Here is a 55,552-nt window from a genome sequence, read left to right as displayed (position 1 = left end):
TGCCAGATGACTTCGACCATGACGATCGCGTCATCCACCACGAAGCCCACCGCGATACTCAGCGCCATCAGCGAGAGGTTGTCGAGGCTATCGCCCAGGAACAGCAGTGCGCCTGCCGCGCCCAGCAGGGCGAGCGGGATGATGGTGCTGGGGATGATCGTCGCGCGCCAGTCGAGCAGGAACACGAAGATCACGCCGACCACGAGAACAATGGTGAGCAGCATGGTGTTCTGCACATCGGCCACGGAGGCGCGGATGGTCTGGGTGCCGTCGCGCAGCACGCTGACGTGAATGCCCGGCGGAATATTGGCTTCCATCGAAGGCAGCGCCTGATTGATGCGGTCGACCGTATCGATCACGTTGGCGCCGGGCTGCTTGAAGACGACGAGCAGGATGCCTTGTCCGGCCTGCACTTCCTTGTCCGGATCAGCCTTGCCGGGGAAGATCCACGCGCCGATCTGGTTGTTCTCGACGCCATCGCTGACGCTGCCGATATCGGAGAGGTGGACGGCTGCGCCCTGATTGTAGCCGACCACCAGATCGCGCCAGCCCTTGGCATCGAGAATCTGGTCGTTGGCATAGATCGTCAGCGTCTGCTGGCCGCCGTTGATCGAACCCTTGGGTGAATTGAGCGTCTGGGCAGTGATCTTGGTGCGGATGGTGTTCACGTCGAGGCCGCGCGCGGCGGCCTTGCGCGGGTCGATCTCGATGCGCACGGCGGGCTTCTGCTGGCCGCCGATCGTGACTTGTCCCACGCCCTCGATGCTTGACATGCGCTGCGAGAAGATCGTGTCGGCGAAGTTGTCCACCGTGTCGATCGGCAGGGTCTTCGAGGTCAGCGACAGCACCATGATCGGCGTGTCGGCCGGGTTGACCTGGCGGATCGTCGGTTGTGCGGGAAGGTTGCTGGGCAGCTGCGCGCTGGCGGCGTTGACGGCGGCCTGCACCTGCTGGAAATCGTATTCGACCGACTGGCTGAGCGCGAACTGCAGCGTGATGCTGGTCGAGCCCAGCGAGCTGCTGGAGGTCATCTGGGTGACGCCGGGGATCAGCGAGAACTGGCGCTCCAGCGGGGTCGCCACGTTCGAGGCCATCGTCGTCGGGCTGCCGCCGGGCAGGCTGGTGCTGATCTGAAGTGTCGGGAAATCGACGGCAGGCAGCGAGGCGACCGGCAGGCTGAAATAGGCGACGATACCGGCCAGCAGCACGGCAAAGGCCAGCAGCGCTGTCGCCACCGGTCTCAGGATAAAGGGGCGCGAGATATTCATGCGCCGGTCTCCGGCACCTGCGATCCGGTGATCTTCACTTGCGATCCGGCTTTCAGCATCATCTGGCCATCGACGACGACCTTGTCGCCCGGCTTCACGCCTGCCTTGACGGCGGTGAACCCGTCATCGCTGCCGAGCACGGTCAGGGGGCGCATCTGTACCTTGTTGTCGGCACCGACGACGAAGGCATAGCTGCCGTTCGGCCCGCGATTGACGGCGGCATCGGGAATGACTGTGGCATCGTGCAAGGTCTGCGTCGCCAGCTTCACGTTGACGAACTGGCCGGGCCACAGGTGCATGGCGCTGTTGGCGAATTTCGCCTTCAGCTCGACCGAGCCCGTGGCCTGATCGACCTTGTTGTCGGTGATGGTCAGCTGGCCGCTGTCGAGCAGTTGCTGGCTTTCCTGCCCGAAGGCCTGCACCGGCAGCGGCTTGCGGAAGCTGTCGGTCATCTGCGCCAGCTGCGAGAACTGGCCTTCGGGAATGGTGAAGGTCACGGCGATCGGCTGGAGCTGGTTGATGACCACGATCCCGCTGCCGCTGGAACTGCTGCTGGATGCCGAACTCGTCGCGGCGGCGGTGCTCTGCGCACTGGCGGTCGATCCGCTGGAGCTGACGAGGTTGCCGGGATCGACCAGACGCACACCGGCGCGACCGGTGACGGGCGAGACGATGCGGGTCCAGCTGAGGTTGATCTGCGCGGTCTGGACGTTGCCGCGATCCATCTCCACTGTTGCGCGATCCTGCGCGACCGTGGCCTCTTCGTCTTCCTCGGTCTGACGCGGTACGGCGTTGGTGGCGAGCAGGGTCTTGTAGCGCTGAAGATCGCGCTCCGCTCCGGCAAGGATCGCCTGATCGCGGTGCAGGGTGCCGGTCTCGACCATCAGTGCGGCGCGGAAAGGCGCAGGATCGACTTCGGCGAGAACTTGTCCTGCGTGAACCTGCGAGCCTTCGGTGAAGTTCACCTTGGTCAGCATGCCGCTAACGCGCGCGAAGATCGTGTCGCTGGTCCAGGCCTGCGCGGCGCCGAGGGCGCTGACCGTCAGCGGCAGATCGCGACGGACGGCGGCGACGGCGGTGACGGGAACCGGGTGAACCTTCTTGGCCTTGTCTGCCGGTTTGTGGAACATCGCCCAGCCGCCGAGGCCGCAGGCGACCAGCGCCAGCCCTGCAAACACGCCATACCGGCGGCGCCGCTCGTTTTCCATGATGCACTCCACGAAGGGCGAGGGCACGCGCGAGAGGCGCATGGCAGGCACTCGCCGGACCATTTGCGCAAAGGCGATAGCGTCGCTTCGCGGGGCAGGGACAGGATCGGGGCGTCTCGGCTGGTCTCCCGCTTTCTCGCTTTGTCTCGAAATATCTCAGCGGCGGAGGGCAGGCTGGCGGCGGGATATCGCGGGGCCTATAGCCGAAGGCATGCAGGACATGCCCGACCCCGCAAATGCCTTGATACTGGTTGCAGACGACGATGAGGACATCCGCGAGATGATGGCCTCACGCTTCGTGCGCGAGGGGTTCGCCGTACGCACGGCAGGCAATGTCGCCGAAATTCGGCAGGCGGTGTCCGAGGACGCGATCGGCATCATCATTCTCGACCTGAACCTTCCCGACGGGGACGGCCTCAGCTTGTGCACACAGCTTCGTGCGGAAGGCTATGCCGGTGTCATCATCATGGTGACGGCGCGCGACAGCACCGTCGATCGCGTGCTCGGCCTCGAACTCGGCGCCGACGATTACGTGACCAAGCCTTTCGATTTTCGCGAGGTGCTGGCCCGCGTGCGCAAGCTTGTGCAGCGGTTCAGTACTTTGCCGAGCGGCCGCCCGCGCAACGTGCGGTTCGCGATCTTCGGGGACTGGCGGCTGGACCTGATCGGGCGTCGGCTGATCGCTGCGGACGGCCGGCTGGTGATCCTCTCCTCCGCCGAATTCCGGCTGCTGGAGCGCTTCGTCGACAACCCCAACCGGGTCCTCTCCAAGGAAGCGCTGCTGCCCGAACGCAAGGCGACGGTGGCGGTCGACAGGTCCATCGTGTTGCAGATCAGTCGCCTGCGCCAGAAACTGGTCGCAGCAGGTGCCGACGAAGGGCTGATCTTCACCATGCGCAACGAAGGCTATGTCTTCGCGACGACCGTGCGGTTCGAATGAAGCGTATCGCGCGGCCGCTGCGATGGATCTGGTCCTCGCTGGCGGGGCGGCTGGCGGTGTTGCTGACAGTCGTCGTCGCACTGGTGGCGGGCCTCTCGCTGACGCTGGCGGAGCAGGCTCACCGGATCAAGATCACGCGCCTGCGGATGGAGAGCGTCGCCAGCAACACCCATGACATTCGGGAGCGGCTTGGCGTGGCTCCGGCAGCAACCGAGCAGTTGTTGCAATCGGGGCTTGTCCGCCATGTTCGGCTGGTCATGCCGGATGGCCACGTCATGCAGCCGGACAAGGCCATCACCGCGCTTTTGCAGGCCTCGCTGGGCACGGATGCGTGGGCCGTGGGCGAGGTGATGCCGCGCAGCTACTGCTTCCCGGCGGGGCAGTCCGACGATCAGCCCGGCGGATCGCAGGGCTGGGGATCGGTGCCCGACTGCTGGCTGATCCGCTTTGTCGATCCCCACGGCAAGCGCCGTTTGCTGACGATCGGTCTGCCCGAATATCTCAGCCGCCGTCAGGATCTGATCGACCCGATCCTGCTGGGCATCGTGATCGTGCTCAGCGCTTCGCTGGTGACGCTGGTGACGTTGCTGACGATCAAGCCGCTGCGCCAGTTGACTCGCGCGACCGAGGCGTTTTCAGTCAATGCCGAGCCGTCGCCGCTGCCCGAGGCGGGGCCGCTGGAAGTGCGCACCGCGATCGCGACGTTCAACATGATGCAGCATCGCGTCAGCGAGGGGCATCGCCAGCGCACTGCGATGCTGGCGGCGATCAGCCACGATCTCCAGACGCCGCTCACCCGCATGCAGTTGCGTCTCGACGATGTGGAAGACCCGGTCGTGCGGGCGCGTCTGGAAGCCGATGTGGCGATGATGCAGGCGATTGTGCGCGAAGGCCTGATGCTGGCGCGCAGCGAACGCAGCGAAGAGCCATGGTCGATGGTCGATATCGACTCACTGCTCGCCAGTATCGTCGCCGACGCAGTGGACATGGGCGCGGACGTCGATCTCGGCAAAACGAGTGGTCTGGTGCTGCGCACGCGCCCTGACGCGCTGGCCCGATGTGTCGGCAATCTGCTGGAGAATGCCATCAAGTACGGCGGTTTCGCCAGAATCGACTGTCACACGGCGCAGAGCGTTCTGGAAATCCGGGTCAGCGACGAGGGGCCGGGCATCGCACCCGATCAGATCGAACGCATGTTCGAGCCCTTCGCGCGCGCCGAGCAGAGCCGCTCCCGCCTGACCGGCGGTACGGGCCTGGGGCTTGCGATCGCACGGGCACAGGCACGGCTGCTGGGCGGCGATGTGTCGTTGGAAAATCGCGAGGGGGGGGATCGTGGCGAGCATCACGCTGCCGCTGGCCGAATCGAATCCCTGATTCGTCCAGGCAGGCTTTCCACTGTCCTGTGGATTCGCTGGAGGTCTTCCTGACGCCGGAAAATTCGCGCGAGTGTCAGGCTCGCGCCGTATGGACGCAAGTTTGATAAACAGACCATCATGAAGGATGAAGGGCTTCGCGAAAGGAAGATTTGATCTTCCGGATAGTGCGAAGGAAAATGGTGACCCCTACGAGAATCGAACTCGTGTTTCAGCCGTGAGAGGGCCGCGTCCTAACCGCTAGACGAAGGGGCCGTTAAGCCATTTAACTGCCTCCCGGCGCAGTGCCGGATGGTGACCCCAACGGGACTCGAACCCGTGTTTTCGCCGTGAAAGGGCGACGTCCTAGACCGCTAGACGATGGGGCCATTCCGTGCTGCGCCGGAGGCAGGACCGGCCCTCTACCGGTGGTCTGGCAGGTGGTCAACCCCCGATGTTCAAATAATTTAACCGAGGCGAAAAAAAGCAGATTCAGTCCAGAAAGGCGGCGTCATCAAGGTGCAGTTCGGCAGCGGGGCGGCTGCCCCAGTCGTCGATCTTCGCGCGGCCTGCGAGCCACAGCCGGCGGCCTTGCGCGGCATGGAGCAAGGCCTGCCCCATGTCGCTTTCGGCGGCGCGGAAAGCCATCGCCTTGAAGCGGGAGCCATCCTGTCCGCTGACGATCAGGCGCAGGTGGTCCGCACCGACCACGTCTGCCTTCACGATCCGCACAGGACCGACCGCGACGCGCGGGCCGGGCCAGCCCATGCCGTAGGGGCCAGCGCTCTCCAGCGTCTCCACCAGCGAAGGGGTAAGGCCGCCGGGCGCCAGCGCGAGATCGAGCGAAACGGTCTGGCTGGCAGAGGCTCGCGCCACATCGGCTGCCAGTCGCTCGTCGAGCCATTCGGACAAGGCGTCGAGTTTGTCTGCGGCCACGGTCAGCCCCGCCGCCATGGCATGGCCGCCACCGGCGACCAGCAGCCCGGCCTCGCGGGCAGCGATGATCGCCGCCCCCAGGTCCACGCCCGCGATCGAGCGGCCGGACCCTTTGCCGTTACCGGCCTCGTCCGCGTCCATGGCGATGACGAGCGTGGGCTTGCCGGTCTTTTCCTTGATGCGCCCCGCGACGATGCCGATGACGCCCGGATGCCAGCCGGCTCCGGAGACCACCACCACGGCCCGGTTATGCTGCGCAGCAAGCTGCATCTCGGCTGCTTCCTGCACCGCCTGCTCGATAGCCCGGCGCTCGTCGTTGAGACGGGAGAGCTGGGCGGCGATGTCGCGCGCTTCCTCGGCGTCCGTGGTGGTCAGCAGGCGCACGCCCAGTGTCGATTCGCCTACGCGTCCGCCCGCATTGATGCGCGGGCCGAGCGCGAAGCCAAGGTCGGAGCAGGTCGGCGTGCGATTGAGACGGCTTGCGTCGATCAGCGCGGACATGCCGATGTTGCGGCGTCCGGCCATGATCTTCAGCCCCTCTGCCACCAGTGCGCGGTTGAGGCCATGCAGCGATGCGACGTCCGCCACGGTGCCCAGCGCAACAAGGTCCAGCAGGACTTTCGGATTCGGCTTGCGACGCGTCCCGAAATAGCCCTGTCGTTCCAGTGCTCGCCGGGTCGCAATGACAAGCAGGAAGGCGACCCCCACTGCCGCAAGGTGGCCGTGCTCGGCGCCGAGGTCGCTTTCGTCCAGCCGGTTCGGATTGACCAGCGCAGCGGCACGGGGAAGCTGTGGCGAGCATTTATGATGGTCGACCACGATGACGTCGACTTTGGCTTCGTGGGCCATCTCCAGCGCTTCGTGCGCCATTGCGCCGCAGTCCACGGTGACGATCAGGCTGGAGCCTTCGCCTGCGATCTTCACCAGCGCTTCGCCGGAGGGGCCGTACCCTTCGAGCAGGCGGTCAGGGATATAGTACCGTGCATCGATGCCCAACTCACGAAGGAACAGGATCAGCAGGGCCGCGCTGGTGGCACCGTCGACGTCATAGTCGCCGTAGACCGTGATCGTTTCACCAGAGACGACCGCCTTTGCCAATCGTTCTGCAGCCGCATCCATGTCGCGAAAGTGCGAGGGGTCGGGCAGAAAGGCATTGAGGGCAGGATTACGGTGGCGCTCGATATCCTCGCGCGGAACACCGCGCGAGAGCAGGAGCTGGGTGACGATATCGTCGTTCAGCCCGGCAGGGCCGTCGCTGAGGTCCATGTTGCCCCCCGCCAGCGCCATGCCTTGCTGGAGAGTGAGCGTTCGACGCCGAAAACGGCGGATGCAGATCGCGATGCCATAAGTACGCGGTTAGACCAGTTCTGCCCCTGTCGCCAAGCACGCAAGCTTTGTGTTGCGTTTACCATCTACGGGACTCGACGCGAGGTCTGATTTAGGGCCTATTGAAGATGGCGGAGGAGGGAGCGACATTCTGGACGAGCGAACAACAGCTGATCTTGCTGCCGCCTCTTCTGGCGATGCCGGGCGTGTGGGGCGCGGTGTTGTCACGCTGCATTTTTCAGCAGGTCAGCGCCCGGATGCCGATGCGCTGGAAGGCTTTCTTGACGATGAGGCGGTTGGTCAGGTCGTCGCGCGTGTCTCGCATCGCGCGCAGGACGGGGGGTGGGTGGAACTGCTGGCCAGCGGATTGACCTTCGATCTGTCCGGGCTGTCTCCCAGAGTTGGCGTTGATGTCGCCGATGCTGCTTTCCACCTCGGATTTGCTGCTGGCAATGTGCCGGGCACGACCGAATGTCTGGTCCTGGGCCAGGGCCCCATATCGCATCGGGTGCGACATTGTTGCCCATCCTTCGGGCGATGTTGGGGCTTGCGGCAGACCTGGCCTTGCGGCTGCCCGTCGTTGCGGTGGGCTGGGGGCCGGCAGAAACGTTGATGGATCCAAGCTATTTCGCCCGTATCGTCATGAACTGGCTGGGAGGCGGCGCGTTTCCGGTATTGGGGCTGACGGCGATTGCTGTGGCATCCGATGGCAGTGTCGCAAGCCGGGGACTGGCGCATTTCACAGGGCAGGAGTTGCAGCTTCAGGGACGAGAGGGGAGCCTGCGTCGGCAGCGATCAAGCTAGCAGTGCGCGTTATCGATCTTCTGGTCCGGGAAAGTCGCCTGCAACAGCCCCGACGGATCGAGATCGAGGGCACCACGTTGCATCTGGAGCCGTCCCGGTTCGCCAATCAGATCTGGGCCTGGCGCGAGACCTGACAGGCGTGGGATCCATAGTTTCGCGCACGCATCTGCCGTTTCGTTCGGTCAATTGTCGCGGACGACCGGACTTCGATGCAGGTTTGCAGCGGCACCATCTCCTGCCACGGCAACTTCTCAATCGAACGGTGTTCGGTCCCATGTTCGCGGCGATGGAAGGGCATCGGATGCGGTTCGAAGACTTCCGTCGCAACGGACTGTTGCTGCCCTGTCATGAGCAGGCCGCACTGCGTTCGGGATTGCCGCTTCATCGGGGGCCGCACCGCAGTTATACGCAGTTGGTCACCGAACGTGTCGGACAGATCGAGGTGCAGTGGGCGATATCGCGTCGTCTCGATCCCGAACGGGCGGATGTCGCTTTGCGGATGCGTATCGATCTTTTGCAGCGCGCGCTGAGGCGGTATCTGTTGACGCATGAACGGCGCAGCTTGCGGCTGAACCGGCATGACAGGCTTCCGGGGAGCGCTGCCTTTGCCGATCTGGACGCAATGGTGGATATGCTGTGGTCGGCAACCGAATGGCCGCAGGCCGATCCGCTGGCTTCGTTTGTTCCTCAGGCCATGCCGATCAGAGCGTCGCGGGCAGATTGATATTCCGCCTCCAGGCGCTTCACGCGCTCCGAGACGGTGGTGATGGCATCGACCGCGCCGATGCCTTGTCCTGCGCCCCAAATGTCCTTCCAGGCCTTGGCTGCGGTATTTCCGCCTGATCCGAAGTCCATCGTTGCTGCATCGCCTTCGGGCAGGCGGTCGGGATCGAGTCCGGCGGCCAGTATCGAGGGCGCAGATAGTTGCCATGGACCCCGGTGAAGAGGCTGGAGTTGACGATATCGGCCGCCCGTCCCTCGACGATGGCCTGCTTGTAGGCCTCGCTCGCTTGTGCCTCGCGCGTGGCGATCCACGGACTGCCGATATAGGCAAAGTCGGCCCCCAGTGCCCTGGCGGCGAGTATGGCGCGCCCGTTGGCGATGGCGCCGGACAGGGCCAGCGGTCCGTCGAACCATTGGCGGATTTCCTGCACCAGCGCGAACGGGCTTTGACGCCCGGCGTGTCCGCCTGCTCCTGCGGCGACTGCGATCAGGCCATCGGCACCTTTCTCCACGGCCTTGCGGGCAAAGCGGTCGTCGATCACATCGTGCAGGACCACGCCGCCCCAACCGTGCACCGCAGCATTGACCTCCGTGTTCGCGCCGAGCGATGTGATGACCAGAGGCACCTTGTGGCGTTCCAGCAGCGCAAGGTCTTCCTCCAGCCGGGTGTTGGAGCGATGGACGATCAGGTTGACCGCAAACGGCGCCGAGCAGCCCTGTGTCTCTTCCTCGATCCGGTAAAGCCATTCATCGAGCTGACTGGCAGGGCGGGCGTTGAGCGCCGGAAAACTGCCGACGATCCCGGAGCGAACTTGCGCGATCACCAGATCGGGACCGGAAACGATGAACAGCGGTGCCCCGATCACGGGCAGGCGCAGGTTCGCCAGGCAGGCGGGAAGGGGCATCCTCTGACCTTTTTAATCGTTCGATTAAATCGCTTCTAGCGCTGGTCTGTCGGGCTGTCGAGTGTGGTTGACGTATACGTAAAAAGGCCCGTCCGCGCTGCTGCACGGACGGGCCTTCCACATGGAACCGTATTGGAGATCAGGCTTCGGCGATTACCGCGTTGGCCGCGCTCAGCACGGCGCGCACGCTGGCTGTGGCGACGTCCTCGTCGATGCCCACGCCCCAGATTACCTGGCCCGAGGGCGTGACGCACTCGACATAGGCCGCCGCGTTGGCGTCCGAGTTCTTGCCCATCGAATGCTCGGCATAGTCGCGCACGTCGATGTGGATGCCGAAGCTTTCTGCCAGCGTCGCCGTCACCGAGGAGATCAGGCCCTTGCCACGTCCCGAGACCGACTGTTCCTGTCCGTCGACACCGATGGTGCCAGCGAATACGCGGCTGCCGTCGGCGGCGCGGGCTTCATCCCAGTTGATGAGCTTGAAGCGCTGCGGATCGTCGAGGCGATAGGCCTTGCGGAACACGTCCCAGATGTCGCCTGCCTGCAGTTCGCGGCCCAGTTCGTCGGCGAGATCCTGCACATGGCGCGAGAAGTGCGCCTGCATGCGCTTGGGCAGCTTGAGGCCCTGATCCTGCTCGATTACCCAGGCGAAACCGCCCTTGCCGGACTGCGAGTTGACACGGATCACCGCTTCGTAGCTGCGGCCGAGATCAGCAGGGTCGATCGGCAGGTAAGGCACGGCCCAGAGTTCGTCGTTGCGGGTTTCCTGCGCGGCGAAGCCCTTCTTGATCGCATCCTGATGCGAGCCGGAGAACGCGGTGAACACCAGTTCGCCGCCGTAGGGATGGCGTTCGGCGACCTTCAGCTGGTTGCAGTATTCGACCGTCTGGATCACCTCGTCGATGTCCGAGAAGTCCAGTTCGGGGTCGACGCCCTGCGTGTACATGTTGAGGCCGACGGTCACGAGGCAGCAGTTGCCGGTACGCTCGCCATTGCCGAACAGGCAGCCTTCCACGCGGTCAGCCCCGGCCATCAGGCCCAGTTCCGCCGCCGCGACACCGGTGCCGCGATCGTTGTGGGTGTGCAGGCTGATGACCGCCGATTCGCGGTTCGGCAGATGGCGGCAGAAATACTCGATCTGGTCGGCATAGACGTTCGGCGTCGCCGCCTCGACCGTCGCGGGCAGATTGAGAATGATCGGCTTTTCCGGCGTCGGCTGGAACACGTCCATCACGGCTGCGCAGCATTCGATCGAGAAATCGAGTTCGGCGGTCGAGAACGTCTCGGGCGAATACTGGAAGTGCCAGTCGGTCTGCGGATACTTTGCGGCCTGATCGCGCATGACCTTGGCGCCGTTGACGGCGATCTGCTTGATCTCGGGCTTTTCCATCCCGAACACAACCTGGCGCCACAGCGGCGAGACGGCGTTGTAGAGGTGGACGATCGCAGCGTGCACGCCCGCCAGGCTCTCGAACGAGCGGGTGATCAGGTCTTCGCGCGACTGCGTCAGCACCTGGACCATCACGTCTTCGGGGATGCGGTTGTTGTCGACCAGCCCGCGAATGAAGTCGAACTCGGTTGCACCGGCGCTCGGGAAACCGACCTCGATCTCCTTGAGGCCGACCTTCACGAGCAGATCGAAGAAGCGGTTCTTCTTTTCCGCGCCCATCGGGTCGATCAGCGCCTGATTGCCGTCACGCAGATCGGTGGAGAGCCAGCGCGGGGCCTTGGTGATGACCGCGGAGGGCCACTTGCGATCCGGCAGGTCGATCTGCGGGAAGGGGCGGTACTTGACCGAAGGGTCTTTCAGCATCGTCATCGGGGTAATCTCACTCGGGTAAAACGCTAATCCTGTCAGGTGGTTCGGTCCCCTTGAGCGCCTTGGCGCGTCGCAGGCCGACGCGTCACCTCACGCCCAAGGGCGGGTAAGTCGCAGGATAAGGCCGAGCTGGATAGTCATGCCGGAGCCTATGGGCAGGCTTTCCGGCAATGTAAAGGATATTCGGGAGCCTTTACGCGTTATTTCCTTGCGGCGCGATCGGCGAACAGCGCGTCCAGCGGGCTCCACGGCAGCATCCAGAACACCGCCACAAGCGCGGCGCAACCCACCCCTAGCCACGCAGACACGAAGCTGAGCGGAATACCGGCGAAGTAGACGACAGCAGCGGCAAGGCCTTTGCGCATCGTGGCATGGTGATAGTGCCGGGCAGCCGTATCGCGCGCGCCAGTCTGCTTGATCTGCCTTTGCAGCACGACATAGGCGAGGGCGGCCAGCATCAGGCTGGCAAGATAGAGCACGGCGGCGTCCCGCTCGAAATGATGCTCGCCGAGGTACGCTGTCGTGAACGGGATCAGCGAAAGCGTGAAGAGCAGCGCCATGTTCGACCACAGCAGCCCGCCTGTCACCTTGCGGGCGAGGCCGAACAGGCGATGGTGGTTCACCCAGTAGATCGCGACGTAGGCGTAGCTGAGCACATAGGCGAGGAAGACCGGCCACAGCTCCAGCAGTGCCGTAATGCTTTCCTGATGCGGGACTTTCAGCTCCAGCACCATGATCGTGACGATGATCGCCAGTACGCCGTCGGAGAACGCCTCGACGCGGTTGACGCCTTCCTGTCGCTCGATCGGAAATTCATCGCTCATGTGTAGTCGCATCCCCCCGGTTGCGTGGTCATGGAAAGTGCCGCCGTTCGAGAGCATCCCGAACGGCGGCGATCAGGATTTACTGCTTTTCGAACGCGGCGTTGATGACCAGCACGGTCTCGTCCGAGACGAGCGGCACGTACTTGGTCACGCCAAATTCCGAACGATGGATCACCATGCGGCCCAGGAAGCCGATCGAATCCTTCTTGCTCATCGGGTTCTGTGCGGCACCGAAGAAGCGCGCGCCGATCATCACCGGCTTGGTCACGCCGTGCAGCGTCAGCGAGCCTTCGATCATCGCCATGCTCTCACCCATCGGCTTGACCGAGGTGGCGACGAACGTGGCGGTCGGGAACTTGCCCGAATCGAGCCAGTCGGCGCTGTTGAGTTCCTCGGTCAGCTTGGCGCTGGTGGTCTGCACGCTCGCCGTCGGGATGGTGACGGTGAGCTTGGTCTTCGAAAGATCGGCCGGATCGAGCTGCATCGAGCCGCTGGCGCCCGAGAAAGTTCCCGCGAACGGCGAGATGCCCATGTGCGAAACGCTGAAGGCGACCTGCGTGTGGCCGGGCTCGACCGCGTACGTGCCCGCCTTGACGTCGGCAGGGGTGCCCGCGCCGTGGAGGGGTTCTGCCATCATGCCGCCGCCGCGATGACCGGCATGGTCGCCATCCTGCTGGGCGAGGAGAGGCGTGGCGGCAAGCGCGGCGAGAGCCAGAGCGGCGGCGCCGAGAAGGGGGGCTTTGCGCATAAGACGAACGTTCCCTGAAAAACGGAAAAAGGAGACGACGCAAGTCCTGCGCCGTCTCCTTCAATTCGTCAAATGCACAAGTGACAACAGCGTGTCACTGCATCATTTTCTTGCTCAGTTCTTGGTCTTGTCGACCAGAGCGTTGGCACCGATCCACGGCATCATCGCGCGCAGCTTCGAACCGGTCTCTTCGATCGGGTGACGCTTGGCGGCGATGCGCGAGGCCTTCAGCTCGGGCTGACCGGCGCGGTTGTCGAGCACGAAGTCCTTCACGAAGCGGCCCGACTGGATGTCTTCCAGAACGCGCTTCATTTCCTTCTTGGTCTCTTCGGTGATGATGCGCGGACCGGTCTTGATGTCGCCGTATTCGGCGGTGTTCGAGATCGAGTAGCGCATGTTGGCGATGCCGCCTTCATACATCAGGTCGACGATCAGCTTCAGCTCGTGAAGGCACTCGAAGTAGGCCATTTCGGGGGCGTAACCGGCTTCCACCAGCGTCTCGAAACCGGCCTGGACCAGCGCGGTGGTGCCGCCGCAGAGCACGGCCTGCTCACCGAACAGGTCGGTTTCGCATTCCTCGCGGAAGTTGGTCTCGATGATGCCCGAACGGCCGCCGCCGACGCCCGAAGCATAGGCAAGCGCGATGTCGTGGGCGTTGCCGCTGGCATCCTGATGGATCGCGACGAGGCAGGGCACGCCGCCGCCACGCTGATATTCGCCGCGCACGGTGTGGCCCGGACCCTTGGGGGCGATCATGATGACGTCGACGTCGGCGCGCGGCTCGATCAGGCCGAAGTGAACGTTGAGGCCGTGCGCGAAGGCGAGCGCGGCGCCGGGGCGCAGGTTCTCATGGATGTCGGCAGCGTAGATCGCGGCCTGATGCTCGTCGGGGGCGAGGATCATGAGAACGTCGGCCCATGCGGCGGCGTCCTTGTTGCTCAGCACCTTGAAGCCGGCGCCTTCGGCCTTCTTCGCCGAAGCCGAACCCTCGCGAAGCGCGATGGCGACTTCCTTGACGCCCGAATCGCGCAGGTTCTGTGCGTGGGCGTGGCCCTGGCTGCCGTAGCCGACGATGGCGATCTTCTTGCCCGCGATCAGGTTGATATCGCAATCGGCGTCGTAATAGACCTTCATTGGTTCTGTCCTTCCTGTGTCCCGGTCAGGGCCGGGCCCGCTGTCGTTCGGGCGCTGCTGGTGCGGCGCCAATTCAAAAGAGTTTGGTTTTAGCTGCCCGGTTTAAGCCCCTTGGGCGCCGCGGATCATCGCGACGATGCCGGTGCGGCCCACTTCGACAAGCCCGAGGTCGCGCATCAGCGTGACGAAGGTGTCGATCTTGTCGGGCGCGCCGGTCAGCTCGAAGATGAAGCTCTCGGTCGTGGTGTCGACCGCCTTGGCGCGGAAGATATCGGCAAGGCGCAGCGCCTCGACGCGCTTCTCGCCAAGGCCTGCCACCTTGATCAGCGCCAGTTCGCGCGCGACGTGCGGGCCCATCTCGGTCAGGTCCACCACCTTGTGCACGGGAACAAGGCGTTCGAGCTGCGCGTGGATCTGGTCGATCTGGCTCGGCGGACCATGGGTGACGATGGTGATCCGGCTCACCGCGTGGTTCTCGGTGATGTCGGCCACGGTCAGGCTGTCGATGTTGTAGCCGCGCGCGGTAAACAGACCGGCGATCTTGGCCAAGATGCCCGCCTCGTTATCGACCGTGACGGTCAGGACGTGGCGTTCGTCGGCTTCGGGATGAATGTGCATATGCGTTTGTCTCGTGATCTGCTTGCCGTGCCGCTCAGACGAGGGCCTTGGCGGCATCGTCCATGGTGCCTGCGACATGATCGCCGTAGAGGATCATCTCGGTATGCGAGGCGCCCGAGGGGATCATCGGGAAGCAGTTGGATTCCTTGGCGACGAGGCAGTCGACGATCACCGGGCCGGGATAGTCGATCATGGCCTGGATGCCGGCGTCGAGTTCGCTCTCGCTCTCGATGCGGATGCCCTTCCAGCCATAGGCCGCCGCCAGCTTCACGAAATCGGGAAGGCTGTCGGAATAGGACTGCGAGTAGCGGCTCTCGTACGTGAGTTCCTGCCACTGGCGCACCATGCCCATCCACTCGTTGTTGAGGATGAAGATCTTCACCGGCAGGCGATACTGCGTGGCGGTGCCCATCTCCTGGATGTTCATCTGGATCGAGGCGTCACCGGCGATGTCGATCACCAGCGCATCGGGGTTGCCGACCTGCGCGCCGATGGCGGCAGGCAGGCCATAGCCCATCGTGCCAAGACCACCCGAGGTCAGCCACTTGTTCGGACCATAGAAGTGGAAGTGCTGCGCCGCCCACATCTGGTGCTGACCGACTTCGGTGGAGATGATCGGCGACTTGTCCTTGGTCAGCTCGAACAGGCGCTCGATCGCCAGCTGCGGCATGATCGCCTTGTCGGACAGCGGGAAGGAGAGGCTCTTCTTCTCGCGCCAGGTCTCGACGCGGGCCTTCCACGCGGCGAGGTCGTTCGCCTTGCGGCTGCCCCACGCGTCGAGGATCTGCTCCATAACGGTCGCGCAATCGCCGATGATCGGCAGGTCGACGCGCACGGTCTTGTTGATCGAGGCGCGGTCGATATCGACGTGGATCTTCTTCGAGTTGGGCGCGAAGGCATCCAGACGGCCCGTGACGCGATCGTCGAACCGCGCGCCGAGGCAGATGATGAGGTCCGCCTGGTTCATCGCCAGATTGGCCTCATAGGTGCCGTGCATGCCCAGCATGCCCAGCCAGTCGGGATGGTCAGCCGGGAACGCGCCCAGACCCATCAAGGTCGAGGTGACGGGCGCGCCGATGGTCTCCTGAAACTTGCGCAGCAGTTCGGTGGCGCGCGGGCCGGAATTGATGATGCCGCCGCCGGTGTAGAACACGGGTGCCTTGGCCGCCGCGATCATCTCGACCGCTTCGGAGATTTCTTCGGGCAGGCCGACGGTGCGCGGATCGTAGCGTTGGCGGCGCTGCACCGGCGCATCGTCCCACGGCGCCATGGCAATCTGGACGTCCTTGGGAATGTCGATCAGCACCGGACCGGGGCGACCGGTCGTGGCGATCTGGAACGCCTCGTCGATGACGGCAGCCAGTTCGCGCGGGTTTTTCACAAGGTAGTTATGCTTGGTGCAGTGGCGCGAAAGGCCGATGGTGTCGGCCTCCTGAAACGCGTCCGAGCCGATCAGCGCGGTCGGAACCTGCCCGGTGATGACGACGAGCGGAATCGAATCCATGTAGGCGTCGGCAATGCCGGTGAGGGCGTTGGTCGCGCCGGGGCCGGAGGTGACGAGCACGACGCCCGGCTTGCCGGTGGAACGCGCATAGCCTTCGGCGGCGTGGGCCGCGCCGGCTTCGTGACGGACGAGAATGTGGCGTAGTCGCTCCACCCCGAATAGGGCATCGTAGATCGGAAGTACCGCGCCGCCCGGATACCCGAAAACGACTTCGACGCCCTGACGGATCAGGCTTTCGACCAGGATGTTGGCGCCACTGCGCTCTTCACTCACGACTCGTTCCTTCATGCTGCATTGCGGCTCTCATGCCGACGAAATGCCTTGGTTTTTTGACAGCGCCTGCTGTCCTCGAGTCGACCCGACACGACGTTGGCGACGTGCCGGGTCTTCCTCTCTCCCCCTGCATACTTCCATTTGCAGGTAAGGGGCGCCTGTAGGTGACGTGAAATGTTACGTCAACCCCAAGTAATGAAATAAAGTTGCCGCCACGCTATCTGGATCGAAATTTTCAAACGCAATTCTTCGCCAAGATTCCGGGGGCTGGTTGCGCAGCCAGGTGAACTGGCGCTTGGCATAGCGGCGGGTTGCCTGCGATGCTGCGGCGCAGGCATCTTCCAGCGAAATTTCGCCGCGAAGGTGGCTGGCCAGCTCCGGTACGCCGATCGCGCGCATCACCGGAAGATCGGGATTGAGCTTACGCGTCAGCAACTGTTCGACCTCTCGCAGTGCACCGCGCTCGATCATGCGGGCAAAGCGGCGGTCGCAGCGGTCGTAGAGAGCGGCGCGCTCGGGCAGCAGGATCGCGGCGTGAACCGACACGCTGCCGCCGATGCCGCCATGGGCCTGCTGTTGCCAGTGGGCGAGGGAGTGACCGGTGGAACGCACGACTTCGAGCGCGCGGGCGACGCGGGTGGTGTCGGTCGGGGCGAGTATCGCGGCGCGCTCGGGGTCCTCCTGCGACAGCGCGGCATGGGCTGCTTCGACAGGCAGGGCGCGCACTGCATCGCGGATCGCGGGGTCAATGCCCGGCACCGGCGCGATGCCATCCAGCAGCGTGCGGATATAAAGACCGGTGCCCCCGACCAGTACCGGGACAGCACCTTCGGCGTGCAGATCGTGGATCGTTCGCGCGGCTGCGCGCGCCCAGTCGGCAGCAGAGCAGCTTTCAGCTCCATCCCAGGTGCCGAACAGGCGGTGCTCGATCCCGCCCATCTCGTCCACCGAAGGGCGGGCGCTCAGCGCTTCGAGATCGGCATAGACTTGCGAGCTGTCGGCATTGACGATCACCGCCCGCCGCCCGCGTCGCTCCAGTTCCTGCGCCAGTGCGACGGCACAATCGCTCTTGCCGCTGGCGGTCGGCCCTGCGATGAGCGCCAGCGGTGGCCGGTCTCCGGCTGACATATCGTATGGCGCATCAAGGAATTTCGCAGTGCTCATTGCCCGCCTGATAGCAGAACCGGATCATCTTTCGACCAGTCTCGATGCGGCAAGGGCGCAGATGGCGTCAGACGGCGTGCGCATCGCCGATGCCACGATGCTCGATTTCTGTGGGCAGACGATGCAGATCGATTCGCCGGACGAGGATGCTGTCGCCCTGCGCGCGGCGCTCGATGCGCATTTCGGTCAGACCGACGGTCTCGTGACGAGCGAGGAGCCGATCGTGCCTGCGCTGTTCATCTCGGACATGGATTCGACCATGATCGGTCAGGAGTGCATCGATGAACTGGGTGACTTCGCGGGTTTGAAGAAACGCATCGCCGAGATCACCGAGCGCGCGATGCAGGGCGAACTTGATTTCGAATCGGCTCTGCGCGAGCGTGTGGGCCTGCTGGCAGGCTTGCCCGAAAGCGCCATCGACCAGTGCCTTGCCGAGCGCATCCGGCCGATGCCGGGCGCGAAGACGCTGGTGGCCACGCTGAAGTCGCTTGGTTGCCGAACCGTGCTGGTCACGGGGGGCTTCCATCACTTCGCCGATCCGGTGGCGACCGACCTCGGTTTCGAGCATGTCGTGGGCAATCGTCTTGAAGTCTTGGACGGCAAACTGACGGGCGGTCTTGCGGGCCCTATCGTCGACAGTTCGGTCAAGAAGGCGACGCTGCTGTCCGAAATGGCGCAGATGGGCGAGAACGCGACCTGCCTTGCGACCGGCGATGGCGCCAACGACATTCCGATGCTGGAAGAGGCGACCTACGGCATCGCCTATCACGCCAAGCCCAAGGCCCGCGCTGCGTCGAACGGCTGGATCGACCGGGGCGATCTCACCAGTGTGCTGCGCCTGCTGGGCATTCCCGAGAGCAAGTGGGTGCGGGGCTGATTTCGATTTGAAGATTTAAAGGGTTATTCCGGGGCCATGGGCCCCGGACCCCGTTACGTCTTCCGGCGCTATCTTAGCGCAAGAGGGAAGGGCACTGCGTGTCCCGTGCTCAGGAAGATCGCATTTATCCGCGACATTTGCTGCTTTGCGTCCCGATCGCGTCGGAAGACGTAAAGGGGTGCAGGGGAGCCGTGCTCCCCTGCGTCTACCCTTCAATCTTAAGCGTCCATCCAGTCGCGGAAGAAGGCTTCGTTGGCTTCGCGCAGGGCCGTTAGTTCGACGCCGACAACGCTGGTGCCGCCCACGGTGCCGATGCGCACCGCGCCGTCGAGGTGCGTCCCGGCAGGTGCAGTCGCGAGGTAGCGGCCCTGATCTTCACCGAAGGCATCGCCTGGCGTTGTCAGTTCGACGTCGAGGGTGCAGCCGATGTTGCCCGAGAGCGCCATTTCGGCCAGCGCGACCACCAGGCCGCCGTCCGAAATGTCATGCACTGCCGTCACCTTGTCGCGGCGGACCCAGCCACGGACGATCTCGCCGTGGTCACGCTCGTCGCCCAGATCGACCTTGGGCGCTTCGCCTGCTTCACGGCCCTGAATCTCGCGCAGCCACAGTGACTGGCCGAGGTGGGTGCCGAGGCGGCCCTTGGGTGCGCCGATCAGGAAGATGCCGTCGCCTTCGTTCTTGAAGGCGATGGTGGCCATCTTGTCATGGTCCGCGAGCAGGCCGACGCCGCCGATGGCGGGCGTGGGCAGGATCGCCGAACCGCCGCCGGTGGCCTTCGATTCGTTGTAGAGCGAGACGTTGCCCGAGACGATCGGATAGTCGAGCGCGCGGCAGGCCTCGGCCATGCCGCCAAGGCAGCCGACGATCTGGGCCATGATCTCGGGGCGCTGCGGGTTGGCGAAGTTCAGGCAGTTGGTGATGGCCATCGGCAGGCCACCCACCGCGCAGATGTTGCGATAGGTCTCGGCCACTGCCTGCTTGCCACCTTCGTAGGGATCGGCATAGCAGTAGCGCGGCGAACAGTCGGTGCTGATCGCCAGCGCCTTCTGGGTGCCGTGAATACGCACGACGGCGGCGTCGCCGCCCGACTTCTGCATGGTGTCGGCACCGACCTGGCTGTCGTACTGCTCGAAGATCCAGCGGCGCGAGGCGAGGTCGGCGGAGCCGATCAGCGTCAGGAGATCGGCAGCGACATCGGTAGTCTCGGGGATTTCGCCCAGAGCCGGAACCTGCGCCCAGACCTTGTATTCCTCACGGCTGATATAGGGGCGCTCGTATTCCGGCGCGTCGTCGGCCAGCGGGCCGAGCGGAATGTCGCAGACCACTTCGCCGTCGAATTCGAGGACCATGTGGCCGGTGTCGGTCACTTCGCCGATGACCGCGAAATCGAGTTCCCACTTGGAGAAGATCGCCTGCGCCATCGCCTCCTTGCCGGGCTTGAGCACCATGAGCATGCGCTCCTGGCTTTCGCTCAGCATCATCTCGTAGGGCGTCATGCCCTCTTCGCGGCAGGGGACGGCGTTCATGTTGAGGCGAATGCCCGCACCGCCCTTGCTGGCCATTTCGACCGACGAGGAGGTGAGGCCCGCTGCGCCCATGTCCTGAATGGCGACGATGGCGTCGGTCGCCATCAGTTCGAGGCAGGCCTCGATCAGCAGCTTTTCGACGAAGGGATCGCCGACCTGCACGGTCGGGCGCTTCTGGTCGATGTCGTCGCCGAAGTCGGCCGAGGCCATGGTGGCGCCGTGGATGCCGTCACGCCCGGTCTTCGAGCCGACGTAGACGATCGGATTGCCGAGGCCCGTGGCGGCCGAGTAGAAGATCTTGTCGGTCTCGGCCACGCCCACGGTCATCGCGTTGACGAGGATGTTGCCGTCATAGGCCTTGTGGAAGTTGGTCTCGCCGCCAACGGTGGGCACGCCCACGCAGTTGCCGTAGCCGCCGATGCCCGCGACGACGCCCTGCACGAGGTGCTTCATCTTGGGGTGATCGGGGCGGCCGAAGCGCAGCGCGTTCATGTTGGCGACCGGGCGCGCGCCCATGGTGAACACGTCGCGCAGGATGCCGCCGACGCCGGTCGCGGCGCCCTGATAAGGCTCGATGTAGCTGGGGTGGTTGTGGCTCTCCATCTTGAAGATGGCGGCCTGTCCATCACCGATGTCGATCACACCCGCGTTCTCGCCGGGGCCGCAGATCACCCACGAGGCCTTGGTCGGCAGCTTCTTGAGGTGGAAGCGGCTCGACTTGTACGAGCAGTGCTCGGACCACATGACGGAGAAGATGCCAAGCTCGACGAGGTTGGGCTCTCGGCCAAGCGCATTCAGGACGCGCTCGTATTCCTCGGGGTTGAGGCCGTGGGCCTCGACGACGTCTGGAGTGATCTGGGTCATGGACCCGCGCCTTAGCGGCACGCGCGCGCAGGCGCTAGCCCGATTGGAAGGCTGGAGCGGCATGGTTGCGGAAAATCATCGCGCTGTTGGTTGAGGCATGGTCGCGCCTTGACCGCGCGGGGCGCTCCGGCCATTGCAGGAGGCTATGGCCGGAGAGACCGAAAACATCGCAAGCCTCAGTTTCGAGGACGCCCTTCGCGCACTGGAAGACGTTGTGCGTCGTCTTGAAAGCGGGGACGTCGCGCTGGAGGATTCCATCACGCTCTACGAACGCGGAGAAGCGCTGCGCAAGCACTGTCAGGCGCGGCTCGATTCGGCGCAGGCCCGGATCGAGCGCATTGTCGCCGGGCCGGATGGCGTGCCGGTAAGCACCCAGCCTTTCGATTCGCCGGATCGCTGACAGCATGAGCGGGGGCAGCAGCATCAACGGGACTGCGGGCCCGGAGCCGATACTGGCAGAGGCGCTCGCGGCGATCGCAGCGGATATCGACGGCGCCTTCGATGCGCTGTTGCCGGTGCCGGGGGATGCCCGCGCCAGGCTGGTCGAGGCGATGCGCTATGCCTGCATCGGCGGCGGCAAGCGCTTGCGCCCGTTGCTGGTGTCGTGCGTTGCCGCAATGTACGGCGTGGGGCGCGAGCCCGCGATCCGGGCGGGCATCGCGCTCGAATCGATCCATGTCTATTCGCTGATCCATGACGATCTGCCTTGCATGGACGATGACGCCATGCGCCATGGCAAGCCGACGTTGCACCTCGCCTTCGATGAAGCGACGGCGGTGCTGGCGGGCGATTCGCTTCACGATTTCGCCTTTGAGATTCTCGCCGACCCGGCGACCAGTCCCGATCCCTTCGTGCAGGTCGAACTGGTGCGCACGCTGGCCCATGCTGCCGGTTGGCAGGGTATGGCAGGCGGCCAGATGATGGATCTGGTCGCGGAAGAGGGTGGGTTCGATCTTCAGGCGGTTACGCGGCTGCAACAGCTCAAGACCGGGGCATTGCTCGGCGCGGCGGTCGAGATGGGCGCCGTTCTGGGCAAGGTCGCGCCGGAAGGCCGCACGCATTTGCGTGGCTATGCGCGCGATATCGGCCTCGCCTTCCAGATCGCCGACGATCTGATCGATCATGAAGGCGATGCCGACGTGGCGGGCAAGGCCGTCGGCAAGGATGCGGGCAAGGGCAAGGAGACGTTCGTCTCGCTGCTCGGCCCCGAGCGCGCCCGCGAACAGGCGCGCATGCTTGTCGAACAGGCGATAGGGCATCTGGCGAGCTACGGCGAAAAGGCCGACGTGTTGCGCGCGGTGGCGCGCTATATCGTGGAAAGGGATCACTGACTTGAGCAGCGCAGAGCGTGTCGGCGTCTATCCCGGCACTTTCGATCCCATCACGCTGGGCCATGCGGACATCATCCGTCGCGGCGCAAAGCTGGTCGACCGGTTGATCGTCGGCGTCACCACCAACCCGTCGAAGGACCCGCTCTTTCAGCCGGACGAACGCATCGCCATGGTCGAGCGTGAAGTGGCTGCGCTGGGGCTCGATAACGTGACTGTCGTGGGCTTCAACGCGCTGCTGATGAAGTTCGCGCGGGCACAGAACGCAGGCGTGATCGTGCGCGGGCTGCGCGCGGTCGCCGATTTCGAATACGAATACCAGATGGCCGGGATGAACCAGCAGCTCGATGCCGAGATCGAGACGGTATTCCTGATGGCCGATGTCGGTCTGCAGCCGATCGCCTCCAAGCTGGTGAAGGAAATCGCCATGTTCCGGGGCGACATCACCCGGTTTGTCAGCCCTGCCGTTCGCGAAGATGTGCTGGCGCGGATTGCCGAGCGAGGGTTTCTTGGCGACTATTGAGGGCGCCATCGAATTTTTCCATTGCCCGCGTGTTGCCACAGTTACGGCTCAGGTAACGCGCTCCCCGTAATTCGTTCATTGTCTCGACAGCGCAAGGCGGCTAACGCTGGCGCGCCCAGAGGGCAGACCCAAGTGTGAGTGATAGATGAACTTCCGCCTTCCCGTTACCGCGATGATGATGGGCCTCGTGCTCGCCGCTACGCCCGCTATCGCCAAGGACAAGAAGAAGGCTCTCGAAGAGAGCGCGGCCGCCAGCGAGGCGACCGAGATGCAGAAGGCCAAGCTGCCGGTGACGGTGGACATGGATATCTCTCACGATCCGCAGAACGTGCTGTTGCTCGATCTGTCGGACGGTGGACGCGTGGCGATCCGTCTGATGCCGCAGTGGGCGCCCCATCATGTCGAGCGGATCAAGACGCTCACGGAAAAGGGCTTCTACAATGGCCAGATATTCCACCGCGTGATTGATGGCTTCATGGCGCAGACCGGCGATCCGACGGGAACCGGGCAGGGCGGCTCCGATCTTCCCGACCTGACGGCGGAATTCAATTCGATGCCGCATGTGCGCGGTACGGTTGCGATGGCGCGCACCAACGACCCGAACAGCGCGAACAGCCAGTTCTTCATCATGTTCTACCCGCGCTTCGCGCTCGATCACAAATACACAGTGTTCGGTCGCGTGATCGCGGGCATGCAGTATGTCGATGCCATTCACCGTGGCGAGCCGCCCAAGGACCCGACCAAGATCCTGCAGGCCTCGCTGGCGTCGGACAACAAGGCCCCGCCTGTCGTCGCGCCCACGCCGACTGCGACGCCTTCTGCGGTACCGGCTCCGGGTTCGATCTCGGCTGCTGACCTCAACAAGTCCAAGTCGAACTGACCACTGTGTATCGGCGTGCCCTTGCCGGGCGCGCCGGGCTGCTCTAGCGCGCTGTCATGCGCGTAGACCTGTTCGACTTCGACCTTCCCACCGACCTCATCGCCCTGCGCCCGGCACGCCCGCGCGACGCAGCGCGTTTCCTCGTGGCGCAGAACGGCGAGCCTTTCGCCGATCGTCACGTGCACGACCTGCCCGATGTTCTGCGCCCCGGCGATGTGCTGGTGTTCAACGACACCCGTGTAATCCCTGCGCAGCTGGAAGGGACGCGCGGTGAGGCGAAGATCGGTGCGACGCTGCACAAGCGCCATGACCTGCGTCGCTGGATCGCCTTCGTGCGCAATGCCAAGCGGCTGAAGACAGGCGATGTGATCTCGTTCCCCGCCGATGTCGAGGCTGTCGCCGAGGAGCGTCACGAAGACGGCAGCTGGACGCTGTTCTTCCGGGGGAGGAGCCGGTCGAAGTCCTGCTCGAACGGGCAGGTCGCATGCCGCTGCCGCCTTATATCGCGGGCAAGCGTCCGACCGACGAGGCGGACGCCAGCGATTACCAGACGATGTTCGCACGCGAGAAGGGGGCTGTCGCGGCGCCTACCGCCGCGCTGCACTTTACGCCGGACCTGATGGAGCGCCTCGACGCTGCCGGGATCGGGCGCGAGACGCTGACGCTGCATGTCGGTGCGGGCACTTTCCTGCCGGTCAAGGCCGACGACACCACTGACCATCGCATGCATGCCGAATTCGGACGGATCGATGCGGCAACGGCGGATCGTCTCAACGCCGTGCGCGCGAACGGCGGCCGCCTGATCGCGGTGGGCACCACCAGCCTGCGCCTGCTCGAAAGCGCGACCGGCGAGGACGGGATCATCCGACCATTTGAGGGCGATACCTCGATCTTCATCACGCCGGGTTATCGCTTCCGGGCCATTGACGGACTGATGACGAATTTCCATCTGCCCAAGTCGACGCTGTTCATGCTGGTCAGCGCGCTGATGGGCCTCGACACGATGCAGCAGGTCTATGCGCATGCCATCGCGAACGGCTATCGGTTCTATTCATATGGCGACTCGAGTCTTTTGATTCCCGAAAGATAGGCAGCGGTGCTCACGCAAGGCGTGAGGATATCGGCGCGCGTCTCAGGGGCAGGGAGCATTTCTCGGAACGATGGACACTATTCTCGACATTCGCGGTCTGACCAAGACCTACGCTGGCGGGTTCACCGCGCTGGCAGGGATCGACCTCGAAATCCGGCGCGGCGAGATTTTCGCGCTGCTCGGCCCCAACGGTGCGGGTAAGACTACGCTGATCGGCGCGGTCTGCGGGCTGGTGCGCCCCACCTCAGGCACTATCGAAGCCTTCGGCGAAGACATGGGCAAGCACTGGCGCCGCCTGCGCGCGCGCATCGGTCTGGTTCCGCAGGAACTGGCGACCGACATGTTCGACACGGTGCTGCACTCGGTGAACTATTCGCGCGGGCTGTTTGGCCTTGCGCCCGATGCCGCCAAGATCGAGGACATCCTGCGCGCGCTCAGCTTGTGGGACAAGAAGGATGCGCAGATCCGCGCGCTGTCCGGAGGTATGAAGCGCCGCGTGCTGATCGCCAAGGCGCTGGCGCACGAGCCTGACCTGCTGTTCCTCGACGAGCCGACCGCGGGTGTCGATGTCGAACTGCGCCGCGACATGTGGAAGCAGATCGCCGCCCTGCGCGAGCGCGGCACGACGATCATCCTGACCACCCACTACATCGAGGAGGCCGAGGATATGGCCGATCGCGTGGGCATCATTCAGGGCGGCAAGATCCGCATGGTCGAGCCGACGCGCGAGATGATGAAGCGCCTCGGGCGCACCGAAGCGCATGTCACGCTCGCCGCTCCCGTCTCCGAAGTGCCGGGCATTGTCGCGCACTTGCCGATCACGCTGTCGGAAGACGGCACCGTGCTGATCTATCGTGGTGGAGACGGGCAGGGCGGCGGCAAGGCGCAGGTCGCCGAACTGACCAAGGTGCTGGCTCTCGCCGGGATCGACTACACCGCCATCGAAATCCGCGAGTCCAGTCTCGAGGAAATCTTCGTCAATCTTCTCGAAGGAGAGGCGGCATGATCGCCTTCAACGCCCGCAGCACCTGGACCATCTACAAGCGCGAAGTGATGCGCGCGCTGCGCACCGCCATGCAGTCGATCCTGGGGCCGGTGCTGACCACGGTGCTCTATTTCGTCGTCTTCGGCGCGGCCATCGGTGGGCGCATGTCTGCCGGAATGGACGGCATGAACTATGGCGCCTTCATCGTGCCGGGGCTGCTGCTGCTGACCCTGCTGGGAGAGAGCACCTCCAATGCCAGCTTCGGCATTTACATGCCCAAATTTACCGGCGCGATCTACGAACTGCTCTCGGCGCCGGTGGGGGTTGCCGAAACGCTGGTCGGCTTCGTCGGCGCGGCGGCAACCAAGTCGCTGATTCTCGCGGCGATCATCCTGACCACGGCGACGCTGTTCGTCGATTATACCATCGTCCATCCGCTCTATGCGCTGGGCTTCATCCTGCTGGTCTCGGCCAGCTTCTCGCTGTTCGGCTTTATCCTCGGCATCTGGGCGACCAGTTTCGAGAAGCTGGGCATCGTGCCGGTGCTGTTCATCATGCCGCTGACGTTCCTGGGCGGCACGTTCTATTCGATCGACATGCTGCCCCAGCCGTGGCGCACGGTGGCGATGATCAACCCGGTGGTCTATCTCGTCAACGGTCTGCGCTGGTGCTTCTATGGCCAGTCGGACTTCCCGATCGGGGTGTCGCTGGGAATGACGCTCGCGTTCCTGCTGATCTGCGTGATCGCGATCTGGCGGATCTTCCAGACGGGCTGGCGCCTGCGCGGCTGACGCGGTAGGGGAGCGCGGATGAACCCGCGCTTCCAGTTCCAGATTCACGCGACCGACGGCAAGGCTCGCACCGGCACCATCCAGATGCGTCGCGGCGAGATTCGCACGCCGGCCTTCATGCCGGTGGGCACCGCTGCGACCGTCAAGGCGATGAAGCCCGAGGCGGTACGCGCCGCCGGGGCCGACATCATCCTTGGCAACACCTATCACCTGATGCTGCGCCCCGGTGCCGAGCGCGTCGCGCGCCTCGGCGGCCTGCACAAGTTTATGAACTGGGATCGCCCGATCCTGACCGACAGTGGCGGCTATCAGGTGATGAGCCTATCCGAATTGCGCAAGATCACCGAAGAGGGCGTAACTTTCGCCAGCCACATCGACGGCTCGCGTCATATGCTCAGCCCCGAGCGCTCGATGGAGATCCAGCGCCTGCTCGGCTCGGATATCGTCATGTGTTTTGATGAATGCCCCAAGATCGACCAGCCGCGTGATGTCATCGCCCGCTCGATGGAAATGTCGATGCGCTGGGCCAAGCGCAGCCGCGAGGCGTTCGATCAGGGCGGAGAGCACGCCGAGAATGCCGCGCTGTTCGGCATCCAGCAGGGCGCGCTGGACGAAGGTCTGCGCAAGACCTCTGCCGATGCTCTGACCGAGATCGGCTTCGACGGCTATGCCATTGGCGGCCTTGCCGTGGGCGAAGGGCAGCAGGCGATGTTCGAGACGCTGGAGTTCGCGCCCGGCCAGCTTCCCGCAGACCGCCCGCGCTATCTGATGGGCGTGGGCAAGCCCGACGATCTGGTCGGCGCGGTGGAGCGCGGCGTCGACATGTTCGACTGCGTGCTGCCCACGCGATCGGGCCGCAACGGGCAGGCCTTCACCTGGAACGGCCCGCTCAACATGCGCAATGCCCGTCATGCCGAAGATACCGGCCCGATCGACGAGCGTTGCGCCTGCCCGACGTGCAGCACCTACAGCCGCGCCTATCTGCACCACCTGATCAAGGCGGGGGAGATGCTCGGCGCTATCCTGCTGACCGAGCACAACATCTGGTTCTACCAGCAGCTGATGCAGGGCATGCGCGATGCCATCGCCCATCAGCGGTTCGCTACGTTCGCTGCAGACTTCCGGCGAGACTATTTCGCCTCGAAATCGGGCGGATAGCGTTGCTGACAGCGCACGGCGCTGGACAGCGATGGTGCTTTCAGGGGAGGCTGGCGTCGCGACGTCGGCCTCTTTTCGATTCGGAAGAGGTCCGCTGTGCATCACAGGAGAGCCGGACCATATGCCGACTATCGCGATTGTCAGCCAGAAGGGCGGCTCGGGGAAGACGACGCTTGCGGTACATCTCGCCACTTGTGCGGCCTACGATACCCGGCGCAGTTGCGTGATCGACATGGACCCGCAGGCGACTTCTGCGGCCTGGGGGGACTGGCGTGGAGGGTTTCTGCCCGAAGTGGTGACATGCCCTCCGGCGCGTCTGACCAGCACGATCCTGAAGGCCCAGCGCGAGGGGACGGAACTGATCGTGATCGATACCCCTCCGCATGGCGATATGGCATCGCGCGAGGCGGTGCGGGCGGCGGACCTCATCCTGATCCCGACCCGCGCACGGGCATTCGATCTGCATGCGCTGGAAGCGACGGCGGAACTGGTCGCCTATGCGAAGAAGCCCGCATTCGTGGTGCTCAATGCCGTGCCGTCCCGTGCGACGAAGCTGATCAGTGAAACAGGCGCGCAGATCGAGAAGCTGGGATTGAGTATGGCGCCTGTCCATTTCGGCGAACGCGCCGCGTTTCATCGCGCTGCGGGCGGGGGGGAAGTCGCCTCCGAAGTCGAGCCTGAAGGGAAGGCCGCAGCCGAAGTCGATGCCTTGTGGGACTGGGCGAGCGCCGAGTTGGGACTCGCCCCCAGATCCTGACGACTGCCGTGGTGTCGGTCAGGCCGGGATAAGGTTGTCCGCCGCGTCCTGCGGGCGGCGGATCTGCAACTTGGTGCCCAGATAGGCCACGAAGCGCCCGGTGTGGGTGTCGAGGAATCCGGCGCCGATCTCGCAGGCATGACGTTGCGCGGTGTCGAGATCGGGATACCATTTTCCGGTGCGGTGCGGGGTGATGAATCGGTATCGGGACATGGTGACTGTCCAATGCCGAAAGCCTGTTGCGGTTCCCTGACAAGTCCTTCGATTCGCCGATTTTTCCTCGCTTTATCGCAACAATCGTTGGCATCGCGGGCGGTGTAGCCGAGCAGCAATCGAGCAGCCCGGAACTGGCCCGAAACTGGCAATGAAAAAGGGCGGCTCCTTGCGGAACCGCCCCTTCGCATTCTGTCCGACAGGACCGAAAATTAGCGCGAGTAGAACTCGACGACCAGATTCGGTTCCATCTTCACCGGGTAGGGCACTTCGTCCAGCGTCGGAACGCGAACGAAGGTCACCTTGTCGGCACCGTCCTGAGCGACGTAGTCGGGGACTTCACGCTCGGGAAGGGCCTGCGCTTCGATGATCAGCGTCATTTCCTTGGCCTTGTTGCCCAGGCTGATGACGTCGCCGACCTTCACGCGACGCGAAGCGATGTTGCACTTCACGCCGTTGACGCGGATGTGGCCGTGCGAAACGATCTGGCGGGCCGAGAAGACGGTCGGCGCGAACTTGGCGCGGTACACGACCATGTCCAGGCGCTGCTCGAGCAGGCCGATCAGGTTCTGACCGGTGTCGCCCTTCATCTTCGAAGCTTCCTGGTACGTGCGCTTGAACTGCTTCTCAGTCACGTCGCCGTAGTAGCCCTTGAGCTTCTGCTTGGCGCGCAGCTGCAGACCGAAGTCCGAAACCTTGCTCTTGCGACGCTGGCCGTGCTGGCCGGGGCCGTAGCTGCGGCGGTTGACCGAGCTCTTGGGACGGCCCCAGATGTTCTCGCCCATGCGGCGGTCGAGTTTATACTTGGCGCTCTTACGCTTCGACATATGTCGTCTCCTGTTCTGCTGCCGCCTTCACGGTGAAGGCGATCCATAGTTTTCCGGGGTGCACCATCCGACCTATCGTGTCGGATGCGGCCGCCGCTTCACCGGAAGTGCGGGGCCGAATAGGCGTTAAACGCCGCAATCAAGCAGCGGGCGCCATGTGAAGGCGTGGCCCTTAAGCGTTTACGGGGAGGAGTCAAGTTTCGATCTGCCCGCGCGCCGGATTCAGACTGTGGGAATCCGGCAACGAATTACCCGGCTGTGCATGTTGCGGCGAGCGGGCCAAGCGGTTCCGCTTGCACACAATGCTGGCACAATATCAAGTATGTAGCGGAACGTGAGGAGGATCCTTGCGGCTGGCGATCAACAATGGGGTTCAGGGCAATGGGGAATTTCGTCAACGGACTTTTCGGCGCATTGGTGGCCATGGCAACGCTTTCCAGCCCGCTGGAGGCCGTGGCGCAGGATCAGGCTGCCTCTCCCGCTCAAGTACCGGGTGAGGTGTCACCAACGCAGACGGTTAGCCATAATCCGGATGGGGAGACATCCTCTGCGATTTCGGACAAGGATTCGATCCTTGTCCAAACCGAAAGAAATTCGAACAAGGCGTTGGATGCCCTGCCTACCCAGACTCAGGCACCGCACTTGCCAGGCACCGTCAATACTACAAGCCGCCAGATTCGTGCGATGTCGCTGTTTTTCGTACGCTGTGCCGAGGTTCCTAAGAGTCCCGCCATGTTCCGTTCCATCGTAGACAATGGTCCGCTGGATCTGGAGGCGCAGCGAGCCTTGCATGAATACATCGTGCGCCATCAAGGCTGCTATCAGGGCGTGCCCGATTTCAGCTTCCCTTCCCCTACTTTGGCGAGTGCAATGCCGATTCTGATGGCATCTGCCGCACCACTTACGATCGTGGCGAACTGTACGAAAAGGCTATCGAAATCTATGCTGCACATTACCGACTGGGGCAGGCGCAGACGCTTGATCCGACGGTGAAGGCCCGATTTGATGCGCGTGAGCAGCAGCGCAACAAGCGCCGTAGTCCTTACGACCGGTCCTATTTCATGATTGCCGCCTGCATGGTCCAGCTCACGCCAAAGGCAGGTCTGGACCTGCTACACTCGGAATCAGGCACGCCTGAGGAAACCCGGGCGCGCCGTCTCCTCATCGGTCGGGGGACGGCCTGTGTTGGTGGCGCCAAGGATGTAGAGGTCGATCCTGCCCAGTTCCGTGCTTACGTGGCGGAATCAGTCTATTCCTGGATCGTGGCGGCCAAGAACAAGTCCTCGCTGATCTCCTGAATGTAGGCAGGTTCCGGAGAGCATCCGCCGGAGCTTAACTGCGCGGGCGGCGCGCCTTTTCGAGTGCGGACAGCACGCCGCGCATGGTGCGCACTTCCAGGTGGTTCCAGCGCGGCTTGGTCAGCAGATTGCGCAAGGTCAGCCGGTTGGCGGCGGCGCGGGTTTCCGGCCAGAAATAGTTCTTCTCTTCCAGCAGGCGGTCGAAGTGGCCGATGAGGCCTTCGAGTTCCTCCTGCGGGGCAGGGGGAAGCAGTTCTTCCTGCGTGGGCTGGACCAGCCCCGCATCATGAGCCGCTGCGCCCTTGGACCATTCATAGGCGCACAGAATCACCGCCTGCGCCAGGTTGAGCGAGCCGAACTGCGGGTTGATCGGCACAGTCAGGATCGCGCGGGCGAGCGCAACATCCTCGGTCTCCAGTCCCGAGCGCTCCGGGCCGAAGACAAAGGCCGAGCGGCCCTGTTCGGCGTGAATCTCGCGCGAGGCTTCCTCGGGCGTTACCACCGGCTTGGTCACGCCGCGCTTGCGGACCGTGGTGGCATAGACATTGGCGCAGTCGGATACTGCCTCGGCGAGTGTCTCGTAGACCTGCGCCTTTTCCAGAATGATGTCGGCGCCCGCCGCTGCCGGACCCGCCGAAGGATTGGGCCAGCCGTCGCGTGGGGATACCAGGCGCATTTCCGTCAGCCCGAAGTTCAGCATGGCGCGGGCGGCCTTGCCGATGTTCTCGCCCAGCTGTGGGCGGACGAGGACGATGACGGGCTGGCGGTTTGCGCCCGTGGGCACCGCTGCGGGCTGGTTCTGGAAGTCGATGTCGGACATGGTCATGCCGCGATGGGCTTGCCCGTCGGTAAAATCAACCCTGTCCGATTTCGCGAACGGCGCCTGCGAAGTCCTCGAAGTCCTTGGCCTCGGCAAAGTCGCGATAGACGCTGGCGAAGCGGATATAGGCGACCGAATCGAGCTGGCGCAGGCCTTCCATCACCATCTCGCCGATGACGACCGAAGGGATTTCGGATTCGCCCGAGGTTTCCAGCTGGCGCTGCACGCCCGAGACGAGCTGCTCGATCTTCTCGCGCTCGATCCCGCGTTTGCGGCAGGCAAGGGAAACGGATTGCTCGATCTTGCTGCGATCGAACGGTTCGCGCTTGTCGTCGCTCTTCACCACCAGGATTTCGCGCAGCTGCACGCGCTCGAACGTGGTGAAGCGTCCGCCGCAGCTGGAGCACTGGCGGCGACGGCGGATCGCGGCGTTATCCTCGGCCGGGCGGCTGTCCTTGACCTGGGAATCGTCGTGGGCGCAAAACGGACAGCGCATTCAGGCAGGGTCTTTCGAAATCAGGCGAGGCCCTCAATCGGGGCGCACGCGCTTGTAGAAGGCGTAACCGGCACCGGCGGCAAGGCCCATGCCGATCGATACGACCGGCAGGAAAGCGCCGGCAACGGCCCCGAGCGCACCCCAGACGAGAACCGGCTTGGTCGAGGGATGGGCCATGCCATCCTCCAGCATCCCGGCCAGCTCATGGCGGGCGTCGTGGATGAAGCTGTCGGTCTTCTCGGGGCGCTCGGGGTCGATCATGGCATCAGTCCTCGTAGATGGGGAAACGGTCACACAACGCTTCAACGCGCGTGCGCACATTCTGCTCCACCTGAGCGTCACCTTCTTCGCCGCAACGCGCCAGACCGTCGAGAACGTCGGCTACCATGTTGCCGATCTCGCGGAATTCCTCGGGGCCGAAGCCGCGCGTGGTGCCGGCAGGCGTGCCGACGCGGATGCCGCTGGTCTTGACCGGGGGCAGCGGGTCGAAGGGGATACCGTTCTTGTTGCAGGTGATGCCTGCACGCTCCAGCGCCTCGTCGGCGTCCTTGCCGGTCACGCCCAGCGGGGTGAGGTCGACAAGGGCAAGGTGCGTGTCGGTGCCGCCCGAAACGATCGCGGCGCCGCGCGCCTTGAGGGTCTCGGCCAGAACCTTGGCGTTCTCGATCACGCGGGCGGCGTACTGCTTGAACTCGGGGCGCAGCGCCTCACCGAAGGCGACGGCCTTGGCAGCGATGACGTGCATCAGCGGGCCACCCTGAAGGCCGGGGAACACCGCCGAGTTGATCTTCTTGGCCAGCTTTTCGTCGTTGGTCAGGATCATGCCGCCACGGGGGCCGCGCAGCGTCTTGTGCGTGGTGGTGGTGGCGATGTCGGCATAAGGGAACGGCGAGGGGTGGAGGCCTGCGGCGACCAGACCTGCGAAGTGCGCCATGTCCACCATGAACAGCGCGCCCACTTCGTCGGCGATCTTGCGGAAGCGCGCGAAGTCGATCTCGCGCGGGTAGGCCGAGCCACCGGCGATGATCAGCTTGGGGCTGTGCTCGCGGGCGAGCGCCTCGACCTGATCGAAGTCGATCAGGTGGGTGTCCTTGGTGACGCCGTACTGGATGGCGTTGAACCACTTGCCCGACATCGCCGCGCGGGCGCCGTGCGTCAGGTGGCCACCGGCATCGAGGCTCATACCCAGAATGGTGTCACCCGGCTTGACGGTGGCGAGCAGCACCGCGCCGTTCGCCTGCGCGCCCGAGTGGGGCTGGACGTTGGCGTATTCGCAGCCGAACAGCTGCTTGGCGCGATCGATCGCCAGCGCCTCGACCTGATCCGAAGGCTCGCAACCCTGGTAGTAGCGCTTGCCGGGATAGCCCTCGGCGTACTTGTTGGTGAAGACCGAGCCCTGCGCTTCGAGCACGGCCTTGGAGACGATGTTCTCCGAAGCGATCAGCTCGATCTGCTTGCGCTCGCGCTTCAGTTCGTGGCCGATGGCCTTGGCGACGGCTTCGTCGCTGGTGGCAAGCGCGTCGGTGAAGAAGCCGGGGGCGCGGATGGCGGTTTCGACGGTCATGAGGTCTGGCTCCTTCAGAGGGTCGGGTTGGAAAGCTTCTCGACGCGGCCTGCGTGGCGTCCGCCACCGAACTCGGTCGACAGGAAAGCGTCGAGGCAGGCCTTGGCCATGTCGATGCCGGTCAGGCGGGCGCCCATGGCGATCACGTTGGCATCGTTGTGCTCACGCGCCAGCGCTGCCGAAAGCGGCTCGGAGACGAGCGCGCAGCGGCAGGCGGGATCGCGGTTGACGGCGATCGAGATGCCGATGCCCGAGCCGCACAGCGCGACGCCGAACTGCACGGTGCCGTCGGCGACGACCGAGGCCAGCTTGTAGCCATAGTCGGGATAATCGACGCGGTCGGCTGTTTCCGGGCCGAGGTCTGCAACCTCGTGGCCGATTTCGATGAGATATTCGCGCAGAGCTGCCTTGAGCTCGACGGCGGCATGATCGGATGCGATCGCGATGCGCATGGGAGAGGGTGGTTCCTTCTCGCGAGGGATTCGCTTGCGCGCTCCCTTAGTCGCGCTCCGGCGAAATGGCGAGTCTTGACCGTTCCATGGGCGCAGAAGGTGACACCCGGTTGACACAGTTTACACGGTCCAGGGGTGATATGTGCCGCCTCGCCGGGAAAATGGCGGATTTGCGTGGTGTACGCTGTTAACATACCGCGCGTAAGTGTCACCTTGCCGCGTAAAGTGTCATCTTGCGATGACCGCGCGTGGTGCCGGATGGCAGCGAAAGGACCGGGGGCATTCATGCGGCGAGAGTACCGCGCGGCCGGGTTTGTAGGAAAGGGAAGCGCACCGCACCGGGAGCGGCGCGCTTCCTTCGTATGGGGTTACTTGCCGTCGCTGGTAGCCGACTTGTCCTTCATCGCATCGGGATGGGCCTTCAGGTAGGCCACCACCTTTTCCTGAAGATCGGCCTGCGAGGCTTTGCTGATGGACTTGATCTGCCGGAAATATTCGGTGTTCACCTCGGCGACGGCCGGGTCGGACATGATTTCGAGCGAGTGGCTGAAGTAGGCACTGCCCGAGGGTGTCTCTGCAAAGGCGGCGATGTCGCGCAACTGCGCGGTGGTGAACTTGCGGGTATAGGCCTGCGCGATCGCATCCATCTGCTTGGGCAGATAGGCGTCCGTTGCCGGGCGCAGCAGGGTGGGGATATTGTCGAGGTAATCCTCAAGGATCTTGTGCAGGCCGGGATCGGTGATCTCGTCAAGGCCAAGGCCGCTCTTCATCTGCCCGAGCATGGTCTGCATCAGGTTGGTCAGCATTTCCTGACGTCGTTCGGGCGGGAAGGCGGCGGACGTGATCCGTTTTGCCAGAGCCAGCGCCTCGGGATCGACGGCGGGCGTAGTCGCTGCCGGAGCCTCGGCAGCACTGGCCGGCGTGGAAAGCGGAACTGTGGCCAGCGCGGCGAAAGCTGCGAAGCCGATGAAACGGCCCAATGTCATTCGAGAATCCCCAAGGCAAGTCGTTGATGTCACACTGTAGAATATCGGCCGCGGCCTCTATTGGGCGAACTGAAGCGGAATTTGCGCAGGAGCCGTGCGGATACTCGTGATCTTATTATTCATCATATTGATATACGATAACAATTGCATCCTGCCGTTCAGCGACCATTCGATGCGTACGCTGCCATCGGGTAAGGGGTAGGGGGCGCTGGCTATCATGTGACGGTCCACTCGCCATCCGCGCAAAGGCGCTGCGGTCAGACAATCTGACGAGAACGATGTGCAATATTCCTGCGTTGCGTTCTCATCGACGAGACCATGTGGAATGTCCGCCCCTGTGCGGTGCGCTGCCAGCAGTTGTCGGATAATGACCGCGCGGGCCGGATCGAGAGCCGGCGGTGTTCGGGCGGGGAGAAGGTCCACGAGTTGAGCGCCGGGACTTTTGCTTTCACCAGGGGCCAGGCACATGCCTTCGGCTGGACCACCGTGCAGCGGTTCGCAAGTTATCGGTGTGGGTTGTATCGCAGAAGACAGCAATAAAATCGTGAGCATGGTTTTCTGTGTGTCCCGTTTCGCAGGGGCGTCAAGATCATAGCTATAATTCCAGCGCCGATTATGAGCAGGTTCGGCTTTTCTATATCAGGAAGTGCCCTGACCGTACTATTTCGAGTCCAGATATTTGCGCGATTCGTTGGCCCGTAGCGCATGATGGCAAGGATCAGTGCGCCCCAAGCCCCCATACTGCCCCTACTCCCACAAAAAAGCCCCGCCGGAGCGGGGCTTTTCCTGAACTCGTCTCGATTACTGGTCGAGGAAGCTGCGCATCTTGCGGCTGCGGCTCGGATGCTTGAGCTTGCGCAGGGCCTTCGCCTCGATCTGGCGGATACGTTCGCGCGTCACCGAGAACTGCTGGCCCACTTCCTCCAGCGTGTGATCGGTGTTCATGCCGATGCCGAAGCGCATGCGCAGCACGCGTTCCTCACGCGGGGTGAGGCTGGCGAGAACGCGCGTGACCGTCTCCTTGAGGTTCGCCTGAATGGCGGCGTCCACCGGGATGATCGCGTTCTTGTCCTCGATGAAGTCCCCGAGGTGCGAATCCTCCTCGTCGCCGATCGGCGTTTCGAGGGAGATCGGCTCCTTGGCGATCTTCATCACCTTGCGCACCTTTTCGAGCGGCATCGACAGACGCTCGGCCATTTCCTCGGGCGTGGGCTCGCGGCCCTGCTCGTGGAGGAACTGGCGGCTGGTGCGCACCAGCTTGTTGATCGTCTCGATCATATGCACCGGGATACGGATGGTGCGCGCCTGATCGGCGATCGAACGGGTAATCGCCTGCCTGATCCACCACGTGGCATACGTCGAGAACTTGTAGCCGCGGCGGTACTCGAACTTGTCGACCGCCTTCATCAGGCCGATATTGCCTTCCTGAATGAGATCGAGGAACTGCAGGCCACGGTTGGTGTACTTCTTGGCGATCGAGATCACCAGACGCAGGTTTGCCTCGACCATTTCCTTCTTGGCGATACGCGCCTCGCGCTCCGCCTTCTGGACCATGTTGACGATGCGGCGGAATTCGGGAAGCGCCATGCCGGTGGCGGCGGCGATGTCGGCAACCTCGGCGCGGATGCGCTCGACGTTATCGGCCTCGTTCTCCGCGAAGGCGGCCCACTTCTTGTCCTTCTTGCCGGCCTCGGCCAGCCAGGCGTCGTCCAGCTCGCGTCCGACGTAGCTTTCGAGGAAGTCGGCGCGCTTCACCTTGTGACGCTCGGCCAGACGCAGCATCTGGCCGCCCAGCGTGGTGAGGCGACGGTTGAAGGCATAGAGGTTGTCGACCAGATACTCGATCTTGGTCGCGTGGAACTTCACCGATTCCACCTGCGCGGTCAGATCCTCGCGCAGCTGCTGGTACTGGTCTTCCTTGGCGGCCGGGAAATCGATGCCCAGCGCCAGCGCGTCGAGACGCTCGCGCTGCAGCTTCTCGAAGGTCTGGAACAGTTCGGTGATCAGCAGGAACTTCTCAAGCGCCTCGGGCTTGAGAGCCGCTTCCATCTGCGCGAGCGAAAGCGTGTTGTCCTCTTCCTCTTCCTCGGCCTGACGCTTCGGGATAGGGTTGCCGTCCTCGTCGACTTCCTCGGAGTTGTCCTCGTCGTCCGAATCGTCGTCCTTGAACGAGGGGCCGGCGGTGGCTTCGGAGATTTCGCCGTCGTCGTCGCTCTCGCCGTCCTCGTTGAGGCTTTCGGGCGCAGGCTCCTTGGACAGCATCGCGTCGAGATCGAGGATCTCGCGCAGCTGCATCTCGCCGTTGTTGAGTGCTTCGGACCACTGGATGATGGCGTGGAAGGTGATCGGGCTCTCACAGAGGCCCAGGATCATCATGTCGCGTCCGGCTTCGATGCGCTTGGCGATGGCGATTTCGCCCTCGCGGCTGAGCAGTTCGACCGCGCCCATTTCGCGCAGGTACATGCGCACCGGGTCGTCGGTGCGCTCGACCGTTTCCTTCTTCTTGGTCTCGGCGACCATGCGCGGACCGCCATCGTCACCGTCGCTGTCGTCGGTGTCCGAATCGTTGTCCTGATCCTCGTTTTCCTGACCTTCGGCGTCCTCGTCGTTATCGACGATGTTCACGCCCATCTCGTTCAGGGCCGAGGTGATGTCCTCGATCTGGTCCGAGGACATGTCCTGAGGCAGCGCCTCGTTCAGTTCGTCGTAAGTGATGACGCCACGGCGCTTGGCACGCGCGATCAACTTCTTGATCGACGCCTCGTTGAGGTCGATCAGCGGCGCGTCGGCGCCGTCATGGTTTTCGCCGTCGTTGTCGTTCTTGCTCATTCTTCCGCCGTCTAGCTCGTGCAGCCCAGGTGTATAATTATACAATCAGGACGCATGTCTGGTCGTCATTTGCCTGAGACGCTTGTCAAATTCCAGCTTTCTCTCGCGCAGGCGTTGCTGCTCGGCGAAAGTCTCGTCGGTGAACTCGCGTTCATGGCGTTCCGTAGCCGCTGCAAGAGCCTGTTCGATCATCGGCAGCTCGGTCAGCAGCTGGATGGCCTGGATCAGTTCCGCCCGTGCCTTTTCGGGTTCGCCCCGGCCATCCACGAAGCCGAAGCGGATCCCTGCGTATTCGGTCGAATGCGGGGCTTCCACGCCATTTTTCGTCAATATGGTCGCAAGTTCGGCGCTTTCAAGCGGGCCGTGTGCGTCCCAGCAATCGAGCAGCACGCCGAAGCGCGGATCGAGGTCGGGCGTGCGGGCAATAGCTTCGGCATGGTGACCGAGCACTTCGGGCCAGTGGAACAGACCGGCGAGCACGGCGGCGGACAGGGCGTCGCGATTCCCGCCGCCGAATCGGGCCGCCAGACGCGCGATCGATTCGGGGCTGGAGGGGGCAGGGCCGTTCTGGCGCCCGTTCCACGGCCCCTTGCGTCCCGGCTGGAACGGCGCCCGATTCGCGCCTCCGTTCTGGAAGCCGGTGTTCTGGCCCCCATTCTGCCAACGATTTTCGCGGCGCGGGTAGGCGAACTCGGAAAACCGGTCGAGCAGCTCGCGGCGATAGAGGCCGGCAATGTCCTGATGCGCGATCGTCTCGACATGGGCGAGCAGGCGGGCCTTCAGCCCCGCCTTGGCCTCGGGCGTTTCCAGCGGTAGCGCGTCGCGTTCATGTTCCCACAGCACATCGAGCAGGCTGCGCGATTCGCCGAGCACGGCCTCCATCGCCGCAGGCCCGCGCGCCTTGATGAGATCGTCCGGGTCCAGCCCCTCGGGCAGGCGCACGATGCGCAAGCTGTGCGCCGGGCGCAGTAGCGGCAGCGCGCGGGTGACGGCGCGCATCGCCGCGCGCTGTCCTGCCGCGTCGCCATCGAAGCACAGGATCGGCATCTCGACATGGCGCCACAGCATCTCGATCTGGTGCTCGGTCAGCGCGGTGCCCAGCGGCGCGACGGCATCGGCGATCCCGGCGGCGGCGAGCGCGATCACGTCCATGTAGCCTTCCACTACCACCATACGACCGGTCTGGCGCGCGGCAGGCGCGGCGCGGTGCAGGTTGTAGAGCGTGCGGCCCTTGTCGAACAGTGGGGTATCGGGCGAATTCAGATACTTGGGCGCATCGGTCTTGCCCTTGGCGAGGATGCGGCCACCGAAGGCGATTACCCGCCCGCGCGCATCGGCGATGGGCAGCATCAGGCGGTCGCGGAAGCGGTCGTAGGGATCGCGTTCCTCGACGGCGATGCGCAGGCCCGCCTCGATCAGCATCGGTTCGGGGAAGCGGGACAGGGCGCTCTTGAGCGCCTGCCGACCTTCGGGCGCGAAGCCGAAGCCGAACCGCTCGACGGTGTGCGCGTTGAATCCGCGCGTGGCGAGGTACTGGCGCGCCTTCTCGCCCTCTGCACCCTTCAGGCTCTCCTCGAAGAAAGCCTGTGCCGCGGCCATCACGTCATGGAGCGAATCGCGCTTTTCCGCTGCCTTGGCCGCGCGCGGATCGGGGGTGGGCACGTCCATGCCCGCCTCGCCCGCCAGTTCCTTTACCGCGTCCATGAAGGCGAGGCCCTGATGGTCGGTCATCCAGCGGATGGCATCGCCATGGGCGCCGCAGCCGAAGCAGTGATAGAACCCCTTCTCGTCGTTGACGTAGAAGCTGGGCGAGTTCTCGTTATGGAACGGGCAGCACGCCCGATGCTCGCGCCCGGCCTTCTGCAGGCGGACCGAGCGCCCGATCAGCGCCGAAAGCGTGGTGCGCGCACGTAGCTGGTCGAGCCATTGCGGGGTCAGCATGGCGCGTCCCCGCCTTCGCTATCGGGCGCGATCGCTGCGCGTTCATGCGGGGCGCGGGCGAAATGCGAAAGGCGCTTCCAGTCGCCTGCCGCCAGCGCTTCCTTCTTGGCCCGAGACCACTTCTTCACTTTGAGTTCCGTGCTGAGCGCTTCGTAGCGGGAGGGAAATTCAGCGCACCATAGCAGCGTTACCGGACGACGGCGCGAGGTGAAGTCGCAGTATCCCCCGTGGTGATGCTGGGCGAGGCGATGTTCGAGGTTGTCGGTATGGCCGGTGTAATAGGCACCGTCTGCACAGCGCAGGATATAGGCCCAGAAGGCCATCGTCAGCGGATGGTGCGCGTGTCTCGACTTCGGCCTGCGGCCTTCGCTCGACACGAACGGAGTGGGGAGAGGGGGCTGATGCTCATGTCGGCATGTGTGCTCGACTGCGCTCGACACGAACGGGAGAAATGAACCTGAACCGCTGTGAATCCACACTCACCTCCGTTCGTGTCGAGCGCAGTCGAGACACGCAGTCCCCGGCCTCTCGACCGGGGGCTGCGCACGAACCTCAGCCCAGCGCGGCTTTCACCCAGGCGCTGGCCTTGCCGGTGTCGATCTCGGCGCCGTGGCGTTCCTTGAGCAGGCCCATGACCTTGCCCATGTCCTTCATGCCGGTGGCGCCGGTCTCGGCCTTGAGCGCCTCGATCACCGCCTTGGTTTCTTCCTCGGTAAGCTGGGCGGGGAGGAAGGTCTCGATCACCTCCAGCTCGGCCTTTTCCTCGGCGGCCTTTTCCGGGCGACCGCCTTCTTCGAACAGCTGGATCGATTCGCGGCGCTGCTTCACCATCTTCTGGAGAACCTCGATCACCATCGCATCGTCATCGGGCGCGGTCTCGGCGGTGCGCAGTTCGATATCGCGGTCCTTGACCTTGGCGAGGATGAGGCGGACGGCGGCGAGGCGGGCCTTGTCTCCGCCCTTCATGGCGGAAATCTGCGCGGCCTTGAGCGAATCGCGGATCATGGGTCTGAATGCTTCCTGTTGCGTGCCGGATGGCGGGAATGAACGAGATAGTGCGGATGCGGTCATGCTTGCGGCAATTTGTGGCTTTGCGCGCTTGACGCACCCGGCGCTCGTCTCTAGCGGCTGAGCCTTAGCACACATATCCTGAATGCCGTCAACGGAGCGACCCTACTAATGGCCGACGCCGCATCTTCGCACGCCCCCAAACCCGATGGCGCCACCGGCGTTCTCGTCCTTGCCGATGGGCATGTCATCTGGGGGCGCGGTTTCGGCGCAGTGACCGCAGCGGTGGGCGAAGTCTGCTTCAACACCTCGATGACCGGCTATCAGGAAGTGATGACCGATCCGTCCTATGCGGGCCAGATCGTGACCTTCACGTTCCCGCATGTCGGCAATGTCGGCGTCAACGACGAGGATCTCGAATCGCAGGTCGACGGCGCGGTGGGCTGCATCGTGCGCGAAGACGTGACGCTGCCTTCCAACTTCCGTTCGCGCGGCGAATATGGCGAATGGCTGGCCGCCAAGGGCAAGGTCGGGATCTCGGGCGTCGATACCCGCGCGCTGACCCGCCGCATCCGCCTGTCGGGCGCACCCAACGCAGTGATCGCACATAGCCCGGACGGCACTTTCGACATTCCCGCCCTGCTGGAGAAGGCACAGAGCTGGCCGGGTCTGGAAGGCATGGACCTTGCCAAGATCGTCAGCCGCGAGATTCAGGAGGGCTGGGAAGGCTCGACCTGGACGCTTGGTCAGGGCTTTGGGGGCGAAGGCTTCGGCGCAGGTGAGGGCGAGACCCGCCCGCATGTCGTCGCGATCGACTATGGGGCCAAGGACAACATCTTCCGCAATCTGGTGAAGGCCGGTGCGCGCGTTACCGTGGTGCCTGCCGAGACCACGCTCGATCAGGTTCTGGCGCTGGAGCCTGCCGGTGTTTTCCTCTCGAACGGCCCCGGCGATCCGGCGGCGACCGGCGTCTACGCCGTCCCCGTGATCCAGAGCCTGCTGGAGCGCGACATTCCGGTGTTCGGCATCTGCCTTGGCCACCAGATGCTCGGCCTTGCCGCTGGCGCCAAGACTTCCAAGATGCATCAGGGCCACCGCGGCGCGAACCATCCGGTCAAACGCCATGCCGATGGCGTGGTCGAGATCACCTCGATGAACCACGGTTTCGCGGTCGACAACCAGACGCTGCCCGAGAATGTCGAGGAGACCCACGTCTCGCTGTTCGACGGCTCGAACTGCGGCATTGCGATCAAGGGCAAGAAGGCTTTCGGCGTGCAGTACCACCCCGAAGCCTCGCCCGGCCCGCAGGACAGCTTCTACCTGTTCGAGAAGTTCGTGGGGATGCTGGGCTGATGGCGGCTCCCGTAAATCCAGTTCCGTCGACCGAACAGGTCATCGAGCAGCATTTGGCGGAATGCGGCCTCGATCGGGCTGGTTTTACGGTTAGATACGAGCCTGATCTTCAGAGCATTGAGATCGTCATAGGCCCGAAGGCGAAAGCAACGAACGATCAGTTCGCGTGCATTCAAAAGGCAGTCGGTTATGAAATACTGACTTTTTCTAATGGTGCGATGCAACGTGCCTATCTCGATTATACCAATGAGCTTGCGCGACCCCAAGTGCTGGCGATGGCAAGGTCGCAGCTGGAAAAAGAAGGTCTCCTCGCTGATTTTCCGGAGCGGCAGAACTTCGACAGTACGAGCCTCTATGCGCAAGCTTTGGAGAAGCACTGCAAGTTGGTTCCGGGCAAGGCTTTGACGACGTCCGGAAACGATATCGCGTTTCAACCCAATCCTGAGGAAGCCCTGAATATGAAGGCTTTCACTAAGAAATATTCATGCCTTCTCCTTGCCATGCAATACGCTGGCGCTCTGGAGCGGGAGGTGAAGTTCGGCTTCATCGGAAACGAAGCATACTCGGAAGAAGGCCAGTAATGCCCAAACGCACTGACATTTCCTCGATCCTCGTCATTGGCGCGGGGCCCATCATCATCGGCCAGGCGTGCGAGTTCGACTATTCGGGCACGCAGGCGATTAAGGCGCTGAAGGAAGACGGCTATCGCGTCATCCTGGTGAACTCGAACCCCGCCACGATCATGACCGACCCGGACATGGCCGATGCGACCTATGTCGAGCCGATCACCCCCGAAGTCGTCGCCAAGATCATCGAGAAGGAGCGCCCCGATGCGGTGCTGCCGACGATGGGCGGGCAGACCGCGCTCAACTGTGCGCTGGCGCTGTTCAACGACGGCACGCTGGAAAAGTTCGGAGTCCAGATGATCGGCGCCGATGCCGATGCCATCGACAAGGCCGAGGACCGTCAGCGCTTCCGCGATGCGATGGACAAGATCGGCCTCAATTCGGCGCGCTCGGGCGTGGCGCATACACTGGACGAGGCTTTCGCGATCCTCGAAACCACGGGTCTGCCCTCGATCATCCGTCCCAGCTTCACCATGGGCGGCACCGGCGGCGGCATCGCCTACAACAAGGCCGAGTTCGAGGCGATCGTGCGCTCAGGGCTAGATGCCTCGCCCACCACCGAAGTGCTGATCGAGGAATCGCTGCTCGGCTGGAAGGAGTACGAGATGGAGGTCGTGCGCGACAAGCACGACAACTGCATCATCATCTGCTCGATCGAGAACGTCGATCCGATGGGCGTCCATACCGGTGACTCGATCACCGTCGCCCCGGCGCTGACGCTGACCGACAAGGAATACCAGATCATGCGCAACGCCTCGATCGAGGTGCTGCGCGAGATCGGCGTTGAGACCGGCGGTTCGAACGTACAGTTCGCGGTCAATCCCAAGGACGGTCGCCTGATCGTCATCGAGATGAACCCGCGCGTCTCGCGGTCGTCGGCGCTGGCGTCGAAGGCCACCGGCTTCCCGATCGCGCGCGTCGCCGCCAAGCTGGCGGTCGGCTACACGCTCGACGAGATCACCAACGAGATCACCGGCGCGACGCCTGCCGCGTTCGAGCCGACCATCGACTATGTCGTCACCAAGATCCCACGCTTCGCCTTCGAGAAGTTCAAGGGCGCCGATACCCAGCTGTCCACCGCGATGAAGTCGGTCGGCGAGGTCATGGCGATCGGGCGCAACATCAAGGAATCGATGCAGAAGGCGCTGCGCGGTCTGGAGACCGGGCTCGACGGCTTCAACCGCGTGGTCGAACTGGAAGGCGCCGGGCGCGACGTGATCGTGGCGGCGCTGTCGAAGGCGACGCCGGACCGTCTGCTGGTGGCCGCACAGGCCTTCCGCGAAGGCTTCAGCGTGGATGAGATCCACGCCATCGCCCACTACGACAAGTGGTTCCTGCGCCACATCGAAGAGATCATCGCTGCCGAGGCCGAGATCATGAAGCACGGCCTGCCGGTCGATGCGCAGGGTCTTCGCAAGCTGAAGGCCATGGGCTTCTCGGACAAGCGCCTTGCCACGCTGGCCGTGCGCTCGGTGGGCGTCGCGGGCGGTCTGGGCGAGACCCAGGCCAAGCGTTCGGGCCTGCTGCACGATGCGCTGCGCGCCATGGCCGGGGCCACCAGCGAGGACGAAGTGCGCAAGCTGCGCGAGAAGCTGGGCGTGCTCCCGGTGTTCAAGCGCATCGACAGCTGCGCCGCCGAGTTCGAGGCGGTGACGCCCTACATGTATTCGACCTACGAAGTCCCGTTCTTCGGTGAGCCCGAGAACGAGGCGATGCCGTCCGACCGGAAGAAGGTCGTGATTCTCGGCGGCGGTCCGAACCGCATCGGGCAGGGCATCGAGTTCGACTATTGCTGCGTCCACGCCTGCTTCGCGCTGTCGAAGGCCGGGTTCGAGACGATCATGGTCAACTGCAACCCCGAGACCGTCTCGACCGACTACGACACGTCTGACCGTCTCTACTTCGAGCCGCTGACCGCCGAGGACGTGCTGGAAATCCTGCGTGTCGAGCAGCAGAACGGTACGCTCGTGGGCGTGATCGTGCAGTTCGGCGGCCAGACGCCGCTGAAGCTCGCGCAGGCGCTGGAAGACAACGGCATCCCGATCCTGGGCACCTCGCCCGACGCCATCGACCTTGCCGAAGACCGTGAGCGCTTTGCCGCGCTGGTCGAGAAGCTGGGCCTGCGCCAGCCTGCCAACGGCATCGCGCGCAGCCGCGACGAGGCCGTCGCGGTCGCCAACCGCATCGGCTATCCGGTGCTGATGCGCCCCAGCTACGTGCTGGGTGGCCGCGCGATGGAGATCGTCGACAGCGAGCAGCAGCTCGACAACTACATCGCCACCGCGGTGAAGGTTTCGGGCGATTCGCCGGTGCTGATCGACCAGTACCTGCGCGATGCCGTGGAATGCGACGTCGATGCGCTGTGCGATGGCGATCAGGTCGTGGTCGCAGGCGTCATGCAGCACATCGAGGAAGCGGGCATTCACTCGGGCGACAGCGCCTGTTCGCTGCCGCCCTACAGCCTGCCTGCCGAGATCGTCGCCGAGATGGAGCGTCAGGCCGAGGCTCTGGCCTTCGGCCTTGGCGTGCGCGGCCTGATGAACATCCAGTTCGCGGTAAAGGACGGCGAGGTCTACCTCATCGAGGTGAACCCGCGCGCCTCGCGTACCGTGCCGTTCGTCGCCAAGGCGCTCGGCCAGCCGGTTGCCGCAATTGCCGCGCGCGTCATGGCGGGCGAGAAGCTGGCCGACTTCCCGGCGTTCAAGCGCGATCTCGATTATGTCGCGGTCAAGGAAGCGGTGTTCCCCTGGGCGCGCTTCCAGGGCGTCGATCCGGTGCTCAGCCCGGAGATGAAGTCCACCGGCGAAGTCATGGGAATCGATCGCGATTTCGCGACCGCGTTCCTCAAGGCGCAGCTTGGTGCAGGTATGCGTCTGCCCGAAAGCGGCAACGTCTTCGTCTCGGTGAAGGACGGCGACAAGGCGCTGATCCTCGAAGCGGCGAAGGAACTGGTGGCCAATGGCTTCAAGATCATCGCCACCTCGGGCACGCAGCGCTACCTCGCCGACGCCGGGCTTCCGGTGGAACTGGTGAACAAGGTGGCCGAAGGTCGCCCGCATATCGTCGACCGCATCGTCGATGGCGATATCGCGCTGATCTTCAACACCACCGAAGGCTGGCAGAGCCTGAAGGACTCGCAGTCGATCCGTGGTTCGGCGCTGACCGGCAAGGTGCCGTACTTCACCACCGCCGCTGCCAGCCACGCTGCTGCACAGGCGATTTCTGCAATGCGCGGGAGCCAACTTGAAGTGCGCTCGTTGCAGGATTATTATAGCTGAAATCGATCTTGCTTCCCCACATCGCTGCAGATCGGCCCGGCCCCTGATTGACGGGGCCGGAGCGGGCAGTCGTCGCAGCCTTGAAGGTGGGGAGGCAACAGGAGGAAGATTGTAGAATGGCAAGTGTCGAAAAGCTGCCGATGCTGGCGGAAGGCTATGAAAAGCTTGCCGCCGAGATCAAGGCGCTGCGCGAAGAGCGCCCCCGTGTCGTGGACGCGATCGAGGAAGCGCGCGCGCACGGTGACCTTTCGGAAAACGCGGAATACCACGCCGCCAAGGAGCGTCAGGGCCAGATCGAGGCGACTCTCGCCGATCTGGAAGACAAGCTGAGCCGCGCACAGATCGTCGATCCGGCGATGCTGACGGGCGACAAGATCATCTTCGGCGCCACTGTGACGCTGCTGGATGATGACGATCACCCGGTGAAGTACCAGATCGTAGGCCCGTATGAGGCGGACGCGAAGGTCGGACGCATCAGCTACAACTCGCCGCTGGGCAAGGCGCTGATCGGTCGCCGGGCCGAGGACGAGGTCGAAGTGACCGTTCCTGCGGGCGACAAGTTCTATCAGGTGCAGAAGATCGAATTCATCTGAGTTCGATCTCTCGAAGCCTCAGGCAACAAAAAAGGCCGGCGGAAACGCCGGCCTTTTTTGTTGGGATGTCGAAGCGATCAGGCTTCGGCTGTCTCGGGCTTTTCGAGCAGCTTGTGCAGCGGCACGACGACGTACTTCATTTCGGCATCGTCAACCGTGCGCTGGGCATTCGCGCGCCAGGCTTCGGTGGCCGCCGCGAGGTCCGGGAACACGCCAACGACGTGCAGGGCGTTCAGGTCGACGAAATCGAGGCCGCGGGGGTCCTTGACCCGGCCGCCCATCACGAGGTGAAGTTTCTGCTGCTGCTGCATGGAAGTTGGCCGCTTTCCTTCTGTGGGAGATTGCGGCCCCTATATGGTTTGCATTTCGACCCGGCAAGACCACATTGCGGGAATTGACCGCCTATCCAATTGCGCGTGATGCAATCGAATAGGCGGTGAGCAGTCGGTAAGTCAGTCGCTCATGGCCTTGCGCACGGCGCGGGCGCGCTTCATCGCCTCCGCACCGCGTTCGGCAGCATCGTCGGCAAGGCTATCGGCGAGGTCATGGGCGCGATGCGCGGTAGTCTTGGAAAACGATTTGGCGGAAGCGAGCAGGGCGGTGCCGAACTTGCCGACGCGCTGGGCGGCCTTGCTGCCGTATTCCTCGGCATGTTCGCGTGCGGCCTCGCGGAAGTCTTCGGAGTCATCGATCAGCTTGCGGGCACGGCGCGAGGCATGGGCGCTGAACGTCTTGCCGAAATCCTCGGCGCGCTCTTCGGCATCGTGGCCGAAGGTCAGGGCGGCGGCGCCTGCGGCCTTGGCGGCACTGAAAGCCTTCGAGGCGACACGCTTGCGCAGGCCGCGCGGCATCAGGGCCGTGGCCAGCACGCCGACCGCGATGCCGCCTGCCACCAGTGCAACCGGGTGATCCTTCACGAACGCGACCACCTTTTCGGACGGGCGCGCTTCGGGCTTCACCGTCTCGATCGGATTGCCGTGGATCGAGGACACGACGCCGGTGGTCGGCGTGCGGGTCGCTTCGCTAAGGACGGGTGTGTTCAGGTCAGGCTTCTTCATCGGGGGCCTCCTTCTCGTTCTGTCTGTCTTCGTACCATTGCGCCACACCGCCAAGGCCAGGAATATGGCTCATTAGCGTGAGCAACGGGCTTCGCAGGAACCAAACCACAATCAGCCCCAAGGTTCCGGCAATTGCGCCGGGATGACGCGCGGCGAGTTCCACCGCCTCGTCGAACAGGTCGGCAGCAGGCTCGGCCACTTCATCGAGGATGCGCCCGGCGATCCCGCGCTGTTCGTAGTCCGCGCGCAGATCGGCAACGCGCGTATCGAAGGCGGCGCGGGCGCGGTCTCGCTCGGCCTTGTCCTGCAGGAACTGGCGACGGAGACTGCTCATTCGTCGCCTCCCTTGCCGCGCAGCGCTGAAATCAGTCGCTTGACGCGCGATCGTGCCGACAGCGCACACAACGCCGCCAGCACCAGCAGCCCCAGCGTGACGGTAGCCATCGCGCCCCATGGCGTCAGCAGCGGGCCGAGCGCGATGACCAGCCCGACGACCAGTGCCATGAACGCGAAGAACCCGAATATCGCCGCCATGATCAGCATGGCGACGACATTGCGCGTTTCCGCCCCGGCATAGGCCGCGCGGCTTTTCTGGAAGGCGATCTCGGCCTGCGCGAGGTCGAACGTCTCGTCGATCAGGCCGCGCAGGTCTTCGACGAGCGTTACCTCGTCATCCGGCTCCTGATGGAAAGGGGGCAGGGCGGGCGATTCGATTGCATCATCGGTCATCGTCGGGGCTGGGGTATCGGGACTGAGGCCAGCCTCAGCCCTTCTTGAGCACGCGTCCGATCATGTACCCGGCGGCCATCGCCATGCCGAGCGCGAGCACCGGGCTGGTGCGCACGAACTCCTTGGCATCGTTGCCAAGGTCTTCGAGCGATTTCTCGTCCAGCTTGCCCGCTGTATCCTTCATTGCCTGCGAGGTGCTGCGGGCATAGTCGCCGTAACGAACCCCGACCTTGTCATCGATGGTGTCGAGATTGTCGTCGAGCAGCTTGCTGAGCCCGACGATCGCCTGGCTGGTGCGGGTCTTGCCTTCGTTTGCCAGATCCACGGCTTTCTCCTTGGCTTGTGCTGCATAGCCGTCGGCCTTGGTCTGGGCGTCGGCGGTGCGCGCCTTGGCTTCGGCGCTGAATTCGGCGGTGGAGGCTTTCAGCTTCTCCCGATAGCTGTCGGTCACGGCCTGAAGGCCGGCCTTGGCCTCTTCCATGGCCTTGGTGAAGTGAGACTTGGCGGCGGCGTCTGCCGTCGAAGCGGTCGCGTCGGTTTCGGCCATAGTGTCTGTCCTTCCTCGATTGTTGCGGTTTCCCGTGGGATTTCATTGCATTGCCATGCAATCCCAAGAGTGCCGGAGATATGTACCATAACGCACATTGATCGTCAGGGGTACACATCTTGTCCCTCAGGTGTTGCAACGCAACTTGCCTCGCGAAGTTCCCCTGCTAAACCGCGCAGGACCGCGCCTTCAGAGCGCCCTAGAGGAGACACCGAGACAATGACCGCGATCATCGACATCCACGGCCGCGAAATCCTGGACAGCCGCGGCAATCCCACGGTTGAAGTCGACGTGCTGCTCGAAGACGGCAGCTTCGGCCGCGCCGCCGTTCCCTCGGGCGCCTCGACCGGCGCGCACGAGGCCGTCGAACTGCGCGATGGCGACAAGAGCCGCTACATGGGCAAGGGCGTGCTCAAGGCCGTCGACGCGGTGAACGGCGAGATCGCCGAACTGCTCGTCGACCGCGACGCCGAAGACCAGCGCGACGTGGACCTTGCCATGATCGATCTGGACGGCACCGAGAACAAGGGCCGTCTGGGCGCCAACGCCATCCTCGGCGTGTCGATGGCGGTGGCCAAGGCTGCTGCCAACGCGCGCGGCCTGCCGCTCTATTCGTACATCGGCGGCGTTTCGGCGCATGTCCTGCCGGTGCCGATGATGAACATCATCAACGGCGGCGAACATGCCGACAACCCGATCGACTTCCAGGAATTCATGGTCATGCCGGTGGGCGCCGATTCGCTCGCCGAAGCGGTGCGCTGGGGTTCGGAAATCTTCCACACGCTGAAGAAGGGCCTTGCCGAGAAGGGCCTCGCGACGGCTGTTGGTGACGAGGGCGGCTTCGCACCCAACATCGCCAGCACGCGGGCAGCGCTCGACTTCATCGGCGCCTCGGTGGAAAAGGCGGGCTTCAAGCTGGGCAGCGATGTCTATCTGGCGCTGGACTGCGCCGCGACCGAGTTCTTCAAGAGCGGCAAGTACGAGATCAGCGGTGAGGGCCTCTCGCTGTCCCCGATCGAATTCGCCGACTACCTTGCCAAGCTGACGCAGGACTATTCGATCATCTCGATCGAAGACGGCATGGGCGAGGACGATTTCGAGGGCTGGAAGGCGCTGACCGACAAGATCGGCAACAAGGTCCAGCTGGTGGGCGACGATCTGTTCGTCACCAACCCCAAGCGCCTGACCATGGGCATCGAGCAGGGCCTGGCCAACTCGCTGCTGGTGAAGGTGAACCAGATCGGCACCTTGACCGAAACGCTGGAAGCCGTCTCGATCGCCAATCGCGCCAGCTACACCGCGGTCATGTCGCACCGTTCGGGCGAAACCGAGGATGCGACCATTGCAGACCTCGCCGTTGCCACCAACTGCGGCCAGATCAAGACCGGCTCGCTCGCGCGTTCGGACCGGCTCGCCAAGTACAACCAGCTTATCCGCATCGAGGAAGAACTGGGCTCGGCCGCCCGCTACGCCGGCAAGGCCGCCTTTGGTCGCCTCAAGTTCTGAGGATAGAATGTATCCGGGTAGCGCCCCCAGAAGCGGCGCTACCCGGATACAAACGCGCAAGACGCCCTGTGCGGAGGAGTTCAGGGTGTCCGCGCGGTTCTGAAAGTCTGTTTGAAAAATGCCTGCGGCGGCATTTTGGGTTCGGCACCGACCCTCTCCCCCCGCAGGATACTACCGTTGGGTGGTAGGGTAGGAGAGAGGGCCGGTGCCGCCAAATTCGGCTGTGCCGAATTTTCAAACGGGCTCTGCGCCGTGCGCTGTTCTCAGCGACCGCCTGCAACCGCGCTCTGTTTGGCGCCGTCGAGCAGCACGACCGAGCGTGAGGCTGCGCTGAAGTATTCCAGCATCGCCGCATAGCCCTTTGCGCTCAACTTCACATAGACCCTGCGGGCATCGCCCGGATCGGCCTCGCGAACCAGAAAGCCCTGCTTTTCGAGTATGGTGATCCAGCGCAGTGCGGTCGTGGACGGGACAGCCGAGCCGATACAGGCGCTTGTCACCGAGACGCGGCGGCGTTCCTTGATCGCGATAAACAGGTCCAGCAGGATATCCCAGGCCGGTTCGCCAAACAGGCTTTCCGACTGGAAGATCTTGGTTCGACGGCGCCGGTCGTCATAAGTCTGCCGTGCCAGTTCGACCCAGATCGGGTGGTCCTGCCCTGCCTCGGTTTTCGCAGGTGTTCCACTCCGCAAGAGAGGCGGCGTTGCGGCGGCGAGCATCACAGGTTCGGTCTGGCCGATTTCCAGATCACGGGCGAGCGCAAGCAATTCGTTGGCTATTCCGATCAGCCTTACCGCCTTGGCGCGATTGCGCATTACGGTTTCAGTGTTGTCCATGCCTGTCCCCCGTACATTGCCGATAGCCGCCCCCCGGCAACTGCGCGGCAATGCGCTTTTCAGATAATGCTCAGATAATGCAGTTGTCCCGATACGGACTCGAAACGGAGGACACCGCAGTGCGGTAGCGGCATCCCGGCCGTCTCGATGAAATCGTGAGCCTGTCGCCGATTATGCATTGTGCAGCGCAGTCGTCGCGCGGAGCTAAATCCGAAACGGTGATATTCTCTTTGTCAGGATCGGAGGGGTTTTATCCTTTGCGGAATCCTTGGGGGGTGTCGCTGCCGGGATGGGGCAGAGAAAGCGACAAAATCGGTCGCGGTAATGTCAGAGGCTTCATCTGCCTTGGTTTTCCGCTGCGCAGCAGGCGCCTTTTGGCGCTGCTCCATGCAGGTGGACCGCCGGAAGAAAGGTCAAATTACATCGATATCGGTGATATTTTCTCGTATTTACGGACTATTACCTATCCCATTGATTCCGCACGAAGGCGACCCGGATGTGTGTTGCGGGGGAAGCCTCAGGCAGAGGGCTTCAGGTCGCCGTAAAGCCAGGGTGCCGTAACGCCGCCATCCATCAGGAAATCGCTGCCGGTAATGAACGCGCCATCCTGTCCCATCAGCAGCGCGCGAAGAGCGGCAACTTCGTCAGGCGTTACGGTGCGGCCCACGGGACTGCCCTGGATCATGCGGTTATAATAGTCAGCGCGCGGCCCGGTAAGCTCGTGCCGCGCCAGCGGGGTGATGACGATCCCAGCTCTGATCGCATTTATGCAGGCACCGCGCATGCCCCATACAGGCGCTTGCGCCCCTGTGAAAATCCGCTGTCTCGCCCAGGTGCAATCCTGTTTCATGAATGTGGTTGATAGGCTCATGCCAAAAGCGCCGCATTATCGGCTGCGACCACTCCACCTACTCTGTCGCGGCAGTCGCAGGTCGCGACCGCGATCATCGAAGGCATTCGAAGCGATTCGGACATGCCAGCCGCCTGCGGGAAGCGGGCTGTGATCGTTCCATTTCGATTTCAAGGATGCTTATGCCGACTTCCATCAAGGCCCTGGGGACACAGGGCTCCGACCAGCCGATCGAGTTGCTGACCATCGAACGTCGCGACTTGCAGCCGGACGATGTGCAGTTCGATATTCTCTATTGCGGCATCTGCCATTCGGACCTGCATCTGGCGCACAACGATTTCGGCGGCAGCCGGTATCCGATGGTGCCGGGCCATGAGATCGTCGGGCGCGTTACCGCTGTCGGCAGCGAGGTGAAGCGCTTCAAGGTGGGGGACATGGCCGCCGTCGGATGCATCGTGGATTCCTGCGGTACGTGTCCTGCATGTCATCGCGACCTGGAGCAGTTCTGCAGTGGAGAGGGCGGCACCAGCCTGTCATTTAACACGCCGGACAAGTATCTGGGCGGGGTAACGTTCGGCGGTTATTCGCAGGCCTATGTGTGCAAGGAAGCCTATACCCTGCATATGCCCGAGGGAATGGATCCGGCCGCAGGCGCTCCGCTGCTGTGCGCCGGGATCACCGTTTATTCACCGCTCAAGCATTGGGGCGCAGGAGCAGGCAAGGTCGTGGGTATCGTCGGGATCGGTGGCCTTGGACATGTCGCGATCCGCATTGCGAGAGCGATGGGCGCACATGTCGTGTGCTTCACCACGTCGCAGGGCAAGGTCGAGGATGCGAAGCGCCTTGGGGCACACGAAGCGGTGCTCTCGACCGATGCCGATCAGATGAAAGCGTTCGCCTCCAGGGTCGATATCCTGATCGATACCGTTTCGGCGCCGCATGACGTGAATGCCTATCTGAACCTGCTGGCGATCGACGGCAGCATGGTGCTTGTCGGCCTGCCCAATGAGCCGCTGCAGGTGGGCGCTTTCAATGTCGTGAAAGGGCGCCGCAGTTTCTCTGGCTCGAACATCGGCGGGATTGCCGAAACGCAGGAGATGCTCGACTTCTGTGCCGAACACGACATCGTGGCGGATATCGAACTCATCTCCGCAGACCGGGTGAACGAAGCCTACGAACGGCTTGAGAAGAACGATGTGCGCTATCGGTTCGTGATCGATATGGCGACGCTGGCCTGATGCGATGTTTCACTGCCTTGCGTCATGCAGGGCAGGGAAACGGCTTCAGCGGGCGTCTTTCTTCGCGTTGGCCAGAACGAAGGCGCAGGCAAGACTGCCAAGGCTTGTCGCCAGGATGATGAAACCCATCGGGCGAGGGGTGCCGTCTGCAAGGATGCCTACCAGCAGCGAACTGAAGATCCCGCTGCCGTATTGCAGGCCGCCGGTCAGCGCCGATACGGCGCCGCTGCGTTCGGGCGCGAGTTCCATGGCTCCGGCGATGGAGTTTGCCACGATCAGCCCGGTCGCCGAAATATAGAAGAACAGCGTCACCACCAGACCGATGAGCCCGAACGCATCGGTTGTCGCGGCAAAGGCGATGCACGCGGCGGACAGCGCGGCGAGCAGGCAGCCCGCCATCAGCATGCGATCGGTGCCGAAGCGATGAACAAACCGTGCGTTGGCCATGTTGCTGGCCATGATGCCGATCACGCCAAGGCCGAACAGCAGCCCGTAATATTGCGGTGGCAAGTGGTGATAGGTGATATAGGCGAAGGGCGATCCGGCGACATAGGCGAACATCCCGGCATAGAAAAACGCGCCCATCCCGATATACGCGAGAATGCTGCGGTTCTTCAGCAAGGTGGCGTAACCGGTCAGGGCGCGGATCAGCGGCACGTCATGGCGTCGCGATACCGGCAAGGTCTCGGGCAATGTCGTGATGGCGTATGTCGTCACGAGGCCGACGGCCACCAGCAGCCAGAAGATCGCGCGCCAGCCTGCCACCAGCAATACCTGCCCGCCCACGAAGGGCCCAATCAGAGGTGCCACCGCCATGATGGTCATCAGTGTGGACATCATGCTGGCGGCGCGGGTGCCCTGATAGAGGTCGCGCACCATGGCTCGCCCCAGCACGACGCCCGCAGATGCGCCGATGGCCTGAAGTATGCGCGCGGCGATCACCGCCCAGATCGTTGTCCCCAGCGCACAGCCCGCTGATCCCAGCGCAAACAGGGCGATGCCCAGCAGCACCGGGATGCGGCGCCCGTGGCGATCACCCACCGGCCCCCAGACCAGTTGCCCAAGGCTGAAGCCGATCAGATAGCTGGTGACGGTCCATTCGGTGGTGCCGACATCGGCGTGCAGCGCATGGGCCATGGCAGGCATGGCAGGGAGATAGAGGTCGGTCGAGATCGACGCGAAGCCCATCAGCGCGCTGAGAATGCCGAGCACGCGCCAGCCATGGGAGGTGACGGCGGGCTCGGATGTACCGGGTGCCTGAGAGGGAGCGGAAGCAGCCTGTGTCATGGGATATGTGGTCATCGTATCGGATGGGGGAGAGGGCTGGTGCCGCCAAATTCGGCTATGCCGAATTTCCAAACGGGCTCTCAGCGTTCAGCCTCGCCGGCCAGATAGTCCTCGTCGCTGACATGCTCCAGCCAGTCGACCGCGCGGCCTTCGAATATCTCGGCGATGGCGACATGGGTCATGGCCGTGGTGGGCGTGGCGCCATGCCAATGGCGATGACCCGCAGGGCAGCAAATGACATCGCCTGCGCGGATCTCGACTTTGGGTTCGCCTTCGCACTGCCTCCATCCCGTGCCTGAGGTTACGAGCAGAATCTGGCCGAGCGGATGGGTGTGCCAGGCCGTACGGGCGCCGGGCTCGAAGGTGACGATGGCGCCGCCTGCGCGCCCCGGCGCCATAGCCTGGAACGGGGTGTCGATGCGGACCTGCCCGGTGAAGTATTCGGCTGGCCCCTTGACCGAGGGCTGGGTGCCGTTGCGGATCAGTTTCATGGTGATATTCCTTTGGTTATGGGAGGTTCGGCCGGCGAGAGAAGGGCCGGGGAAGGCAGAGGTCTCGATCGCCGGCCGGGACGATCAGCGCCCCACGCGCCCCGCGATGGAGGCTGGGTAGCGATCGCCCGCAACAGGAAAGGCTGCGAGTGTGCGGCCGATGCCGGCAAGGTCGTTTTCGTCGAGGTCGAGCCGCGCAGCGCCAAGGTTCTCGTCAAGGCGATGGCGTTTCGTGGTGCCGGGAATCGGAACGATGGAAGGGCTTTGCGCCAGCAGCCAGGCGATTGCGATCTGCGCCGGGGTAGCGTCGTGGTGCGCCGCGATGGCCTTCAGTTCCTGCACCAGCGCATCGTTGGCCCTGCGGTTCGCTTCCTCGAAGCGCGGCACCACGGCCCGGA

The 55,552-nt window shown here is 63.8% G+C and carries 55 protein-coding genes, 2 tRNA genes and 4 pseudogenes (2 of these 61 cut by a window edge); 23 read left to right on the top strand and 38 right to left on the bottom strand.

All coding sequences use genetic code 11. The features are described 5' to 3' along the window. A pseudogene (locus CI805_RS11995) lies at window positions 1-1,268 on the bottom strand (efflux RND transporter permease subunit) (it extends 1,878 nt beyond the left edge of the window). After that, the gene (locus tag CI805_RS11990) at window positions 1,265-2,518 is read right to left on the bottom strand and encodes an efflux RND transporter periplasmic adaptor subunit (RefSeq protein ID WP_260927960.1); all 1,254 of its coding nucleotides are present in this window, start codon (window positions 2,516-2,518) and stop codon (window positions 1,265-1,267) included. Before CI805_RS11990 ends, CI805_RS11995 begins: the two are co-directional and overlap by 4 nt. A gap of 169 nt (window positions 2,519-2,687) precedes the next feature. Here CI805_RS11990 and CI805_RS11985 point away from each other — a divergent pair, with 169 nt between their 5' ends. After that, window positions 2,688-3,416 (top strand): response regulator transcription factor, encoded by a 729-nt coding sequence (locus tag CI805_RS11985; RefSeq protein ID WP_260923598.1) that lies wholly within the window; start codon window positions 2,688-2,690, stop codon window positions 3,414-3,416. Next, on the top strand, window positions 3,413-4,843 hold the full coding sequence (locus CI805_RS11980; protein ID WP_260923596.1) for a sensor histidine kinase: 1,431 nt from the start codon (window positions 3,413-3,415) through the stop codon (window positions 4,841-4,843). Before CI805_RS11985 ends, CI805_RS11980 begins: the two co-directional genes overlap by 4 nt. Window positions 4,844-4,969: 126 nt before the next feature. Here CI805_RS11980 and CI805_RS11975 read toward each other — a convergent pair. From CI805_RS11975 to CI805_RS11960, 4 genes and pseudogenes are all read right to left on the bottom strand, one after another. Next, a tRNA-Glu gene (locus CI805_RS11975) sits at window positions 4,970-5,044 on the bottom strand. Window positions 5,045-5,081: 37 nt separating this feature from the next. Further along, a tRNA-Glu gene (locus CI805_RS11970) sits at window positions 5,082-5,157 on the bottom strand. A gap of 103 nt (window positions 5,158-5,260) precedes the next feature. After that, window positions 5,261-7,050: pseudogene (recJ, locus tag CI805_RS11965) on the bottom strand (single-stranded-DNA-specific exonuclease RecJ). A gap of 218 nt (window positions 7,051-7,268) precedes the next feature. Continuing rightward, entirely contained in the window at window positions 7,269-7,547 is a 279-nt protein-coding gene (locus CI805_RS11960; protein ID WP_260923594.1) for a hypothetical protein, read from the bottom strand. A 47-nt stretch (window positions 7,548-7,594) separates the two neighbouring features. Between CI805_RS11960 and CI805_RS11955 the strand changes: the two genes are divergently transcribed. Genes CI805_RS11955 through CI805_RS11945 form a run of 3 tightly spaced genes read left to right on the top strand, consistent with a single transcriptional unit; the run spans window position 7,595 to window position 8,558 of the window. Next, window positions 7,595-7,834, top strand: coding sequence for a hypothetical protein (locus tag CI805_RS11955; RefSeq protein ID WP_260923592.1), 240 nt, complete (start codon window positions 7,595-7,597; stop codon window positions 7,832-7,834). A gap of 2 nt (window positions 7,835-7,836) precedes the next feature. Beyond that, window positions 7,837-7,968 carry a hypothetical protein gene (locus tag CI805_RS11950; protein ID WP_260923589.1) on the top strand — a complete coding sequence of 44 codons (132 nt, stop codon included), beginning with the start codon at window positions 7,837-7,839 and terminating at the stop codon, window positions 7,966-7,968. 5 nt (window positions 7,969-7,973) lie between these two features. Further along, on the top strand, window positions 7,974-8,558 hold the full coding sequence (locus CI805_RS11945) for an AHH domain-containing protein (protein ID WP_260923587.1): 585 nt from the start codon (window positions 7,974-7,976) through the stop codon (window positions 8,556-8,558). Here CI805_RS11945 and CI805_RS11940 read toward each other — a convergent pair. From CI805_RS11940 to miaA, 8 genes and pseudogenes are all read right to left on the bottom strand, one after another. Then, window positions 8,522-9,462 (bottom strand): annotated as a pseudogene (locus tag CI805_RS11940) (NAD(P)H-dependent flavin oxidoreductase). The gene CI805_RS11945 and the pseudogene CI805_RS11940 sit on opposite strands and share 37 nt — an antisense overlap. Window positions 9,463-9,601: 139 nt before the next feature. Then, window positions 9,602-11,281, bottom strand: coding sequence for a 2-isopropylmalate synthase (gene leuA, locus CI805_RS11935; protein WP_260923585.1), 1,680 nt, complete (start codon window positions 11,279-11,281; stop codon window positions 9,602-9,604). Window positions 11,282-11,481: 200 nt separating this feature from the next. Then, on the bottom strand, window positions 11,482-12,105 hold the full coding sequence (locus CI805_RS11930; protein ID WP_260923583.1) for a TMEM175 family protein: 624 nt from the start codon (window positions 12,103-12,105) through the stop codon (window positions 11,482-11,484). Window positions 12,106-12,184: 79 nt separating this feature from the next. Further along, window positions 12,185-12,853: a YceI family protein gene (locus CI805_RS11925; RefSeq protein ID WP_260923579.1), complete on the bottom strand. Its 669-nt coding sequence runs from the start codon at window positions 12,851-12,853 to the stop codon at window positions 12,185-12,187. Between the two features lie 114 nt (window positions 12,854-12,967). Continuing rightward, a complete protein-coding gene (gene ilvC, locus CI805_RS11920; protein ID WP_260923577.1) occupies window positions 12,968-13,987 on the bottom strand; it encodes a ketol-acid reductoisomerase in 1,020 nt (339 codons plus the stop codon). Between the two features lie 102 nt (window positions 13,988-14,089). After that, window positions 14,090-14,605, bottom strand: coding sequence for an acetolactate synthase small subunit (gene ilvN, locus CI805_RS11915; RefSeq protein ID WP_260923576.1), 516 nt, complete (start codon window positions 14,603-14,605; stop codon window positions 14,090-14,092). A gap of 34 nt (window positions 14,606-14,639) precedes the next feature. After that, entirely contained in the window at window positions 14,640-16,382 is a 1,743-nt protein-coding gene (gene ilvB, locus CI805_RS11910; RefSeq protein WP_260923575.1) for a biosynthetic-type acetolactate synthase large subunit, read from the bottom strand. A 177-nt stretch (window positions 16,383-16,559) separates the two neighbouring features. Continuing rightward, complete coding sequence (gene miaA / locus CI805_RS11905) at window positions 16,560-17,546, bottom strand: tRNA (adenosine(37)-N6)-dimethylallyltransferase MiaA (RefSeq protein ID WP_260923574.1); 987 nt, start codon at window positions 17,544-17,546, stop codon at window positions 16,560-16,562. On the opposite strand from miaA, the gene serB reads away from it, so the two are divergent. Then, on the top strand, window positions 17,539-18,423 hold the full coding sequence (serB, locus tag CI805_RS11900; RefSeq protein ID WP_409934893.1) for a phosphoserine phosphatase SerB: 885 nt from the start codon (window positions 17,539-17,541) through the stop codon (window positions 18,421-18,423). The two genes, miaA and serB, sit on opposite strands and share 8 nt — an antisense overlap. A 218-nt stretch (window positions 18,424-18,641) precedes the next feature. Here serB and purL read toward each other — a convergent pair whose 3' ends face one another. Continuing rightward, the gene (purL, locus tag CI805_RS11895; RefSeq protein WP_260923573.1) at window positions 18,642-20,816 is read right to left on the bottom strand and encodes a phosphoribosylformylglycinamidine synthase subunit PurL; all 2,175 of its coding nucleotides are present in this window, start codon (window positions 20,814-20,816) and stop codon (window positions 18,642-18,644) included. A 145-nt stretch (window positions 20,817-20,961) separates the two neighbouring features. Here purL and CI805_RS11890 point away from each other — a divergent pair, with 145 nt between their 5' ends. From CI805_RS11890 to CI805_RS11850, 9 genes and pseudogenes are all read left to right on the top strand, one after another. Beyond that, window positions 20,962-21,216, top strand: coding sequence for an exodeoxyribonuclease VII small subunit (locus CI805_RS11890; protein ID WP_260923572.1), 255 nt, complete (start codon window positions 20,962-20,964; stop codon window positions 21,214-21,216). Window positions 21,217-21,220: 4 nt separating this feature from the next. Next, window positions 21,221-22,147, top strand: coding sequence for a polyprenyl synthetase family protein (locus CI805_RS11885; RefSeq protein ID WP_260923565.1), 927 nt, complete (start codon window positions 21,221-21,223; stop codon window positions 22,145-22,147). Beyond that, complete coding sequence (gene coaD / locus CI805_RS11880) at window positions 22,140-22,667, top strand: pantetheine-phosphate adenylyltransferase (protein ID WP_260927958.1); 528 nt, start codon at window positions 22,140-22,142, stop codon at window positions 22,665-22,667. Before CI805_RS11885 ends, coaD begins: the two co-directional genes overlap by 8 nt. Window positions 22,668-22,812: 145 nt before the next feature. Next, window positions 22,813-23,547 (top strand): peptidylprolyl isomerase, encoded by a 735-nt coding sequence (locus CI805_RS11875; RefSeq protein WP_260923562.1) that lies wholly within the window; start codon window positions 22,813-22,815, stop codon window positions 23,545-23,547. Between the two features lie 56 nt (window positions 23,548-23,603). Then, window positions 23,604-24,637 (top strand): annotated as a pseudogene (gene queA / locus CI805_RS11870) (tRNA preQ1(34) S-adenosylmethionine ribosyltransferase-isomerase QueA). Window positions 24,638-24,707: 70 nt separating this feature from the next. Beyond that, window positions 24,708-25,643 (top strand): ABC transporter ATP-binding protein, encoded by a 936-nt coding sequence (locus CI805_RS11865; protein ID WP_260923560.1) that lies wholly within the window; start codon window positions 24,708-24,710, stop codon window positions 25,641-25,643. After that, on the top strand, window positions 25,640-26,413 hold the full coding sequence (locus tag CI805_RS11860; RefSeq protein WP_260923558.1) for an ABC transporter permease: 774 nt from the start codon (window positions 25,640-25,642) through the stop codon (window positions 26,411-26,413). The genes CI805_RS11865 and CI805_RS11860 overlap by 4 nt, the downstream gene beginning before the upstream one ends. 18 nt (window positions 26,414-26,431) lie before the next feature. Then, window positions 26,432-27,571 (top strand): tRNA guanosine(34) transglycosylase Tgt, encoded by a 1,140-nt coding sequence (tgt, locus tag CI805_RS11855; protein ID WP_260923557.1) that lies wholly within the window; start codon window positions 26,432-26,434, stop codon window positions 27,569-27,571. 121 nt (window positions 27,572-27,692) lie between these two features. Continuing rightward, entirely contained in the window at window positions 27,693-28,328 is a 636-nt protein-coding gene (locus CI805_RS11850) for a ParA family protein (protein ID WP_260923555.1), read from the top strand. A gap of 18 nt (window positions 28,329-28,346) precedes the next feature. Here CI805_RS11850 and CI805_RS11845 read toward each other — a convergent pair whose 3' ends face one another. After that, the gene (locus CI805_RS11845) at window positions 28,347-28,541 is read right to left on the bottom strand and encodes a hypothetical protein (RefSeq protein WP_260923553.1); all 195 of its coding nucleotides are present in this window, start codon (window positions 28,539-28,541) and stop codon (window positions 28,347-28,349) included. Window positions 28,542-28,753: 212 nt separating this feature from the next. Beyond that, window positions 28,754-29,368: a 30S ribosomal protein S4 gene (gene rpsD, locus CI805_RS11840; RefSeq protein ID WP_260923552.1), complete on the bottom strand. Its 615-nt coding sequence runs from the start codon at window positions 29,366-29,368 to the stop codon at window positions 28,754-28,756. Between the two features lie 381 nt (window positions 29,369-29,749). On the opposite strand from rpsD, the gene CI805_RS11835 reads away from it, so the two are divergent. Together CI805_RS11835 and CI805_RS11830 are read left to right on the top strand one after the other, a co-directional pair. Then, the gene (locus CI805_RS11835) at window positions 29,750-30,361 is read left to right on the top strand and encodes a hypothetical protein (RefSeq protein ID WP_260923548.1); all 612 of its coding nucleotides are present in this window, start codon (window positions 29,750-29,752) and stop codon (window positions 30,359-30,361) included. Then, window positions 30,358-30,666, top strand: a complete 309-nt coding sequence (locus CI805_RS11830) for a hypothetical protein (RefSeq protein ID WP_260923546.1) — start codon at window positions 30,358-30,360, stop codon at window positions 30,664-30,666. Before CI805_RS11835 ends, CI805_RS11830 begins: the two co-directional genes overlap by 4 nt. Before the next feature lie 34 nt (window positions 30,667-30,700). Here CI805_RS11830 and CI805_RS11825 read toward each other — a convergent pair whose 3' ends face one another. The 11 genes from CI805_RS11825 to CI805_RS11775 all read right to left on the bottom strand — a co-directional run bounded on the left by CI805_RS11825 (window position 30,701) and on the right by CI805_RS11775 (window position 40,759). Next, window positions 30,701-31,486 carry an RNA methyltransferase gene (locus tag CI805_RS11825; RefSeq protein ID WP_313958551.1) on the bottom strand — a complete coding sequence of 262 codons (786 nt, stop codon included), beginning with the start codon at window positions 31,484-31,486 and terminating at the stop codon, window positions 30,701-30,703. A gap of 34 nt (window positions 31,487-31,520) precedes the next feature. Then, window positions 31,521-31,982 carry a transcriptional regulator NrdR gene (nrdR, locus tag CI805_RS11820; RefSeq protein WP_260923542.1) on the bottom strand — a complete coding sequence of 154 codons (462 nt, stop codon included), beginning with the start codon at window positions 31,980-31,982 and terminating at the stop codon, window positions 31,521-31,523. A 33-nt stretch (window positions 31,983-32,015) separates the two neighbouring features. Then, window positions 32,016-32,243: a hypothetical protein gene (locus tag CI805_RS11815; protein WP_260923540.1), complete on the bottom strand. Its 228-nt coding sequence runs from the start codon at window positions 32,241-32,243 to the stop codon at window positions 32,016-32,018. A 4-nt stretch (window positions 32,244-32,247) separates the two neighbouring features. Further along, window positions 32,248-33,546, bottom strand: coding sequence for a serine hydroxymethyltransferase (gene glyA / locus CI805_RS11810; protein WP_260923538.1), 1,299 nt, complete (start codon window positions 33,544-33,546; stop codon window positions 32,248-32,250). Window positions 33,547-33,560: 14 nt separating this feature from the next. After that, window positions 33,561-33,998 carry a ribose 5-phosphate isomerase B gene (gene rpiB / locus CI805_RS11805; RefSeq protein WP_260923537.1) on the bottom strand — a complete coding sequence of 146 codons (438 nt, stop codon included), beginning with the start codon at window positions 33,996-33,998 and terminating at the stop codon, window positions 33,561-33,563. A gap of 368 nt (window positions 33,999-34,366) precedes the next feature. Further along, window positions 34,367-34,984 carry a DUF2059 domain-containing protein gene (locus tag CI805_RS11800; protein ID WP_260923535.1) on the bottom strand — a complete coding sequence of 206 codons (618 nt, stop codon included), beginning with the start codon at window positions 34,982-34,984 and terminating at the stop codon, window positions 34,367-34,369. A gap of 57 nt (window positions 34,985-35,041) precedes the next feature. Then, the gene (locus CI805_RS11795) at window positions 35,042-35,536 is read right to left on the bottom strand and encodes a hypothetical protein (protein ID WP_260923533.1); all 495 of its coding nucleotides are present in this window, start codon (window positions 35,534-35,536) and stop codon (window positions 35,042-35,044) included. A 249-nt stretch (window positions 35,537-35,785) separates the two neighbouring features. Continuing rightward, entirely contained in the window at window positions 35,786-37,813 is a 2,028-nt protein-coding gene (rpoD, locus tag CI805_RS11790; RefSeq protein ID WP_260923532.1) for an RNA polymerase sigma factor RpoD, read from the bottom strand. Window positions 37,814-37,858: 45 nt separating this feature from the next. Next, window positions 37,859-39,754, bottom strand: a complete 1,896-nt coding sequence (gene dnaG, locus CI805_RS11785; protein WP_260923530.1) for a DNA primase — start codon at window positions 39,752-39,754, stop codon at window positions 37,859-37,861. Next, window positions 39,748-40,077 carry a GIY-YIG nuclease family protein gene (locus CI805_RS11780; protein ID WP_260923528.1) on the bottom strand — a complete coding sequence of 110 codons (330 nt, stop codon included), beginning with the start codon at window positions 40,075-40,077 and terminating at the stop codon, window positions 39,748-39,750. Before CI805_RS11780 ends, dnaG begins: the two co-directional genes overlap by 7 nt. Before the next feature lie 229 nt (window positions 40,078-40,306). Continuing rightward, a complete protein-coding gene (locus CI805_RS11775) occupies window positions 40,307-40,759 on the bottom strand; it encodes a GatB/YqeY domain-containing protein (protein ID WP_260923526.1) in 453 nt (150 codons plus the stop codon). 174 nt (window positions 40,760-40,933) lie between these two features. On the opposite strand from CI805_RS11775, the gene carA reads away from it, so the two are divergent. From carA to greA, 4 genes are all read left to right on the top strand, one after another. After that, complete coding sequence (gene carA / locus CI805_RS11770; protein WP_260923524.1) at window positions 40,934-42,115, top strand: glutamine-hydrolyzing carbamoyl-phosphate synthase small subunit; 1,182 nt, start codon at window positions 40,934-40,936, stop codon at window positions 42,113-42,115. Continuing rightward, complete coding sequence (locus CI805_RS11765; protein WP_260923518.1) at window positions 42,115-42,696, top strand: hypothetical protein; 582 nt, start codon at window positions 42,115-42,117, stop codon at window positions 42,694-42,696. Before carA ends, CI805_RS11765 begins: the two co-directional genes overlap by 1 nt. Beyond that, complete coding sequence (gene carB / locus CI805_RS11760) at window positions 42,696-46,019, top strand: carbamoyl-phosphate synthase large subunit (RefSeq protein WP_260923517.1); 3,324 nt, start codon at window positions 42,696-42,698, stop codon at window positions 46,017-46,019. The genes CI805_RS11765 and carB overlap by 1 nt, the downstream gene beginning before the upstream one ends. Window positions 46,020-46,135: 116 nt before the next feature. Continuing rightward, window positions 46,136-46,612, top strand: coding sequence for a transcription elongation factor GreA (greA, locus tag CI805_RS11755; protein ID WP_260923512.1), 477 nt, complete (start codon window positions 46,136-46,138; stop codon window positions 46,610-46,612). A gap of 77 nt (window positions 46,613-46,689) precedes the next feature. Here the strand turns inward: greA and CI805_RS11750 are convergent, their stop codons facing one another. From CI805_RS11750 to CI805_RS11730, 5 genes are all read right to left on the bottom strand, one after another. Beyond that, a complete protein-coding gene (locus tag CI805_RS11750; protein WP_260923510.1) occupies window positions 46,690-46,923 on the bottom strand; it encodes a DUF4170 domain-containing protein in 234 nt (77 codons plus the stop codon). A gap of 141 nt (window positions 46,924-47,064) precedes the next feature. Beyond that, the gene (locus CI805_RS11745; RefSeq protein WP_260923508.1) at window positions 47,065-47,670 is read right to left on the bottom strand and encodes a hypothetical protein; all 606 of its coding nucleotides are present in this window, start codon (window positions 47,668-47,670) and stop codon (window positions 47,065-47,067) included. Next, the gene (locus tag CI805_RS11740; RefSeq protein WP_260923506.1) at window positions 47,657-48,004 is read right to left on the bottom strand and encodes a hypothetical protein; all 348 of its coding nucleotides are present in this window, start codon (window positions 48,002-48,004) and stop codon (window positions 47,657-47,659) included. The genes CI805_RS11745 and CI805_RS11740 overlap by 14 nt, the downstream gene beginning before the upstream one ends. Beyond that, window positions 48,001-48,399: a phage holin family protein gene (locus CI805_RS11735; protein WP_260923504.1), complete on the bottom strand. Its 399-nt coding sequence runs from the start codon at window positions 48,397-48,399 to the stop codon at window positions 48,001-48,003. Before CI805_RS11735 ends, CI805_RS11740 begins: the two co-directional genes overlap by 4 nt. 34 nt (window positions 48,400-48,433) lie before the next feature. Next, window positions 48,434-48,946 carry a hypothetical protein gene (locus tag CI805_RS11730; RefSeq protein ID WP_260923503.1) on the bottom strand — a complete coding sequence of 171 codons (513 nt, stop codon included), beginning with the start codon at window positions 48,944-48,946 and terminating at the stop codon, window positions 48,434-48,436. A 219-nt stretch (window positions 48,947-49,165) separates the two neighbouring features. On the opposite strand from CI805_RS11730, the gene eno reads away from it, so the two are divergent. Beyond that, the gene (gene eno / locus CI805_RS11725) at window positions 49,166-50,452 is read left to right on the top strand and encodes a phosphopyruvate hydratase (RefSeq protein ID WP_260923501.1); all 1,287 of its coding nucleotides are present in this window, start codon (window positions 49,166-49,168) and stop codon (window positions 50,450-50,452) included. A gap of 263 nt (window positions 50,453-50,715) precedes the next feature. Here the strand turns inward: eno and CI805_RS11720 are convergent, their stop codons facing one another. Together CI805_RS11720 and CI805_RS11715 are read right to left on the bottom strand one after the other, a co-directional pair. Next, window positions 50,716-51,288, bottom strand: a complete 573-nt coding sequence (locus CI805_RS11720; RefSeq protein ID WP_260923499.1) for a winged helix DNA-binding protein — start codon at window positions 51,286-51,288, stop codon at window positions 50,716-50,718. 517 nt (window positions 51,289-51,805) lie between these two features. Beyond that, entirely contained in the window at window positions 51,806-52,072 is a 267-nt protein-coding gene (locus CI805_RS11715; RefSeq protein ID WP_260923498.1) for an SDR family oxidoreductase, read from the bottom strand. A gap of 248 nt (window positions 52,073-52,320) precedes the next feature. Between CI805_RS11715 and CI805_RS11710 the strand changes: the two genes are divergently transcribed. Beyond that, on the top strand, window positions 52,321-53,376 hold the full coding sequence (locus CI805_RS11710; RefSeq protein WP_260923496.1) for an NAD(P)-dependent alcohol dehydrogenase: 1,056 nt from the start codon (window positions 52,321-52,323) through the stop codon (window positions 53,374-53,376). 45 nt (window positions 53,377-53,421) lie between these two features. On the opposite strand, the gene CI805_RS11705 is transcribed toward CI805_RS11710, so the two are convergent. The 3 genes from CI805_RS11705 to CI805_RS11695 form a co-directional block, all read right to left on the bottom strand. Beyond that, on the bottom strand, window positions 53,422-54,678 hold the full coding sequence (locus tag CI805_RS11705) for a multidrug effflux MFS transporter (RefSeq protein WP_260923493.1): 1,257 nt from the start codon (window positions 54,676-54,678) through the stop codon (window positions 53,422-53,424). 65 nt (window positions 54,679-54,743) lie between these two features. Further along, the gene (locus CI805_RS11700; protein ID WP_260923490.1) at window positions 54,744-55,154 is read right to left on the bottom strand and encodes a cupin domain-containing protein; all 411 of its coding nucleotides are present in this window, start codon (window positions 55,152-55,154) and stop codon (window positions 54,744-54,746) included. Window positions 55,155-55,238: 84 nt separating this feature from the next. Then, window positions 55,239-55,552: the final stretch of an aldo/keto reductase gene (locus tag CI805_RS11695; RefSeq protein WP_260923489.1), read on the bottom strand. The gene runs 670 nt beyond the window's last position; the window shows 314 of its 984 coding nt (coding positions 671-984); the start codon falls outside the window, past its right edge — the gene reads right to left on this strand; it ends in the stop codon at window positions 55,239-55,241.

The sequence above is a fragment of the Novosphingobium sp. 9 genome, from assembly GCF_025340265.1.
Taxonomy (GTDB): domain Bacteria; phylum Pseudomonadota; class Alphaproteobacteria; order Sphingomonadales; family Sphingomonadaceae; genus Novosphingobium.
This window is presented reverse-complemented; position numbering and strand designations above follow the sequence as displayed.

Coding starts and splice junctions, on each gene's coding strand:
- ilvN (WP_260923576.1), bottom strand. CDS start 14,605: ATGCACATTCATCCCGAAGCCGACGAACGCCACGTCCTGACCGTCACG.
- CI805_RS11705 (WP_260923493.1), bottom strand. CDS start 54,678: ATGACCACATATCCCATGACACAGGCTGCTTCCGCTCCCTCTCAGGCA.
- purL (WP_260923573.1), bottom strand. CDS start 20,816: ATGACCCAGATCACTCCAGACGTCGTCGAGGCCCACGGCCTCAACCCC.
- CI805_RS11720 (WP_260923499.1), bottom strand. CDS start 51,288: ATGGACAACACTGAAACCGTAATGCGCAATCGCGCCAAGGCGGTAAGG.
- glyA (WP_260923538.1), bottom strand. CDS start 33,546: ATGACCGTCGAAACCGCCATCCGCGCCCCCGGCTTCTTCACCGACGCG.
- CI805_RS11800 (WP_260923535.1), bottom strand. CDS start 34,984: ATGACATTGGGCCGTTTCATCGGCTTCGCAGCTTTCGCCGCGCTGGCC.
- CI805_RS11875 (WP_260923562.1), top strand. CDS start 22,813: ATGAACTTCCGCCTTCCCGTTACCGCGATGATGATGGGCCTCGTGCTC.
- CI805_RS11740 (WP_260923506.1), bottom strand. CDS start 48,004: ATGAGCAGTCTCCGTCGCCAGTTCCTGCAGGACAAGGCCGAGCGAGAC.
- CI805_RS11850 (WP_260923555.1), top strand. CDS start 27,693: ATGCCGACTATCGCGATTGTCAGCCAGAAGGGCGGCTCGGGGAAGACG.
- CI805_RS11750 (WP_260923510.1), bottom strand. CDS start 46,923: ATGCAGCAGCAGCAGAAACTTCACCTCGTGATGGGCGGCCGGGTCAAG.
- CI805_RS11885 (WP_260923565.1), top strand. CDS start 21,221: ATGAGCGGGGGCAGCAGCATCAACGGGACTGCGGGCCCGGAGCCGATA.
- carB (WP_260923517.1), top strand. CDS start 42,696: ATGCCCAAACGCACTGACATTTCCTCGATCCTCGTCATTGGCGCGGGG.
- CI805_RS11815 (WP_260923540.1), bottom strand. CDS start 32,243: ATGATCGACCCCGAGCGCCCCGAGAAGACCGACAGCTTCATCCACGAC.
- CI805_RS11860 (WP_260923558.1), top strand. CDS start 25,640: ATGATCGCCTTCAACGCCCGCAGCACCTGGACCATCTACAAGCGCGAA.
- CI805_RS11765 (WP_260923518.1), top strand. CDS start 42,115: ATGGCGGCTCCCGTAAATCCAGTTCCGTCGACCGAACAGGTCATCGAG.
- CI805_RS11890 (WP_260923572.1), top strand. CDS start 20,962: ATGGCCGGAGAGACCGAAAACATCGCAAGCCTCAGTTTCGAGGACGCC.
- CI805_RS11825 (WP_313958551.1), bottom strand. CDS start 31,486: ATGTCCGACATCGACTTCCAGAACCAGCCCGCAGCGGTGCCCACGGGC.
- eno (WP_260923501.1), top strand. CDS start 49,166: ATGACCGCGATCATCGACATCCACGGCCGCGAAATCCTGGACAGCCGC.
- CI805_RS11780 (WP_260923528.1), bottom strand. CDS start 40,077: ATGGCCTTCTGGGCCTATATCCTGCGCTGTGCAGACGGTGCCTATTAC.
- CI805_RS11930 (WP_260923583.1), bottom strand. CDS start 12,105: ATGAGCGATGAATTTCCGATCGAGCGACAGGAAGGCGTCAACCGCGTC.
- CI805_RS11960 (WP_260923594.1), bottom strand. CDS start 7,547: ATGTCGCACCCGATGCGATATGGGGCCCTGGCCCAGGACCAGACATTC.
- rpiB (WP_260923537.1), bottom strand. CDS start 33,998: ATGCGCATCGCGATCGCATCCGATCATGCCGCCGTCGAGCTCAAGGCA.
- CI805_RS11835 (WP_260923548.1), top strand. CDS start 29,750: ATGGGGAATTTCGTCAACGGACTTTTCGGCGCATTGGTGGCCATGGCA.
- ilvC (WP_260923577.1), bottom strand. CDS start 13,987: ATGAAGGTCTATTACGACGCCGATTGCGATATCAACCTGATCGCGGGC.
- tgt (WP_260923557.1), top strand. CDS start 26,432: ATGAACCCGCGCTTCCAGTTCCAGATTCACGCGACCGACGGCAAGGCT.
- CI805_RS11730 (WP_260923503.1), bottom strand. CDS start 48,946: ATGGCCGAAACCGACGCGACCGCTTCGACGGCAGACGCCGCCGCCAAG.
- dnaG (WP_260923530.1), bottom strand. CDS start 39,754: ATGCTGACCCCGCAATGGCTCGACCAGCTACGTGCGCGCACCACGCTT.
- CI805_RS11845 (WP_260923553.1), bottom strand. CDS start 28,541: ATGTCCCGATACCGATTCATCACCCCGCACCGCACCGGAAAATGGTAT.
- miaA (WP_260923574.1), bottom strand. CDS start 17,546: ATGAGCACTGCGAAATTCCTTGATGCGCCATACGATATGTCAGCCGGA.
- CI805_RS11775 (WP_260923526.1), bottom strand. CDS start 40,759: ATGATCCGCGATTCGCTCAAGGCCGCGCAGATTTCCGCCATGAAGGGC.
- CI805_RS11990 (WP_260927960.1), bottom strand. CDS start 2,518: ATGCGCCTCTCGCGCGTGCCCTCGCCCTTCGTGGAGTGCATCATGGAA.
- CI805_RS11700 (WP_260923490.1), bottom strand. CDS start 55,154: ATGAAACTGATCCGCAACGGCACCCAGCCCTCGGTCAAGGGGCCAGCC.
- CI805_RS11865 (WP_260923560.1), top strand. CDS start 24,708: ATGGACACTATTCTCGACATTCGCGGTCTGACCAAGACCTACGCTGGC.
- CI805_RS11710 (WP_260923496.1), top strand. CDS start 52,321: ATGCCGACTTCCATCAAGGCCCTGGGGACACAGGGCTCCGACCAGCCG.
- CI805_RS11980 (WP_260923596.1), top strand. CDS start 3,413: ATGAAGCGTATCGCGCGGCCGCTGCGATGGATCTGGTCCTCGCTGGCG.
- CI805_RS11985 (WP_260923598.1), top strand. CDS start 2,688: ATGCAGGACATGCCCGACCCCGCAAATGCCTTGATACTGGTTGCAGAC.
- rpoD (WP_260923532.1), bottom strand. CDS start 37,813: ATGAGCAAGAACGACAACGACGGCGAAAACCATGACGGCGCCGACGCG.
- CI805_RS11795 (WP_260923533.1), bottom strand. CDS start 35,536: ATGCTCACGATTTTATTGCTGTCTTCTGCGATACAACCCACACCGATA.
- CI805_RS11745 (WP_260923508.1), bottom strand. CDS start 47,670: ATGAAGAAGCCTGACCTGAACACACCCGTCCTTAGCGAAGCGACCCGC.
- CI805_RS11925 (WP_260923579.1), bottom strand. CDS start 12,853: ATGCGCAAAGCCCCCCTTCTCGGCGCCGCCGCTCTGGCTCTCGCCGCG.
- carA (WP_260923524.1), top strand. CDS start 40,934: ATGGCCGACGCCGCATCTTCGCACGCCCCCAAACCCGATGGCGCCACC.
- greA (WP_260923512.1), top strand. CDS start 46,136: ATGGCAAGTGTCGAAAAGCTGCCGATGCTGGCGGAAGGCTATGAAAAG.
- CI805_RS11735 (WP_260923504.1), bottom strand. CDS start 48,399: ATGACCGATGATGCAATCGAATCGCCCGCCCTGCCCCCTTTCCATCAG.
- leuA (WP_260923585.1), bottom strand. CDS start 11,281: ATGACGATGCTGAAAGACCCTTCGGTCAAGTACCGCCCCTTCCCGCAG.
- nrdR (WP_260923542.1), bottom strand. CDS start 31,982: ATGCGCTGTCCGTTTTGCGCCCACGACGATTCCCAGGTCAAGGACAGC.
- CI805_RS11715 (WP_260923498.1), bottom strand. CDS start 52,072: ATGCGCGGTGCCTGCATAAATGCGATCAGAGCTGGGATCGTCATCACC.
- rpsD (WP_260923552.1), bottom strand. CDS start 29,368: ATGTCGAAGCGTAAGAGCGCCAAGTATAAACTCGACCGCCGCATGGGC.